The organism is Lentzea sp. NPDC004782, assembly GCF_040609115.1.
Classification (GTDB): Bacteria; Actinomycetota; Actinomycetes; order Mycobacteriales; family Pseudonocardiaceae; genus Lentzea.
Window position 1 is genome coordinate 92372 of the sequence record NZ_JBEXJN010000020.1, and the last position, 55158, is coordinate 147529.

Here is a 55158-nt window from a genome sequence, read left to right on the forward strand (position 1 = left end):
CCGGGGCGCGGTTTGCGGTGTTTCGGGGGGGCGACCTCCGCGCGCGTGGGGCGCTCCCGCCCCAACCCCCCCACGGCAACCGCTTCACCGCAGGAAGGCCTCGATCACCTCGGCCACCCGAAGACCGGCGGCGAAGTCCGCGAGGTCGCGCGGGTGGTCGCCCCGGACCGCCCGGGCGAACAACGTGAGCCGCGAGTAGTCGGAACCGTTGCGCGCCAACGAGACCGGCTCCCAGGCGCTACCGTCCGAACTGGACAGATCAGTCCACTGGTCCAGGCGCAGCGACCGTTCGGTGCCCCACACCGTCCACTCGTAGACCTCGGGAGCCGCCAGCTGCGAGAACGCGGACACGTGCACCGGCACGCCACCGCCCCTCAGCACGCCGCGCGCGGCCACCTCGGCGGCATCCGCCCGCGGGAAGTCCGACGACACCGACTCGACGGTCAACGGTCCGAGCAGCCGGTCGGTGAGATAGACGAAGTGCGACAACACCTCGCGGACGAACCCGCCCTGTTCCGGCCGCGCGAGCCAGGCCGCCCCGGACTGGAACGCCCGTGGCCAGCGCGGGAACTGCAGCCTGATCTCCACACCCCGCAGCTCACCCAGTTCGGGCAGCCGCCGTTCGATCTCCAGCGTCGCCGCCATGTCCGACAACGCGAAGTTCACCGCGTTCGGCAGGCCTGCCGCCGCCCGAGCCATCGCGCGGGCCTCGTCGAGGTCGACGGCCAGCGGCTTCTCGCAGAACACCGCCTTGCCCGCGGCGAACGCCTCGGCCGCGAGGCGAGCGTGCAGCGCGGGCGGGGTGGCGATGTACACCGCGTCCACATCGGACAGCACGTCGCCCAGTGAGGTGACGACGGGGACGTCGAGCGCGCGGGGTGCGACGTCGACGCCCGCGACCACGGTGTAGCCGGGGTGCGCCTGCGCCGCCGCCAGCATCCGGGTGCCCATGGCGCCCAGGCCGACGACGGCGAGACGAATCGGAACAGCGATCATGCGCCTATTCTGCCGGTGCCCACGCCCGCGACAGCTTCACCCGCGCGCCGGTCTGCAGCAGCGAACCGGTGTAGAGCCGCGACGCGACCAGGAGGATCACCACGACGGTCGCCGCGAGGAGGCCGAGCGAGACCAGCGCCTCCCACGGCTGCGCCTGCTGCGCGAACATCCGCACCGGCATCGCGACTCCGGCGGTGAACGGCACGAACGACAGCACAGCGAGCACAGCGGGGTTGTCGAAGAAGAACTGCACGCCGAAGTACGGGCCCATCACCGCGAGCATCACCAGGCCCATGGTCGAGCCGAGGTCCTCCTGCCGGCTGACCAGCGCGCCCGCGACCGCCCACATCGACGAGATCAGCACGAACCCGAGCATCAGGAACGGCACGAACCACCCCAGCGCCGGCACCACCACGGCCAGCAGCTCCGACAGCCCGGCGACCCGCAGCGCGATCGGCGCGGCCAGCGCGAGCACCAGGACCTGGCCCAGCGTCAGGAGCACGTGCCCGAGGATCTTGCCCGCGAGCAGCGCCCGCACCGGCACCGTCGACACGAGGATCTCCACGATCCTGGTCTGCTTCTCGGTCACCGTGCTCTGCGCGATCGCCGCGCCGCCCATGCCGAACATGAGGAACACCAGCCCGAACACCAGCACCGTGACGAACCGCTGATCTGAGTCGACCGCGGCCGGGTCCAGCAGCTCGACCGGTGGTGCCGCGACGAGCTGGCGGATCACGTCGTTCGGCGGGTCGTTGAGCGCGAGCACCTTGATCCCGCCGCCGTCCGGGACGACCGCCGCCTCGACCTCGTCGGCCCTGACCAGGTCCGCGGCGGCCTGGACGTCGGCGACCTCGCGGACGTCGAGCTGCTTGCCCTGCACCGCGTGCACGGCCGAACCGACCACCGCGACCTTCGGGTCGCCGCCGCCGAACGCCGTCGGCAGCACGGTCAGCGCGAAGAGTCCGGCGATCGTGGCGAGGAAGCCGATCCAGAAACCCTTGCTGCTGACGAAAGTCTTCATCTCGCGTTCGGCGACGAGCCAGGTCGCCTGGGCGAAGGAGGCCCGGGCCACGTCAGATCACCTCCTTGAAGATCTCGTCGAGCGTGGGCACGACCGGCGTGAACGAGCGGACCTCGCCGCGTCGCACCGCTTCCGCGAGCACGCGCTGGGGTTCGTGCTCGAAGACCGCGCGCGGCCCGTCGAGGTCGAGGATCGTCGTGCCCGCGACGTCGCGGATCCAGCCGGCATCCTCCGCGACGACGATCTCGTAGCGCGCGGTCGCGTGCCGGTCGCGCAGCTCCTCCCGCGAACCCGCGGCGGCGATCCGTCCCCTTGAGATGATCACGACGTCGTCGCAGAGCCGTTCCACGATGGCCAGCTGGTGGCTGGAGAACAGCACGGGCACACCGTTCGCGGCCCGTTTGCGCAGGACGTCGAGCACGGTCTCGACGGCGATCGGGTCGAGGCCGGAGAACGGCTCGTCGAGGATCAGCACGTCCGGGTCGTGCACCAGCGCGGCCGCGATCTGCACGCGCTGCTGGTTGCCGAGCGACAGCTGCTCCAGCCGGTCACCCGCCCGCTCGGTGAGCTCCAGGTCGTCGAGCAGCTGGTCGGTGTTGCGCTGCGCCGTCGTCCGGTCGACGCCGTGCAGCCGGCCGAGCCACGTGATCTGCTCGCGCACCTTCATCTTCGGGTAGAGGCCGCGTTCCTCCGGCATGTAGCCGAAGTGCGGCCGGTCCGCCGGGGTGACGGGCTTGCCGTGCCAGCTCACCGAACCCCCGTGCGCGGCGAGCACCCCCAGCACGATCCGCATGGTCGTCGTCTTGCCGGAACCGTTGGCGCCCAGGAAGCCCGTCATCCTGCCGGGCCGCACGTCGAAGCTCACCCCGTCGAGGACGCGGTGGTCGCCGAAGCTCCGGCAGATCCCCCTCACAGTCAACATGCCCCGGAACGTTATGCGGTTCGTACCAAGATCGCGTCATCCGCCCGGCATCCTCCTCGCGGATGACTCCTCACGGGCTAACCCGGCCAGCAGCCGGTGTAGCCCTCGGCCAGGAACCGCGACCCCGCCCGCGACCCGACCACCGACGCCAGCTCACCGAGCTGCCGCCGCACGTCGAAGTCCGTCGCGCCGGGCAACGCGTGCAGCATCGTCGTCATCCAGTACGAGAAGTGCTGCGCCTTCCACACCCGGCCCAGCGCCCGCGGCCCGTACTCGTCCAACGCGTCACGGTCGTTCTTGAGCAGAGCGCGCTCGATGACCTCGGCCAGCACCCGCACGTCCGCCAGCGCCAGGTTCAGTCCTTTCGCGCCGGTCGGCGGCACGGTGTGGGCGGCGTCGCCGGCGAGCAGCAGGTTGCCGTACCGCATGGGTTCCGCGACGAACGACCGGAACCTCAGCACCGTCTTCTCGGTGATCGGCCCTTCCTTCAACGTGAAGCCGTCCGGTCCGGCCACCCGGGTCTGCAGCTCCGACCAGATCCGGTCTTCCGACCAGTCGGCGGGATCGGTCTCCGGGTCGCACTGGAAGTACATCCGCTGGTGCGTCTCGGTGCGCTGGCTGATCAGCGCGAACCCGTGCGGCGAGTGCGAGTAGACCAGCTCCGGCGCACTGCGCGGCGCCTCGGTGATGATGCCGAACCAGGCGAACGGGTACTCCCGGAAGCTGTGCGTGCGCACGGACTCCGGCACCTGCGCCCGGCAGATCGACCGCGATCCGTCCGCACCGACCAGGAGATCGCAGAAGACCTCCTGCCGGACACCGTCGCTGTCGACGAACCGGATCACGGGGCCGGTCAGGTCCACCGAGGTGTCACTGACCCCGAACCGCACGTCGCCGCCGTCACGGGCGCGGGCGTCGGCCAGGTCGACGAACACGTCGGTCTGCGGGTACAGCCACACCGACTCGCCCACCAGCGCCCGGAAGTCGATGCGGTGGCTCTCGCCGCCGAACCGCAGGTCGATGCCCTCGTGCGGATGACCGTCGCGCAGCACCCGGTCGGACACGCCGGTGTCGACCAGCAGCCGTGCGCTGTCTGCCTCCAGGATGCCCGCGCGGACGGTGTTCTCGATCTCCAACCGCGTCCGGCAGTCGACCACGACGCTGTCAATTCCGTTGAGCGACAACAGGTGCGAGAGCATCAGCCCGGCCGGTCCGGCGCCCACGATGCCCACCTGGGTGCGAGTCACGCATCCTCCTTCAGAACCTGCCGGGCGATCCCGAACGCGTGGTTGGCCGAGGGCACACCGCAGTAGATCGCGCTTTGCAGGATCACCTCACCGATCTCCTCGACGCTCAGCCCGTTCCGCCGGGCCGCCGCCACGTGCATCCTGAACTCGTCCCAGTGGCCCCGCGCGATCAACGCCGTCAACGTCATCGCGCTGCGCATCCGCCGGTCCAGCCCCGGCCTCGTCCAGACCTCGCCCCACGCGTAGCGCGTGATGAAGTCCTGGAAGTCCCGCGTGAAGTCGTCCGGCGCAGCCCGGTCCACGTGCGCGTCACCGAGCACCTCACGCCGGACCTTCATGCCGTCGTCGTACGTCACCGCTTCTCCCACCTCTTCAGCACGACGTCCACGAAGGACTCCGCGGCCCCCAGGTACGAAGCCGGGTCCGTGCCGCCACCGCGCTCCGCCAGCAACTCCCCCGCGGCCCCGGCGGCCCTGCGGGCCATCACGCCGGCATGCACTTCGAGGCCCTCGACCAGCTCGGCGGCCTGTGACGCCGCCACCACCGCCAGTTCGAGCAGCGACCGCAACGCCGGCCACTCCGCGTGCCAGGCCCCGTCCGGCCGCTCGTCCACCGCCCGCGCCGAGCACAGGTGCAGCTGCGCACCCAGCTGCGGCGCCTGCAGGGCAGCGCTGTTCACCAGCACGGCCAGCACCGGGTTGCGCTTGTGCGGCATGGTCGACGACCCGCCCCGCCCGGCCACGGCACCCTCGGACACCTCGCCGATCTCCGGCCGTCCCAGCGTCAGCACGTCCGCGGCCAGCACCCCGAGCGCGTCGCACACCCGCACCAGCACGTCCCCGAGACGCGTGACGGGCGCCCGATGCGTGTGCCAGGGCAACCCCGGCCACACCAGCCCCAGGTACCCGGCGAAGGTGGACGCGGCCGCGACCGGGTCGCCTGCCACGCGGGACAACGTCCCGGCCGCACCACCGCACTGCACCGGCAGCACCACGGCCGACAGCTCGTCCAAGGCGTCCAGCACGCCCGTCAGCCACCGCGCGGCCTTCAGCCCGAACGTGATCGGCACGGCGAACTGCGTCAGCGTCCGTCCGGCCATGACGCTCGACCGGTGCTCGTCGGCCAGGCCGACCAGCGCGGAGCCGACGCGCGCCAAGTCCGCGGACACGCGCGTCACGACCTCGCGCGCCAGCAACATCAGGGCGGTGTCGAGCACGTCCTGACTCGTCAGTCCGGTGTGGACCGGTCCGGAAACCCGCTCCCGCAGGCCGGAGACCAACGGCAGCACCGGGTTCCCGGCCGCCTCGACCTCGGCGGGATCGAGCACCCACGGATCCACCGAGATCGAGTTGCCCAGCACCCGTGCCCACGCGACCTCGACGTCCAGCATCGCCCGGACCAGCGCGGCGTCGTCGACCAGTCCGGCAGCGCGATGCGCCCCTGGGAGCACCGTCACGTCCGCGGGAACTTGAAGAAGGTCGTCTGCGACGGCCCCTGCAGGTGGAGGTCGAACCGCAGCCGCCCGTCGTCCTCCCGCGCGGCCACCAGCCCGTCCAGCGCGCCGTCGGCGCCGGGCAGGTAGATCCGGGTGAACAACCGGTCGAGCAGGCCGCGGGCGAAGACCGTGACGGCGAAGAACGGCAGGCCGGGCTCGACCGTGCTGAACCAGTAGTGCCCGGCGGCGTCGGTGCAGCAGCGGCCCCACCCGGTGAACCCGGCACCGCGCCGCCGCAGCGACCCGCCGACCACGGGCACCACGCCGGAGGCGTCGGCCTGCCGGATCTCGATCAGCGCGTCCGGCACCGGATCGCCGGCCCCGTCGTGGACGTACCCGTGCAGCACCACCGACCCCGCCGACCCGAACGGCACCAGCTCGGCGTCGCCGGGGTAGGCCAGCGCGTGGTGGAAGAACGGCCCCACGGTCTGGCCGGGCGTGGGCCCGAGAACGGACTCAGTCATCGGACGGCTCCAGGTAGGTCGCGTGGCTGCCGGTCAACACGATGTCCCAGCGGTAGCCGAGCAGCCACTCGTGCTCGGACTGCGCGTGGTCGTAGGACGCGATCAGCCGGGACAGCGCGGCCGGTGAGGTGATCGACTGGGCGATCGGGTCGAGCGCGATCAGCTGGTCGCCGGGGAAGTACATCTGGGTGATCAGTCTTTGGGTGAAGTCCGTGCCGAACAACGAGAAGTGGATGTGCGCGGGCCGCCAGGCGTTGTGGTGGTTGCGCCACGGGTAGGGGCCGGGCTTGATCGTCGTGAACGAGTACCAGCCGTCGTCGTCGGTCAGGCACCGCCCGACGCCGGTGAAGTTCGGGTCCAGCGGCGCGGGGTGCTGGTCGCCCTGGTGCGAGTAGCGGCCCGCGGCGTTGGCCTGCCAGATCTCGACGAGCTGGCGGCGCACCGGCCGTCCGTCGCCGTCCACGACCCGGCCGTGGACGCGCATGCGTTCGCCGATGGGCTCGCCGCCGCGCTGGATGGTCAGGTCCGACTCGACCGCAGCGACGTCGGAGTGGCCGAACACCGGGGCGAGCAGTTCGGCGCCCTCCGGGTCGACCAACCGGAACTCCTTGGTCGGGTGGCGCAGCAGGCTGCTGCGGTAGGGCCGGAAGTCCAGCAGCGGCGCACCCGCCGGTGAGTCGGCCTGGATCTTCGCGATCTCGTCGCTGATCTCTTGCTGACTGGTCGTCACGGGGTCGAACGCTAGGGCGGGCGGCGGTCGCCGTCGACCGGAGGTTTCCACTCACCGGAAACCCCCGCACCACCGCTGATCACGCGGTCGTGCAGGGCGTGCCGTTCAGCGAGAACGACGTCGGCGCCGAGTTCCGGCCGTGCACCGAACCGTTGAACCCGACCGACACCGAGCCGTTCGGCACGATCAACGCGTTGTAGTTCGTGTTGGTCACACTGACGTCCCCACCGGACTGGGACACCGACCCGTTCCACATCTGCGCGACGGTCTGCCCGTCCGGGAAACGCCAGCGCAACGTCCAGCCGTTCATCAGCGCGCCGCTGACGTTGCGCACGGTCACCTCGGCCTGGAACGCGCCCGGCCACTGGCCGTTGACCCGGTAGACGACAACGCACGGCGGCGAGGGCGGCGCCGGAGGTGGCGGTGGCGGCGGGGTGGTGGCAGAGGTGGAGGTGGCGGCGGCAGGCGGTGGTGGAGGCGGCGGGGGTACCGGGGTCGGCGGGGTCGTCGACGTCGGACAGTCCTGCGCCCACAGCCCGAGCTTCGCCTTGGAGGCCTTGGACTCCGCCTCCATCATCGGGCCGCCGTCGACGCCGGTGGTGCGCAGGATGCCGTTCTTGACGGCCAGCAACGCGTAGTCCGTGCCGTCCGAGAGCAGCAGCGTCACCTCACCGGGCGTGATGCTGCCGACCTGGACGTCCTTGTCCACCAACGTCTTCTGCGCGAACTCCAGCGCCGCGGCGGCAGCGCAGGGGCTCGGCTCGGCGAGCAGCGAGATGCGGGCTTTCGTGCCGTCGGCCAGTTCGACGGTGCGGCCGTCGATGACGGCACGCACCTTTGTGGACATGGCCTTCTCGGCAGGCGTCGAGGAAGAACCTCCTGGTGCAGGCGAGGGCGTGCCGCTCTGCTCCACCGTGCACGCGGCGGTGAGCAGGGTCAACAGCACCAACAAGTGCTTCCGTGCTGCCATTGCGCAAACCTATCGCCGGAGGCAGCGTCCGCAATCGGCTGTTCGGCGTTGATCAACTCGGGCGTTCAGAGTCTGCCGCACGTGGAATCAGCCCTGGCCGCTCAGGGCCGTTCACACCAACGGTATGCGAGCGTTAACAGACCAACGGCGGTGTTGCGCGGCTGGTCGCCTTCCGTTCATCGTTTGGTGGTGATCACCAGAAATGATCACGGCGTCCAGGTTCCCTGCCGATGGAGGTCTGAAGTGCAAACCCTGCAACCGAAGCGGGCACACCGCCTGCTCGCCGCTCTCGCGATCGTCGCGTCCGTGCTCGGCCTGACCGTGGTCGCCGCACCGGCTGCCAGTGCCGACGTCTACGACAGCTGCACGATGTCGCGCTGTGCCGCCGCGCGCTCCGCGAACTCGACGTGGAAGTCGATGGGTTACCCGGTCGACCGCACGTGGTACGACTGGCCGGACGGAAGGTGCAACTTCGCGGGCGGCGTGTTCTCCAACCGCGACGGCCAGCTGCCCTCCGAGGACAGCTACCAGGAGTTCGACGTCTACCCGCGCTCGTGCGGAGCGCGGCGTGACGCGTACCGGATCGTCGTGGACATGACCACCGGCGCCGTCTACTTCTCGCCGGACCACTACTCGAACTTCTACCGCCTGTGAGTCAACGGGCGCTGCGGTCGAGCCACGACCGCAGCGCCCACCAGGTGTGCAGCGTTGCGAGCACGTGCGACCGCTCCGCGTCCGGGTTCTCGCCCAGGTCTGCCGACGTCAGCTCCACCAGCCGGTCCAGCCGGTACCGCACGGTGTTCGCGTGGATGTGCAACGCCGACGCCGTCGCGCTGAGCCGGCCGCCGTTGTCCAGGTAGCACAACGCCGTCGCCACCATCTCGTGGTGGAACGTGCTCTTCGGGTCGAGCTGTCCGAGCAGCTCGTCCACCAGCGTGCCGGCCAGCCCGGGGAACGCGGCGAGAGCGGTCTCACCGGCGAGGTCGACCAGGTTCCGCACGCCGGAGCCTCCGGCCGCGGCCAGGGCCTGCGCGCACATGGAGTACATGCCCCGCAACGACTTCAGCGCGGTCGCGGGCGACACCACCAGCAGGTCGTCCGACCAGGTCGGCGGCAGGTGCGTGAGCCCGGCGAGCCGTCCCTCGACCAGCCCGTACACGCCGCCGAACGGGTGCAGCCGCTGTTCCAGCGTCCGCGCGTGACTCGGGTCGGTCACCGCCGACACGACGCAGTGGTAGCGCCCGTCCGGTCGAAGTCCGGCACGGGCGAGCTCGGACGCGTCCGGGAAGTCGCCGGACACCAGCAACCGGCGCAGCACCTGGGTGTTCAGCTCACGGGCCGTTCGGGACAGCTGCAGCTCGGCCGTGTGGTACCCGCTGACGATGTTGCGCTCGACCGCGCCGACGTAGTGGTCGAGGTCGATCATGAAGTCCAGGATCGCGCCGTCGTCGACCGCCAGTGACCGGGCCAGCTCGACGCTCGCGCGGATCAGCTCGGTCCGTCCGGCGTGCACTCCCCGCAACAGCCCGGCCATCGACACGCCCTGAGCCGCGCGGTCGGCACCCAGCGCCAGCGCCGCCGAGAAGTCGCCGTCGTCGGGCGACCCGCCGCGCTCCAGGTGCGCGATGCCCTCCGCGAGCAGGAACGCGATGTGCCGCCGGTTCTCCTCGGCGGGCAGCCTCGCGACCTCCGGCGAGTGGCCGCGGGCGGCGTCGACGACCCGTTCGACCACCTTCTCGTCGGCCGCGACGGCTTCGAGCACCTGCCGCACCATTGCGGACATACCCGGCACAGCACCTCCCACGAGCCCGGTTGTGCGCCGGCCACAACACAGCCGTCGCCGTTTGGTGGCCGGGCCCTATCCCTCGCTCGGTTCTCCCTGGTTAGTTCAATTACGCGAGATTAATTCGCGTTGGCACCACCCTTCAACGGGTCTGCGGTCTCCCCTGTTGATCGCCAGGCCACGAACCGATCGGGGCGCACCAGGAGTGCGCCCCGATCGGTGCTGCCGCGGCGTCACGGCTTTCCTTTCAGGCGCGGGAACAACGCCTCGGAGTTGCCCCGGTCGATCGCGGTCCGCAGCGCCGGGTCGAGCGGGTACTCCTCGTACTGGGCGTTGATCAGGTCGACCGCGATCGGCGGCGCGAACGGAAAGTCGCTGCCGTAGGTGACGTGGCCGGGGTCGGCGACCTCCAGCAGGCTCGGCAGCGCGGCGGCCGTCGCCGAGATCGCGATGTCGTAGTAGAACTTCTTCAGCACGTCGAGGCTCGGGGCCAGCCCCTCCTTCGCCATCGTGAGCATGATGCGGTAGGCGATGTAGGGCACGAACCCGCCGGCGTGCGCGAGGATGAACCGGATGCCCGCGTACCGCTCCATCGCGCCGGAGAGGACGAGGCTGATCGCCGTGCGGGTGGTGTCGAGCAGGAAGTCCGCGGTGAACGACGGGATGCCGGGCACCGGCGGGGCCGGCAGCTCGCCGGGGTGCACGAACACCACGGCGTCGCGCTCGTGCAGGAACTCCAGCAACGGGCGGAAGGTCTCGTCGCCCAGGTAGCGGCCCTCGTAGCTGGCGATCAGGACGATGCCGTCCGCCTTGAGCACGTCCAGCGCGTAGGCGGCTTCCTCGATCGCGCCGTCCACGTCGGGCAGCGGGAGCGTGGCGAAGGTGCCGAACCGGTCGGGACGCCGGTCCCGCAGGTCCGCGCACAGCTCGTTGATCTCGCGGGCCCACCTGCGGGCCTCCCGGTCGTCGCCGAAGTGCACGCCGGGGGTGGACAGCGACAGGATCCCGGTCTGGATCCCGTGGCCGTCCATGAACTTCAGCGCGCCGTCCTCCGACCAGTCGGGGACGGCGACACCGCCGGGCTCGATTCCCTTGTCGCGCAACCATTCCGCGTAGCGAGGCGGGACGACGTGTTGATGCGTGTCGATGCGGTTCACAGAAGCACCACCAGATATCCGATGACGAGCAACGCGCACACGACGGCCGGCGCGAGCTGCGGGAGGGCGTCTTCGTTGCGCACGTGCGTGATCACTGCGCCGGCGAGGAGCAGGAGCAGGCCCGCTCCGGCGAGACCGCCCAGCAACGGGGTGGCGAGGCCGAGCAGGACGCCGGCGGCACCGGCGAGTTCCAGGGCGCCGATGCCGCGGTAGGCGATGACGGAGAAGCCGGAGTGGGCGGCCAGCTCACGCGCCCGGGGCAGAGCGAGGACCTTCATCGTGCCGAGGGCGGTGAAGATCAGGGCGACGAGAACGGCGAGGGTGACGGTCACTGCAGGCTCCAGATCACGGCGTAGCGGTTCCTGATGGAATCAGGAGTTACGAACACATCTTCAGTCAAGCAGTTTCTGACGATTCCATCAGTTGTGACGTTCGACTAGACTGCCTGGGTGACCGAGAACCGCCTGGAGCGCCGCAAGGCCCGCACCCGTGCCGCACTGGTCCGCGCGGCGCAGGAGTTCATCGCGAACGGCAGGCTCAACGCCCCGATCCTGGAGATCACGCAGAGCGCCGACGTCGGGATGGGCTCGTTCTACAACCACTTCGAGAGCAAGGAAGACCTGTTCCAGGCGGCGCTGGAGAACGCGCTGGACACGTTCGGCCAGGTGCTCGACGACCTCACCGGCGGCATCGACGACCCCGCGCACGTGTTCGCGCAGAGCTTCCGGCTCACCGGACGGATGCACCGGCGCCTGCCGGAACTCAGCAAGGTGCTCCTGCACAACGGTTTCGAGTTCACCAAGTCGGGCAGGGGCCTCGCGCACCGGGCCCGCCGCGACATCGACGCGGCACTCGCGGCCGGCCGCTTCACAGTCGCCGACCCCGAACTGGCCCTGGTGATCGCCGCGGGCTCCGTCCTGGCACTCGGCCAGCTGCTGCACGCCGAACCCGAGCGCGACGACGCGGCGGCGACCGACCAGATCGCCGAGGACCTGCTGCGCATGCTGGGAGTGCCGGCGGACGAGGCCCGCGAGATCAGCCGCCGGCCGCTACCGGACCTCGACGCCTGACCGCCTGGCCACAGTCCTGTGCGCGTTCGCTGTCGATGAAGGGCGCCTTCATCCACTCCAGGTGCAGGAAGGGTCCCTTCATCGAGCACCCGGCACGCTGCGTTCGGGACGCTGACGGACAGAACTTCCAGCCACGTCCAGGACCCGCTTCAGCGAGCTGTCCGGGGGGTTTCCACGGCCGAGTCGAGCACCAGGTGATCGTCGTCCCACGGCTACCACAGCCCGCGCATGCGCTGGACGTGCCGCGGCCACGGAGGAGGTGAGCTGCAGGTCCACCACCTCGTCCACGTTGTCGTCGGGCGGCACCCCGCCAACGCCTCGGCGAGCGTGCTCTTGCCCGTGCCGGGGACGTCCGCGACCAGTACGACGGCGGAACGCCCGGTCGTCGGTTCCAGGTCCAGGCGGGGCGTCGTGCCCTCAGCTAAACATCGATGTGCGCGCCCATGATCACTGTTCGCTCACGGGGCAACCCGAAGTGCTCGGCGGCGTCCGCGGTGATGTGGGAGGTGGCGACGAACAACCGCTTGCGCCACGCCGCCATCGTGGGTGCCTGGCCGCGCCGCAGCTCGATCTTCGACAGGAAGTACCGCGCCTGGTCGAGGTCCAGCTCGCCCTCGGTCTGCGACGCGTCCAGCAACGCCAGTGCGGCGGGCACGTCCGGCGTCTCCATGTAGCCGAAGCGCGCGCTCACGTGGATGATCCCGTCGTCGCCGTAGCCGAGCTCGTCGACCTCGATGCGGCGGTCCGGCGGCACGCGCGGTACGGGTTCGGTCTCGATCGACACGACCACCACGCGCTCGTGCAGCACCTGGTTGTGCTCGACGTTGGCCCGCAGGGCGAGCGGCGCGCTCTCCTTGCCGCGGTTGAGGAACACCGCCGTGCCCGGCACTCGGGTGGGCGACAGCTCGTGCAGCTCCTCGACGAACGCCCGCAGCGATCCCTCGGCCCGGCTGCGGTTCCTGGTGACCACCGCCCTACCCCGCTGCCACGTCGTCATGACCGTGAACGCGGTGAGCCCGATCAGCAGCGGCAGCCACGCGCCGTGCAGCAGCTTGGTCAGGTTGGCCGCGAGGAACAGCAGGTCGACGCCCAGCAGCACGACGCACCCGAGCGCGATCGCCCAGGCCGGCGCACCGAACTTCAGGCGCGAGATGAACAGGAACAGCGTCGTGGTGATGGTGATCGTGCCGGTGACCGCCATGCCGAACGCGAACGCGAGCGCCGCCGAGCTGCGGAAGGCGAACACCAGCGTCAGCACCGACACCATCAGCAGCCAGTTGATCCACGGCACGTAGATCTGCCCCATCGTCGCCTCCGACGTGTGCGCGATCCGCAACCGCGGCAGGTACCCGAGCTGGGCGGCCTGTGCGGCCACCGAGTACGCGCCGGTGATCACCGCCTGCGAGGCGATCACGGTCGCCGCCGTCGCGAGCACCACCGTCGGCCAGCGCCCCCACTCGGGCACGAGGAGGAAGAACGGCCCGCTGACGTTGGACTCGTCGGCGAGCACCAGCGCGCCCTGCCCGAGGTAGCTGAGCACGCACGCCGGCAGCACCAGGAACAGCCACCCGCGCGCGATCGCGGGCCGGCCGAAGTGGCCCATGTCCGCGTACAGCGCCTCGGCACCGGTCACCGCCAGCACGATCGCCGCCAGCGCGAAGAACGCGATGCCGAAGTGCCCGAACAGGAACCCGATCGCGTACGTCGGCGACAGCGCCTTGAGGATTTCCGGATGGCCGGCGATCCCCGCGATCCCGGCCGCGCCGATGGAGACGAACCACAGGATCATCACCGGCCCGAAGAACCGGCCGACGACCGCGCTTCCCCTGCGCTGCACCAGGAACAGGCCCACGATGATCACCGCGGTGATCGGCACGACGAACCGTTCCAGGTCCGGGTCGACGACCTTCAGGCCCTCCACCGCGGACAGCACCGAGATCGCCGGGGTGATCATGCTGTCGCCGAAGAACAGGGCGGCGCCGAAGACGCCCAGCGCCGCGAGCGTGGCCGCCGCTTTCCGGCCCTGCTTCGACTTCCACCGCCGCAGCAGCGTGATGAGGGCCATGATGCCGCCCTCGCCGTCGTTGTCGACGCGCATCGCCAGCAGCACGTAGGTGACGGTCACGATGATCATGACCGACCAGAAGACCAGCGACACCACGCCGTAGACGTTGTCGACGCTCACCGGGACCGGGTGCGGGTCGGCGGGGTTGAAGACCGTCTGGATCGTGTAGATCGGGCTGGTGCCGATGTCGCCGAACACGACGCCGAGCGCTCCGACGATCACCGCCGGACGGACGGTGCCGTGCGCGACCTGCTGTCGATCAGTCACCTGCGGAAGATAGCCACCTCTCACACCCGTCGCACGGCCAACCTTTGACATACCCATACCCCCCTAGGGTATAAATGAGGTGAGCCCACCGCTCCCCCGGCGTGACAGCCGGCCGCGCGGTGGCCGGAGAAGGAGCGAGACATGCACGGCTACGCCGGGAACAAGGACGCCCACCTGCGCAGCCTCCGCCGGATCGAGGGGCAGGTCCGCGGCCTGCAGCGGATGATCGAGAACGACGAGTACTGCATCGACGTGCTCACCCAGATCTCCGCGGCCACACGGGCGTTGCAGGCGGTCTCACTGGGGTTGCTCGACGAGCACCTCAGGCACTGCGTGAGCCAGGCCATCAGCGAGGGCGGCACCGCGGCCGACGCGAAGATCGCGGAAGCCGGCGACGCCATCGCCCGCCTGGTCCGTTCCTGACCCGTGAGGAGTACGAACCATGAGCGAGTCCAGCTACACCGTCAACGGCATGACCTGCGGCCACTGCGTCAGCTCGGTGACCGAGGAGGTCAGCCGGATCAGCGGCGTCAGCGACGTGGCCGTCGACCTGCCGACCGGCCGGCTCACGATCACCAGCGCCGCGCCGGTCGCGCTCGACGACGTGCGGGCCGCGGTCGCCGAGGCCGGCTACGAGCTGGCCGAGCGATGAGGACCGGGTACAAGGTCGCGCTCTACGGCGTGGCGCTGGCCGTGGTCTTCGGCGGCACCTGGGCCGCGGGCGCGGCCGCCGGTCCGCTCACCAAGCCGGAAACACCTGTGACGCACGACGAACACAGCGCCGAACCGGCGAAGGTCCCGCCCGGACTGTCCGTTTCGGACAACGGCTACACGTTGCGGCTGCACGAGAACGAGTCGCTCGGCTTCCACATCAGCGGTCCGGGCGGCAAGCCCGTCACGAAGTTCGACGTGGAGCACGAGAAGCGGCTGCACCTGATCGTCGTCCGCCGCGACGGGTCGGGCTTCCGGCACGTGCACCCCGAAATGACGCCGGACGGCATGTGGTCGGTGCCGCTCGAGCTGACCGAAGCGGGCAGCTACCGCGTGTTCGCCGACTTCAAGCCGACCGACGGTCCGAAGACCACGCTCGGCGCCGACCTCCAGGTCGCGGGCGACTACCGGCCGCGGCACCACGCCGAAAACCGCACGTTCACCGTCGACGGCTACGAGGTAACCCTCGACGGCGACCTCGATGCCGGTGCCGCGTCCACCGTGACCATCGGCATCACCAGGGACGGCAAGCCGGTGACCGACCTGCAGAACTACCTGGGCGCCAAGGGACACCTGGTCGCGCTGAGGTCGGCCGACCTCGCGTACCTGCACGTGCACCCGGAGCAGGGCGACGAGGTGAAGTTCGCCGTCGAGGTGCCGACGGCCGGGACGTACCGGCTGTTCCTGGACTTCCAGCACGAGAACGAGGTCCGCACGGCCGAGTTCACGCTGACGACCCGTGAGGAGGGCGGTCATGGCCACTGAGACCACCGTCGAGATCTCGATCGGCGGCATGACCTGTGCTTCCTGTGCCGCGCGGATCGAGCGCAAGCTCAACAAGCTGGACGGGGTCGAGGCGTCGGTCAACTACGCGACCGAGAAGGCCAGGATCAGCTACCCGGGCAACCTCACCCCCGCCGACCTGGTGAAGGTCGTCGAGGACACCGGCTACACCGCCGAGCTCCCGCAGGCGCCGGACGCCCCCGCCGAAGAGGACGACGACCCGACCAAGACCCTGCGGCAACGGCTGATCACGGCGACCGTGCTGGCCGTGCCGGTGATCGCGCTCGCGATGATCCCGCCGCTGCAGTTCACCTACTGGCAGTGGCTGTCGCTCGCCCTCGCCGGACCGGTCGTCACGTACGCCGCGTGGCCGTTCCACAAGGCCGCGTGGACGAACCTCAAGCACGGCGCCGCCACGATGGACACGCTGATCTCGCTCGGCGTCGGCGCGGCGTTCCTGTGGTCGCTCTACGCGCTGTTCCTGGGCACCGCGGGCACGCCGGGCATGACGCACGGGTTCACGTTCACCGTCGAACGGATGGCCGGCACCGGCAACATCTACCTGGAGGTCGCGGCGGGCGTCACGACGTTCATCCTGGCCGGGCGCTACTTCGAGGCGCGGTCCAAGCGCCGCGCCGGAGCGGCGTTGCGGGCACTGCTCGAACTGGGCGCCAAGGACGTCGCGGTGCTGCGGAACGGCGGTGAGGTGCGCGTCCCGACCGGCGAGCTGCGCCAGGGCGACCGGTTCGTCGTGCGGCCCGGCGAGAAGATCGCCACCGACGGTGTCGTCGAGGAGGGCAGCTCCGCGGTCGACGCGAGCATGCTCACCGGCGAGTCCGTGCCCGTCGAGGTGCGGCCGGGCGACCCGGTCGTCGGTGCGACGGTCAACGCGGGCGGCCGGCTCGTCGTGCGGGCCACTCGGATCGGTTCGGACACCCAGCTCGCGCAGATGGCGAAGCTGGTCGAGGACGCGCAGAACGGCAAGGCCGAGGTGCAGCGCCTCGCCGACCGGATCTCCGCGGTGTTCGTGCCGATCGTGATCGCCCTCGCCGTCGGCACGCTGGGCTTCTGGCTCGGCACGGGCGGCGGCGCGGGTGCGGCGTTCACGGCGGCGGTCGCGGTGCTGATCATCGCGTGCCCGTGTGCGCTGGGCCTGGCCACGCCGACCGCGCTGCTCGTCGGCACGGGACGCGGCGCCCAGCTCGGCATCCTGATCAAGGGTCCGGAGGTGCTGGAGTCCACCCGGCGCGTCGACACGGTCGTGCTCGACAAGACCGGAACCGTGACCACCGGCCGGATGAGCCTGGTGAGCGTGCACACCGCCGAGGACGAGGCCGAGGTCCTCAGGCTCGCCGGTGCGCTGGAGCACGCCTCGGAGCACCCGATCGCCAGGGCCGTCGCGAAGGCGGCGGGCGAGGTGCCGGCCGTCGAGGACTTCCGCAACGTCGAGGGACTCGGCGTTCAGGGTGTCGTCGACGGACACGCGGTGCTCGTCGGCCGGCAGAAGCTGCTCGACGACTGGAGCATCAGGCTCGACCCGGCGCTCGCCGAGGCCAAGGAGGCCGCTGAACGGCAGGGCCGCACGGCGGTGCTGGTCGCGTGGGACGGCAAGGCTCGCGGCGTGCTCGTCGTGGCCGACACCGTGAAGCCCACCTCGAAGGAGGCGATCGAGGGCCTGCGCGGGCTCGGCCTGCGCCCGGTGCTGCTGACCGGTGACAACGAGGCCGCCGCTCGTGCCGTGGCCGCCGAGGTCGGCGTCGACGAGGTCATCGCCGAGGTGCTGCCCGCGGACAAGGTCGACGTCGTGAAGCGCCTGCAGGACTCCGGCCGCGTCGTGGCGATGGTCGGTGACGGCGTGAACGACGCCGCCGCGCTCGCCCAGGCCGACCTGGGCCTCGCCATGGGCACCGGCACGGACGTCGCGATCGAGGCCAGTGACCTCACACTGGTGCGCGGTGACCTGCGGGCCGCCGTGGACGCGATCCGGTTGTCCCGCCGCACGCTGGCGACGATCAAGGGCAACCTGTTCTGGGCGTTCGCCTACAACGTCGCCGCCCTGCCGCTGGCCGCGCTCGGCCTGCTCAACCCGATGATCGCGGGCGCGGCCATGGCGTTCTCGTCCGTGTTCGTCGTCACGAACTCGCTGCGGCTGCGCACCTTCGCCTAACACAGTGGTCTCACGACCGGTTCAGTACCCTCGGCACATCAGTTCCCGATGCATAGGAGCGGGTGTGCCGAGGTTCGTCCTGGTCATCGCGTTGGTGACTGCGCTGGCCGCGTGCACCTCGAGACCGCAGGACACCACTTCCGCCGCGCCGGTGGCGGGCGGTGACCTCAAGGCCGGGCAGCAGATCTACATCTCGCTCGGCGACTCCTACGCCACCGGCTTCTCACCGGTCGGCAACGGCGAGAGCTTCGCCGACATCATCGCCAAGCGCGAGGGCCTGAACCTCGTCAACCTCGCCTGCAACGGCGTCACCTCCGCCGAGCTCCTCACCGAGCCCGCGTGCGGCCCGGAGGCGAACGGCAGGACCCAGATCGACGCGACCGTCGACGAGCTGCGCACCGGCAGGGTCGGCCTGGTCACGCTGGTGATCGGCGGCAACGACCTGGTGGAGCCGTGCGCGGTGGCGGACAACCCGCTCGAGTGCGCGACCGGCGCCCTCACCGACACCAAGACCAACATCGCCACCGCGCTCACCCGCATCCGCGAGGCCGCGCCGGACGTGACGATCGTCGGACTGACGTACCCGGACGTGTTCCTGGGCGCGTGGGTGAACCCCGCCTTCCCGAACGGCGAGGAGCTGGCGCGTTCGTCGGTGTCGCTGTACGAGGACTTCAACGGCGAGATGGCCACCGAGTACGCGAAGTTCGGCGCCAAGTTCGCCGACATCACCAAGACGACCGGCGGGTACGGGGCGCTGACGGAGCTGACCGAGCACCCGAAGTACGGCCAGATCCCGGCCTCGGTGGCCGAGGTGTGCACGCTGACGTACTTCTGCGACCAGTCCGACGTGCACCCCACGCCGGCGGGGCATCAGGCGATCGCGGACGCGATCATGGCGGCGGGTCACTGAACTGCGGGCGGGGTCGGCTCCGTATTACCCGAAAGCCTCTGTCGGGCGGCGGCGCCGACTGACAGGCTCGGGAACCGTTGCCGCAGCGAGGAAGTGTTCGATGACAGTGCTCCCGCAAAGCATGGACGCCCTGCACCGGCTCAGCGACGCCGTCGACGGCTTCCTGCGCAGTGAGAAGGAGTTCAACCTCGCCGATCCCGCGACGCACATGCTGGTCGGAGGGCGCTTCCGCACGCTCGGCACGCAGATCGGCGCCGGCGTGCTCGCGGGTGTGCCGGACGAGGACATCGCCGCGATCGTCCAACCGGCGCGGTCGGCGTGCGCGCGGACGCCGTTCATGCGCAGCGAGCAGGAATGGGCGCGCGGCTACCCGAGCGACTTCCGGTTGGTCGAGCACGTGATGGCGCAGGCCAACGGCGCCACGCCGGGCACCCTCGGGTGGCACGTCGAGGCGAGCCTGCAGAGCTCGGCGATCGCCCAGCAGCTGCGCAACCGGGTGCTGCACCAGGCCCGGCTGATCAGCGACGTGCTGACCGCGCCGCGCAACGGCCCGCGGTCGGTGCTGCTGATCGCCTCCGGTGCCGCGCCCGACCTGCGGCACGTCCCGCCGGGCGTCGTCCGCCCCGGCGACCGCTTCGTGCTCACCGACGTCGACCCGGACGCACTGGCGCTGGCGCAGAAGCGGCTCGGGCTGCTGGGCGACTTCACCACCGCGGTGCCCGGCAACGTCTTCCGCGCGCTCGGGCCCCTGGCGGAGCTCGGGCCGTTCGACCTGGTGCTCGCGAACGGCCTGTACGACTACCTCAACGACCGCGCGGCCGTCCGCCTGACCGAGGCCGTGCTGACCAGGCTGTGCCGACCGGGCGGCACGTTCCACTTCTCCTGCATCGGGGTGGGCAACCCGTTCCGGTGGCCGCTCGAGTTCCTGATGGAGTGGTCGCTGATCGAGCGCGACGAGGCCGCTGTGCGTTCGCTGCTGCCGGGCTGCGACGTCTCGATCGGCCACGACCCGACCGGGCTCGCGCTGCTCGCGCACGTCCGAACCAGGCGGTAGTGCTCAGCGCAAGCCGTGCGCGATCCGCGTCACGAAGGCCACCAGCCGGTCGGGGGTGAACTTCTCCGGGTCGGTCAGCACCAGCCGTCCCGACATCTCGGCCAGCGCGAGCATCGCGTGACCCAGCAGGCCCGAGTCGAGGTCGTCCAGGCCGCCCAGCTCCTTCAGGCCCAGCGCGGCCAGGTCCTCGATCTGGGCGAGGACGCCCGCGCGCACCAGCTCGACCTGGGCGCGGAACTCGCGCGGCGTGCCCTCGGGTGGCAGCAGCACCAGGCGCCAGCGGTCGGGGGCCTCGACGACGGCGTGCACGAAGACGCGGACGGCGTCGGCGAAGGCGTCGTCCGGTGAGCGGGTGGCGAAGTCGGTGGGCAGGGCCGCGATGACCTGCTCGGTGGCCCTGGCGGCCTCGCGTTCCAGCAGGGCGCCGATCAGTTCGGCGCGGTTGGCGAAGAGGTCGTAGAGGACAGGTTTCGTCACCTGGGCCTGTTTGGCGACGGATTCCATCGTCACCGTGTCGAACCCTGCCGGAATCAGGCTGAGGGCGGCGTCCAGCAGCTGCTCGCGGCGCTGCTCGGGCGGCAGGCGGCGAGCGTACTTCCGGCGCGTTGTGCTCACGGAACCATATTGCTACGGTGGCGTAGCTTTCACAAAGCTACGGCCGCGTAGTAATTGCCGGAGGTAGGCGATGGAGCCGGACAACCTCGTTCTGCAGCCTCGTGACGTGCGGTTCGACTGGTCGACCCTGCCGATGCACTGGGTCCCGGACGAGCCCGTGGCGACGCACGTCATGAACGTCCTGCACCTGCTGCTGCCCGAGGGCGAGCGCTGGTTCGTGCGGACGTTCCAGCAGGCCGTGCCGCTGATCTCCGACGACACGCTGCGCGAGGACGTGCTCGGCTTCATCGGGCAGGAGGCGATGCACGCCGAGGCGCACAGCGAGGTGCTCGACCACCTGCTCGCGGGCGGCCTGGACCCGCGGCCGTTCACCCGGCAGATGGAGCACGTGTTCCGGCGCATCCTCGGCCCCAGGCCGGGCCTGACCGACGAGCAGGCGCGCGAGCAGCTGATCGAACGGGTCGCGATCGTGGCGGCCGTCGAGCACTTCACGGCGTACCTGGGCGACTGGATGCTGAACGCCCAGGCGCTCGACCGGGCCGGCATCCACCCGGTGATGCTCGACCTGCTGCGCTGGCACGCGGCCGAGGAGGTCGAGCACCGCAGCGTCGCGTACGACCTGATGCGCCACCTCGACCGCCGGTACGTGCGGCGGGCGCGGACGATGCTGCTGGTCGCGCCGGTGCTGTTCTGGTTGTGGGTGCGCGGCGCGCGGTTCCTGGTGCGCGCGGACCGGACCGCTCGGGTGCGGCTGACGTGGCGCGAGGCGATGCGGGCCGGGCGGCGCGGGCTGCTGCCGAGGCTGTCGGAGATCTTCCGGGCGTTCCTGCGGTACTTCCACCCGGCGTACCACCCGAAGCAGGAGGGGTCGACGGCGCAGGCGGTCGCGTACCTGGCGTCGTCACCCGCGGCGCGGGAGGCGCACTGATGCTGCATGGCCTGACCCGGTTCGGCGAGCTCTACGACGCCGCCGTCACCCGTTTCGGCGGCCGCGCGCGGCCCGGCTCCGCCCGCGATGCCCTGTGGCTCGACGTCGTCGAACGCGCCGAGGTGGCCGACGGCGTGGTGAGCCTCCGGCTGGGCGGCCGGGCGCTGCCGCCGTGGCAACCCGGCTGCCACCTGGACCTGCACCTGCCGAGCGGCCTGCGGCGCCAGTACTCGCTGTGCGGCGACCCCGCCGCCCCCACCTACCGCATCGCGGTCCGCGCGGTCGGCTCAGGATCACACGAGGTGCAGGCGCTGAAGATCGGCGACCGCGTCCAGGTGCGGGGGCCGCGCAACGCGTTCCCGTTCGCCGGCATCGGACCGGTGCTGTTCGTGGCGGGCGGCATCGGGATCACACCGATCCTGCCGATGGTCCACGCGGCCGCGAGAGCAGGCCTGGACTGGCGGCTCGTCTACTGCGGCCGGTCGACCAAAGCCATGCCGTTCCTGGACGAGCTGCCGATCGGCCGGGCCGACATCAGGATCGGCCGCGGCGGCCCGCTTCTCGCCGACGCGCAACCGGGCGGCGCGGTCTACTGCTGCGGTCCGGCGTCGATGCTCGACCAGGTCCGCGCCGAGTTCTCCTCGCGCTGGCTGCACTTCGAGCGGTTCAGCCCGCCGCCGATCGTCGGCGGACGGCCGTTCACGGTCGAACTGCGCCGCAGCGGGGTATCCCTCGACGTGCCCGCCGACCGGTCGGCGCTCGACGTGATCAGGGACTTCCGGCCGTCGGTCGCCTACTCGTGCCGGCAGGGGTTCTGCGGCACGTGCGAGGTCGGCGGCGTGCGGATCTGCGTGGACCGGCCGAGCAGTGACCGACTCGTCCTGGAGGAGCTGTGAAGGTGCGTTCCGGAGAGGTCGACCTCGCCGTGCAGGTGCGCGGCACGACCGGACCGACCGTGGTGCTGGTGCACGGCTATCCCGACACGCACGTCGTGTGGGACCGCGTGACGGCGATTCTCGAGAAGGACTTCCGGGTCGTCACCTACGACGTGCGCGGCGCGGGTGAGTCGACGCCACCCTCCACCGAGGACGGTTACCGGCTGGAACACCTGGCGGACGACCTGTTCGCGGTGATCGACGCGGTCAGCCCGGACGAACCGGTGCACCTCGTCGGCCACGACTGGGGCTCGATCCAGTCGTGGGAGGCCGTCACCACGCCCGGCGCGCGCATCGCGACGTTCACCTCGATCTCCGGGCCGTGCCTGGACCACATGGGCCACTGGTCGCGCAAACGGTTGTCGGTCGCGCACGTCCGGCAGTTCCTGCGCTCCTGGTACATCGGCGCGTTCCACCTGCCGGTCGTGGCGCCGCTGTTCTGGCGCCTGTACCTCGGCCCGCGCTGGGGCGGCGTGCTGAAGCGGCTGGAGGGCGTCGACGCGAAGCCCGCCAAGACGATCACCAGGGACGCGGTGCGCGGAATCTCGTTGTACCGGGCCAACATCCGCCCGGTCATGCGCTCGCCGCGGCACCGCCTCGCGCCCATGCCGGTGCAGGTGATCCAGCCGACCCGCGACCGCTACATCCGCACCGGACCGCTCGACCTCGAACGCTGGGTGCCGTCGTTGCGGCGGCGCGGGATCGCGGCCGGGCACTGGGCACCGCTGACCCACCCGCGGCAGCTCGCCCGCATGATCAGCGAGTTCGTCGCGGACCCCGCTCCCCCGCGCGAGCTCGTCGTGATCACCGGTGGCGGCAGCGGCATCGGCCGGGCGACCGCGGTGGCGTTCGCCGAGACGGGTGCCCGAGTCGTGGTGTCCGATGTGGACGTCGCCGCCGCGAAGGAGACCGCGGAACTGGTCGGCGGGCACGCCTACGAGGTCGACGTCCGCGACGAACAAGCCGTGCGGGCGTGGGCGCGGCAGGTCGCCGACGAGCACGGGGTGCCCGACGTCGTCGTGAACAACGCCGGGATCGGCCACTCCGGGTCGTTCCTCTCGACCTCGACGCAGCAGTGGCAACGGGTGCTGGACGTGAACCTGTGGGGTGTCGTGCACGGCTGCCGCGCGTTCGGTGAGCTGATGGTCGAACGCGGAGAGGGCGGTCACATCGTGAACCTGTCCTCGGCGGCGGCGTACCTGCCGTCGAAGATCCTCTCCGCGTACGCGACCAGCAAGGCCGCGGTGTTCATGCTGTCGGACTGCCTGCGGGCCGAGCTCGCGCCGCACGCCATCGGGGTCAGCGCGATCTGTCCGGGTCTGGTCAACACGAACATCACGGCCACCGCGACGTTCTCCGGCGTCAGCGCCGAGGAGCAGAGCCGCAAGCAGGCCCGCGCGTCCCGCCTCTACGCGCGCCGCGGCTTCGGGCCCGAGAGGGTGGCCGCCGAGATCGTGCGCGCGGTTCGCCGCAACCGGCCGGTGGTCCCGGTGACGGTGGAGGCGAAGGCGGCCCGGCTGGCGAGCCGGGTAGCCCCGGGCCTGCTGCGAGCGTTCGCCAAGCTGGACCTCGCCTGACCAACCGCGCATTCGACGTCGATGAAGGGCGCCTTACTCCACCTGAGGTGCAGCAAGGCGCCCTTCATCGAGCACCCGGCACGCCGGGTTCGGGCGCGCGCAACGGACAGAACGTGCTCAGACGTCAGCTAGTTCGCCGCCGAACGCGGCGGCCAGTCGCAGCCACGGCGCGGCTTCCTCCGGCCGTCCCCGCCGTTCCAGCGTGCGCCCGAGCAGCAGGTGCGCGTAGTGCTCGACCGGGTCGCGGTCCACGATCGCGCGGAGCTGCGCCTCGGCCTTGCCCAGCTGCGCCGAGTGGTAGTACGCGCGGGCCAGCAGCAGGCAGAGGTCCGTCTGGAACGGCACTTCCTCGACGACCTCGGCGAGCAGCAGCGCGGCCTTGGCGTAGTCCTTGGCCTCGAACAGCAGCTGCGCACGCTCCCACTTGTCGGCGGCGGTCTCCACGCGAACGGTGTCGAACAGGCGGGTCGCGGTGACCCAGCGGTCCGCCGCCACCTCCCCGTTCGGCTGGTAGTCGTTGAAGTTGTCGCTCATCGAACCTCCCTTCCGGCGCGTACAACGCCGACCGGCGGGAGGTATTCCCCTCGGTCACACCTCCAGGTCGAGCGGGCGGAACTCGTGGTCCCGCCAGATCAGCCGGGACTTCTCCTCCGGGTACGGGACCACCTGGTCCACGACGTCGAAGACGCGTGTCAGGCGGTCCGAGGAGTAGGCGGGCCAGCCGGGATCGCCGGTGGCCGCGAACGCCGTCCACGCGCCGCGCAGGCGGTCCGACAGCCCCGTCGCCTCGGGAGTCACCTCGCCGAGCAGCATCGCCGGCTGGCCGCGGTCCAGGTTGCCGAACACCAGCGGCACGTCCAGGCCGTGGCACGCGCCCAGCGCGCCGCCCAGCCCGGGCGCCGGCCACGCCAGCTCGTACACGAACGCCCTGCCACCTGCCGCGACCTGCGCCTCGGCCAGCCGCAGCGACGGCATCCGGAACAGCCAGTCCGAGCACACCAGGTCGTACAGCTCGTCCGGGCCCGCGTCCGGGAAGCTCCTGCGGTAGTCCTCGGCGCTGGGCGCGAAGACGTCCAGCGCGGTCGCCGCCTGCTGGTCGGTCACCTGGCCGAGCATCCCGTCGATCATGGTGAGCAGGCGCTGCTCGTGCCGGGTGTGACCGGCGACCAGGCCGACGTGCCGCGCCGCACCCGCGGCGACCGCTTCCCACGGCGTGACCGGCAGGACGTCCCCGTCGACGACCGGCGCGAACGGGATCGGCTTGTGCGCGGCCCGTCCCCACCGCCCGGTGAACTGCCCGATCTTGGCCATGATCTCGTCAGCCGCCGTGGACAGCAGGCTTGGCTCCACAGTGGACAGTTCGCTCGGTTTCACGCCCAGTTCGGCGGCGCAGGCGTGCGCGACGTCCGCGGCCAGCTCCGGCGTGAAGAACGGGCCGGGCACGCTGCTCGCGACCGCCCGGTGGAAGAGCCCGGCGGCCCGCGGCATCGCGAGCAGCGCGGCGACCGAGCCACCGCCCGCGGACTGGCCGAAGATCGTGACGCGGCCGGGATCGCCGCCGAACGCGCCGATGTTGTCGCGCACCCACTCCAGGGCGGCGACCTGGTCCAGCAGGCCGCGGTTCGGCGGCGAGCCCTCGACGTGCGCGAAACCCTCGATGCCCACCCGGTAGTTGAACGTCACCAGCACCACGCCGTCCCGGGCGAGGCGCAGGCCGTCGTACTCGGCCAGGCCGGACGTGCCGAACACGTAGGCGCCGCCCTGGATCCACACCATGACCGGCAGGTCCGCGGCGAGATCGGGCGACCAGACGTTGACGGTCAGCCAGTCGTCACCCTCCGCGCCCACCTGGTTCATGCCGAAGGCCTGCGGTTGCGGCGGCGGTGGGCCGAACGCGGTCGCCTCCCGCACCCCGTCCCACGCCGGAGCCGGTCGCGGTGCGGCGAACCGCAGGGCGCCGACCGGGGGCGCGGCGAACGGGATGCCCCGGAAGACCGCCACGCCCGATTCGGAGGTGCCTCTGACCGTGCCACCGCTGACGCGAACCTCGACCATGGGGCGGATCGTCGTCGCCAGAGGGCGTTCGGCGCCACGGAATTTCCGTCAGGCCGTCACCACGACCTTCGCGCGGGCGTGCTCCCCCTCCACGTGCCGGATCGCGTCGGGTGCGTCGGTCAGCGGGTACGTCCGCTCGATCACCGGCACGAGCTGCCCCGACTCGGCGAGCTCCCGCAGCGCGGCCAGGTTCTCCTTGCTGGGCTTGGCTTCCAGCACCAGGAGCCGCTGCCGGGTGAACGACCCGAGCACCTTGGCCTGGACCATCAGCCGGTACGGGCCGACCAGCACCCCACCGGTGAAGGTACCTCCCCCGGACAGCACCAGCGTCCCGTCCGGCGTCAGCACACCGCGCAACTCGCCCATCGACCGGTTCCCCACCAGGTCGAAGATCAGGTCGTAGCGCTCACCACCACGGGTGAAGTCCTCGGTCCGGTAGTCGATGACGTGGTCGGCACCGACGGCGCGCACCTGCTCGACGTTGCGCGTGCTGCACACACCGGTCACGACGGCCTTGCGCGCCTTGGCGATCTGCACCGCCAGCAGCCCGACCCCGCCGGACGCGCCGTTGATCAGCACCTTCTGCCCTGCTTGCAGGTCGCGCAGGCCCATCCACGCCGTGTTGCCCGCCAACGGCAGCGTCGCGGCCTGCTCGAACGTCAGGTTCGACGGCTTGTGCTCGACGAGGTGCGCGGGCACCCGGACGTACTCGGCGAAGGACCCCTCGACCTCGCCGAACACCTCGTCGCCCACCTGCAGCAGGCCGCTCACCTCCGCCCCGACGGCCTCGATCACGCCCGCGAAGTCGAGACCGCGGATCCGCGTCTTCGGGGCGCGCAGGCCGAGGAACAGGCGCGCGAAGTACGGGTCGCCCCGCATCACGTGCCAGTCGGCGGCGTTCACCGACGACGCCCGCACCCGTACCAGCACCTCGCCGGGACCGGGCACGGGCCGTTCGACCTCGCGGAGCTCCAACACGTCCGCAGAGCCGTATCTGTCCTGGACGATCGCCTTCATCGCGGCCTCCCTCGCTCGCCGCAGAAGGTAGGCCGCGCCACGGCTTTCCCACATCAGGGACGACCCTTAGGGCGGCCACCCGATGTCACCTGCCATCATCCGGCGGGCGAAGTCCTCGGCCCGGGCGAGGTCCTTCGCCCAGCGTTCGGCCTGATCGCTGCGGAAGTCGGTCTCCCGCGGCGGGTAGTCCTCGACCTCTTCCTCCTCGTCGTCGTCCTCCTCGATCTCCACGTGGTCCAGGAACGCGACCAGCTCCACCCCGGCAGCGGGAGCAGCTCGCCCAAGGCTGCGACCCAGGACCACGGGGCCTCGCGCGGCTCGTCCGGCCAGGACGCGAGCTGTTCGTCGCAGCAGGACACCAGGTCGGGGCCGGCGGCAGCACAAAGCGCGCGGAACGCCGGTTTCGGGGGCGTTCCGCGCAGCGCTTGTTCCACTTCGGGGATCACCCGCGCAAGTCAGCGCGGCAGCTCCCCGCCCGTCTGCTCTTCGACCAGGTACTCGGCGTACCAGTCGGGCCAGTTCTCGTCGAACTCGCCGCCGTTGCGCGTCTCGTGCTCACCGTGCGCCTTCGCGGCGCGGCGCAACGCCGCGGCCAGGTCGGCGATCGACGTGTAGGACGTGTCGTCGGCGTCGACGCGGCCGGGCAGTCGGGTCGTGACCTCCTGCAGGATCCAGAGGTTGCCGTCCGGGTCGGCGAACTCGGCGCGCGAGAAGTAGCTGCGGCGCTGCGGGTCCACGCCCTCGACGGGACCGTCCGGGCCGCCGTGGTGGATCGGGCCGACCTCGATCCCGGCGGCGAGCAGCGCCTCGTGCGTCTCGACGAGGTCCGAGACGATCAGGAAGTGCCGTCCGGAACCGGGTACCGCGGTCGTGACGCCCTCACCGAAGTGGATGGAGGCGCCCGAACCGTGCGGCGTGAACTGCACGACCCACGGCGGGGTGACGTCGAGCCTCCAGCCCAGCCGGAGGTAGAACTCCTTGGCGCGCTCGACGTCCGTGACGGGGATGACGGTGACTTCGAGCTTCATGTCGATCTCGGTCAAGTTCTTCACTTCGCTACTTCCTTTGGCTGGATCACGTCGACTGCGGCCACTTGCGGGTTCGTGAAGACGACCCGCCGCCGATGACGATGGCGTCGTAGGGGTTCTTCACACCCGTCCCGGCAGGCGGGTCGTGACCTCCTGCAGCACCCAGCCGTTGCCGTCCGGGTCGCTGAACGAGGCGAACGAGCCGTAGCTCGCGCGGTCGGGGGCGGGTCCGGGCACTCGGCCGTCGGTGCCCGCGTGGTGGAAGACGCCGGTCTTGTCGTGGAAGATCTCGCTGACCTCGACGCCGCGGTCCAGCAGGTCCTCGCGGGCGGCGACGATGTCGTCCACGATCAGGTGCAGGCCCTCGGCGCTGCCCGGCTCCGCGTTCGTCACACCGCTGCCGAAGATGATCGACGCGGGTGAGCCGGGCGGGGTGAGCTGCACCAGGCGGTAGCCCTCGTCGTCGGCGAACTCGGCGTCGAAGCGCCAGCCGAGCGTCCGGTAGAAGTGGATCGCCCGGTCGACGTCGCTGACCGGGATGACCGCAACCTCGAACCTGTAGTCCATTTCCTCTCCTTCGTCGTCGATGACACGAGGTTGCTCCCGCCAGGGACCCCTTCGAACCCGTGGAACTCCCTGGTCGGTCCCTGGTGCGTAGGCTCGGGCCCGTGTCGGACGATCTCCTGGGCAGACGCGCTGAGGGCGAGACGCTGGACCGCCTGTTGACGCGGGCCAGGTCAGGCAACGGCCAGGTGCTGGTGCTGCGCGGCGAGGCCGGGATCGGCAAGACGGCGCTGCTCGACCGCGTGTCGGCGCGCGCCTCGGGGTTCCGCGTGACGCGGGCCGCGGGCGTGGAGGCGGAGAGCGCGTTCCCGTACGCGGGCCTGCACCAGCTGTGCGTGCCGTTCCTCGACCGGCTGGACCGGTTGCCCGCACCGCAACGCGAAGCGCTCGGCACCGCGTTCGGCCTTGCCTCCGGTCCCCGGCCGACGCGGTTCATGGTGGGGCTGGCGGTGCTGACGCTGCTCGCCGAGGTCGCCGACGAACAGCCGCTGGCGTGCCTGGTCGACGACGCGCAGTGGCTCGACTCGATGTCGTCCGCGGTGCTCGGGTTCGTCGCCCGCAGGCTGCTGGCCGAACGGATCGCGCTGGTCTTCGTGCTGCGCGAGGGCAACGACCACCTCGACGGGCTGCCGGAGCTGTTCGTGCGCGGCCTGGACGACGCCGACGCCCGCGCGTTGCTCGACTCGGTGATCAAGGGGCCGGTGGACGGCAGGGTGCGCGACCGGATCATCGCCGAGGCCCGCGGCAACCCGCTGGCGTTGCTGGAGCTGCCCCGCGAACTGGCCGACGGTCTCGACGCCGGGCCGCTGGCCAGCAGGATCGAGCGGAGCTTCGTCCGCCAGGTCGAACCGCTGCCCGATGACACGCGGCTGCTCCTGCTGACCGCCGCCGCCGAGCCGCTCGGTGACGCGACCCTGCTGTGGCGCGCGGCCGGACTGCTCGGGCTGGGCGCCGACCCGGCCGCGGCGGCGCTGGGCACCGGGCTGATCGAGCTCGGGGCTCGCGTGCGGTTCCGGCACCCGCTGGTGCGGTCGGCGGTGTACCGGTCGGCGTCCGCGGCCGACAGGCAGCGCGTGCACCGGGCACTTGCCGACGTGACCGACCCCGAGATCGACCCGGACCGGCGGGCGTGGCATCGCGCGCAGGGCACCGCCGCACCGGACGAGGAGGTCGCCGCCGACCTGGAGAACACCGCGTCGCGCGCCCAGTCGCGCGGCGGTCTGCTGGCCGCGGCCGCGTTCCTCGAACAGGCCGCGGTGCTCACCCCGGAACCCGGCCGCCGGGCCACCCGTGAGCTGGCCGCGGCACGCGCCAAGCGCGACGCCGGCGCACTGGACGCGGCGTTGCGGCTGCTCAGCGCCGTCGAGGCAGGCCCGCCCGACGACCGCCGCAGCGCCGAGGCCGAGCACCTGCGCGGCCACATCGCGTTCGACCGGCGCCGGGTCGCGCAGGCCGCGCCCCTGCTGTTCAGCGCGGCCCGCCGGCTCACCCCGTTCGACCCCGACCTCGCCCGCGAGACCCACCTGGAAGCGCTGTCCGCGGCGATCTGGGCCGGTTCCCCGCTCGCCGACGCCGCACGGGATGCGCCTCCCCCGCGCACTCCGCCGTGTGCGCTGGATCTGGTTCTCGAAGCCTTGACCACGCGCATCACCGAGGGCTGCGCGACGTCCGTGCCGCACATGACCCGCGCTCTCGACGAGGTGCGCACGCTGAAGGTCGGCGCCGAGGACATCAGCCGCCTGCCGTGGCTCTTCGGCAACCGCGCGGGCGGTATCCTCGCGAGCGAACTGTGGGACTTCGAGACGCGCCGCGCGTTCGCCCGGCAGCAGGTCCGCCTGGCCCGTGAGGCGGGAGCCCTGGTCCAGCTGCAGTTCGCGCTGAACTTCCTGGCGGACAACGAACTCCTGGCGGGTGAACCGGCCGCCGCGCAGGCACTGGTCGAGGAGGACCGGCGGATCTCCGAGGTCACCGGCACGCCTCCGGTCGCCTACGCGGTGCTGCTGCAGGCCGCGTTCCGCGGTGAGGACCTGGCGACCGCCGCCGGTGCGGCTGCCCGCGCGGAGGGCCAGGGCCGCCTCGCCACCATCGCCGACTGGGTGCTCGCGATCCTCCACAACGGACAGGGCCGCCACGACCTGGCCCGCGCCGCCGCGTTGCGCGTGTTCGGCACCGACACCCTGGTCTACAGCGGCCTGATCACGTCCGAACTGGCCGAGGCCGCGTCCCGCACCGGTGACCTCGCGCTGGTCGCCGAGGCGCTGGAACGTTCGTCGGATTGGGTCGACACCGCGTGGTCGTTGGGCGTCAAGGCCCGCCTGCGCGCGTTGAACGGCGACACCGCCGCCTTCGCCGAGTCGATCGGCCACTTCGCCCGCACCGGCCTGCGCACGGAACTGGCGCGCGCACATCTGCTGTACGGCGAGTGGCTGCGCCGCGAAGGCCAACGCGTCGACGCTCGCGACCAGCTCCGCACGGCCCACGAGATGCTCACGTCGTGTGGCATGTCCGCGTTCGCCGAACGGGCGTGGCGTGAGCTGCAGGCCACCGGCGAGACCGTCCGCAAGCGCACCGCCGAGCCCACCGACGAGCTGACCGCGCAGGAGTACCAGATCGCCCGGCTGGTCCGCGAGGGCTACTCGAACCCGGAGATCGGCACGCGGCTGTTCATCAGTCCGCGCACCGTGGAATGGCACCTGCGCAAGGTGTTCGGCAAGCTCGGCGTGACATCGCGCAGACAGCTCCGGGACGCAACGTTCTAGACGGTCCGCACGACAATCATGAACGTGACCGAGAGCCAGGTGTCGAACGCCGTGCACAGCGCGGTGAGCGGCCCCGTCACGCAGATCGGCACCGTCCACGGCGACGTGAACCTGCTGACCGGCGCACCCGTCCGGACGCGCTACCGGTTGCAGGTCAAGCGGATCGCGCCGCCCGAGCTGATCGACCGCGAGGACGAACTCGCCGAGCTGGCCGAGTTCTGCACCTCGGCGTCGGGCACCTACGCGTGGTGGCGGGCGAAGGCGTGGTCCGGCAAGTCCGCGCTGATGTCGACCTTCGTGCTCAACCCGCCTCCCGGCGTGCGGATCGTGTCGTTCTTCGTCACGGCCCGGCTGGCCGGCCAGAACGACCGCGCGGCGTTCATCGACAACCTGATGGAGCAGCTGCTCACCCTGCTCGGCGAGACCCTGCCGCCGTTCCTCACCGACGCGACCCGCGAGGCGCACCTGCTGGGCCTGCTCACCGACGCGGCCGAGGCGTGCCGGGACCGCGGTGAGCAGTTCGTGCTGCTGGTCGACGGTCTCGACGAGGACCGCGGGGTCCACGCCGAGTCGGACTCCTACAGCATCGCGGCCCTGCTGCCCGCCGAGCCACCCGCGGGCATGCTGGTCGTGGTCGCGGGCCGCCCGAACCCGCCGATCCCGTCCGACGTGCCCGAGCACCACCCGTTGCGGGATCCGGCGATCGTGCGCCAGCTGAAGGAGTCGCCGCACGCCGACAAGATCCGCGAGTCGATGGAGCGCGAGCTCAAGCGGTTGCTCCTCGGCAGCGAGATCGAACAGGACCTGCTCGGCCTCACCACGGCCGCCGGTGGTGGTCTCACGGCGGACGACCTGTCCGAGCTGACCCGCGAGACGCGGTGGCAGGTCGACGAGTACATGCGCACGGTGACCGGCCGCAGCTTCGCCCGTCGCGACAGCCACTACCTGCCCGGCGCCTCCCCGGACGTCTACCTCCTCGGCCACGAGGAACTGCAGGTCACCGCTCAGGACATGCTGGGTCCCGAACGGCTCGCCGCGTATCGGCGACGCCTGCACGCGTGGGCTCGCCGGCATCGCCGCGACGGCTGGCAGGGCACCGTTCCGGAGTACCTCCTGCGCGGCTACTTCGGCATGCTCACCGCCACCGGCGACGTCGGGCTCATGGTCGAGTGCGCGACCGACGCCGTGCGGCACGACCGGATGCTCGCGCTGTCCGGGTCCGACGCGACGGCGCTCGCCGAGATCGCGACCGCGCTCGACGAGGCCGCGCGCGAGCAGAGCCCCGACCTCGACGCGATGATCAGGCTCGCGATGCACCGAGACCGGTTGCTCGACCGAGGCGGGGACGTGCCGGTGGACCTGCCCGCGCTGTGGGCGTCGGTGGGCAGGGTGAACCGCGCGGAGACCATGGCCGCGTCGATCAAGAACCACGGCCGCCGCGTCGAGGCCTTCCTGCAGATCGTGCGCACGACGTACCGGAACGGGGACGCCGACCGGTCGCGGAAGCTGTTCGACCAGGCCGAAGCCGAGGCGATGACGTTCCTCGACCCCGACGAACGCAGCCCGGCCTTCGTCCGGCTCATCCAGTGCGCCGCCCAGTGCGGCCTGACGGACCGCGCGACTGCTCTGCTCGGCATCGCCGCTTCGGCGGTGCGCGAGCACGTTCCGAACGCCAACGCGCTGACCGCTTTGATGCGGTCGGCGTTCGACAGCGGGGACATCGGACTCGCGCGCCAGTTCGCCGAGACCGTCGCCCAGCCGGTCGCGCGGGTCAAAGCGCTGGCCACGCTGGCGGGCTTGACCGAGGACCTCCGTGGTGAGCTGCTCGAGCAGGCCGAAACCACTGCGGGTCAGATCCAGGAGAAGGGCGAGCGGGAGTCGGCACACGCCGTCGTCGCCCGTGCGGCCGCGGCCCTGGGAGAAGCGGATCGGGCCAGGCGGCTGAACAAGAAGCTCGGCAACTCGGTGGTCCGGTCGGAGGTGGCGCTGTCCACGGCACAGACCGCTGCCGCCGCGGGCGATCTCGGCGAGGCGACCCGGATCGCCGAGAAGCTCAGCAATCCAGTCCTGCAAGTGCGGGTGTGGCTGGCGATCGCCAGGGCCGCCGGGGCTGAGCAGGCTGCCGGTTACCTGCTCAGGGCGCGGGACTGCGCGCGTCCGGTGATGGGGATCCGATCAACGACGTGGGGCTCGCTGGTGAGGACCGCGGCGGAAGTCGGCCAGTTCGACCTCGCCGAGGAGATCGCAGCGGAGTCCGGAAACGACCACGACGACATCGCCGCGCAGATGGCGATCGTCCGTGCCGCGGCGAAGAAGGGCGACCTGGATCGCGCTGTCCGCCTGACCCGTGCCATCACCGAACCGTCCGGGTCCGCGCAGGCGTGGCTGGTGCTGGCCAGGGCGTCACCGGACCACCTCGACGAGGCCGAGACCGCCATCGCGGAGGAACCGTCGTCGACGGACCAGGTCACCAGGTGGGTGGGCCTCGCCAGGGTCGCGGCGAACGCGGGTGATGCCGAACGGGCCACGACCTACCTGGCGCACAGCGAAGCCGTGATGCGGAAGATCGTTCAGCCCGCCGGCCGCTACTCGGAACTCATGGCGCTCCGCAGGGTGGCAGCGCGAGTGGGCGACCTTCCGCGCGCACGACAGCTGACGATGTCGATGCAGCCGTTGGCCATCACCAACGCCATGCTCCGGTTGACCGTGGACGAGATCGCCACACGTCACGGCGTGTCCGCCGCCGAGACCTTCGCGGCCGGGCTGCCGGATCCGGAACGGTCCACAGGCCTGGTGCGGCTGGCAGAGGTGCTGCTGGAACGGCACGACATCGCCAGAGCGGAACGCGTGGCGGGGTTGGTCACTGACGACCGGGAGGAGAAGCGGCTCCGCGTGGCGATCGCGGTGGCCGCCACTGACGCCGGTGATCCCGATCGTGCGGTGGCGATGTTGCTCGACCACGTGGACCACTGGCGTGACTGGGCGTCGGCGGACTCCCTGATGAACAGTCTGAACCGCGCGGGCGCCCTCGACAGGATGCTGCCGCACCTGCCGGATGGTTCGCTGAAGTCCTGGATCAACCGTCAGGTCAGGAATTCGCGAGCCGTGCTGGAGTATCGGCGCATCTACGGCGAGACGGTCAGCGCGTCGTCCGAGAAGGCGTGGCTGGACAGGATCGACCGCCATGACGACGAAAAAGCCGACGCAGGTCTTCGCCGCAAACTGGCCTGGGCCGCTCGGTGCGTTGCCGCGCATCGGGCCGGTGACACCGCGGCGGTGAAACGGCTTCTGGACAAGGTCGACGATCCCGCACGGGAGCTGCCCTCCTACCTGCTCGAGCCGGTCGTCCACGTGGCGATCGAGATCGGGGACTTCGACTGGGTCGTGTCGGCCTGCCGGCACCTCGAACCAGGTGAACCGTCGAGGCAGGTGCTGACCGTGGCGTTGACCGCCGCGGCCGAGTCCGGCGACTTCGACCTGGTGCACCGCATCGCGTTCCGCGGCGACCACGACAGCAGCAACGCGGACCACATCGACGTCGTGCTGGCCGAGATCTACGTGCGCCACGGCAGGTACGAGGAAGCGGAGGAGCTGTTCCGGGACAGCGGCCCGGCCGAGGCGCGGTTGCGGGCCGCACTGGCCGCCACGACCCGCGGCGACCACGACCGGGCGCTGGAGTTCGCCCGATCGCTGCCGCCGGCGGCCCGCACGGCCGCACTTCGGTCCATAATGGATGGTGTGCTGGCCGACGGCGACCTCGAACTGGCCGTGCGGGCGGCGGAGGCGTTCAGCGAGCTGTCCGACGGGGTGCAGGCCTTCGCGGCGGTGGCACGGCAGGCCGCGCGAGCCGGTGACCGGGCCTTCGCCAAGCGGATGCTCGAACACGCCGGCACCCCTGCCGGACAGGCCGCCGTCTGGCTCGCGATCGCGGACGGCGACGGCGAGCTTCGGCGGCGGGCCGTGGCGAACGCGATCCGGCTCGCCCGGTGGCACGCCGTGGTGGAGCACGTGATCGGGGACGACAAGGCGGCCTTCGAGTCGGTCTTCCAGGAGTTCGAGGCCGTGCAGGACTGAGCTCGATGAAGGGCTCATTCATCCACCTGAGGTGCAGGAAGGAGCCCTTCATCGACGTCGGGGCAGCGCGTACCGGCTCCCGCACCGCCAGGTCCCGCACCAGCTCGAACCGGCTCTTGCCCACGAGCCCGTCCACCGCGGACCTTCAGTTGCCCGCGGTCAGCCAGTCCTCCAGGCGGGTCGGCTGCAGCTGCGCGCCCTCGTTCGGCACGAGCTGCTTGCCCGTCAGGAACGTGCCGAAGTAACGGGCCTGCGGATCACCGACGACCTCGCGCGGGTCGTTGCGCTGGGCCAGCACCGTGCGCACCCAGCCGTCGAGCGTGAGCTCCTGCGGCCCGCCGATCTCCTGTACGCCGTTGACCGGGCTGCTCGCCGCGGTCCTGGCGACGACCGCCGCCACGTCGGAGGCCGCGATCGGCTGCACACCGCCGTGCGGCAGGTGCACGACGCCGTCGGCGGTCGCCGAGTCCGCAATCGCGCCCGCGAACTCGAAGAACTGCGTGGCGCGGATGATCGAGTACGGCAGTCCGGAGGAGGTGATCAGCTTCTCCTGCGCCACCTTCGCCCGCAGGTAGCCGGAGTCGGGCAGCTCGTCGGTGCCGACGATCGACAACGCGACGTAGTGGCCGACGCCCGCCTCCTTGGCGGCCTCGGTCAGGTTCGTGGTGGCGGTGGTGAAGAAGTTCATCACGTCGTCGTCGGCGAACGACGGCGAGTTCGACACGTCGACCAGCACGTCGGCGTCCTGCAGCACCTCTTTCACGCCCTCGCCGGTCACCGTGTTGACGCCGCTGTTCGGGGACGCGGGCACGGCGTCGTGGCCGTGCTCACCGAGCCGCCGCACGACCTGGCTGCCGATCAACCCGGTGCCACCGATGACAACGATCCTCATGGTTGCAGTCCCTCTCGTGAGCCCGCACCGCGCGGGCGTTCACCAGCTAGGACAGGACAGCCCGCGCGGTTGTGACAGGCTCACCGGAACGCGGCGAGCTTCTCGGGGTTGACCAGCCACAACACCTGGTCGATGCCCTCCTCGGAGACCGTCACGGTGATCACCGCGCAGGTGTTGCCGTCCGTGCGCAACCGGACGGCGCTCTCGCCGTTCGCCTCCACGTGGTCGACCTGCGCACCGGCCCAGAATCCCGGCGCCCACGCCGCGAAGATCTTCGCCAGCGTGGCCGCGCCGAACAACGGCCGGCCGGCGGCCCGGACGGCACCGTTGTTGTCGGAGTAGCTGACCACGTCCTGCGCGAACAGCTTCTCCAGCCCGGCCAGGTCACCGGCCTGTGCGGCCGCCACGAACGCCTCCAGGAGCCTGCGCTGCTCAGCGCGTCCGACCGGCGCCCTGCGCTCGTCGGCGAGGTGCTTGCGCGCCCGGCTGACCAGCTGCCGTGCCGCGACCTCGGTGGTCCGCACGATCTCGGCGATCTCCCGGTACGGGTAGTCGAACGCCTCGCGCAACACGTACGCGGCCCGTTCGGTCGGCGTGAGCTTCTCCAGCAGCATCAGCACCGCGAGCTCCAGCACCGCACCCCGCTCGGCGCCCAGCTGCGGGTCGGCGGCCGTGTCCACCGGCTCGGGCAGCCACGGCCCCACGTACGTCTCACGGCGGGCCCGCGCGGTCTGCGACTCGTTGATCGCGAGCCGGGTGATCGCCGTCGCCAGGTACGCCTCGGGGCTGAGCACGGACGCGCGGTCGGCGAGCTGCCAGCGCAACCAGACCTCCTGCACCAGGTCCTCGGCGTCGGCCACGCTGCCGGTCATGCGGTACGCGATGCCGAACAGCCTCGGCCTGGCCGCCGCGAACGCCGACTCGGCCTGGTCGAGCTGCGGGGACATCGGCAACCCCTCTCCTCACCGCCACCCGTAGCGCTGATCACCTGGATGCGAGACTAGGCCCGTGACCACCGAACGACCCAGCCCGCCACTGCAGGGCGACGAACGCGAGACGCTGCGCGCGTTCCTCGACTACCACCGCGCCACCCTCGCGATGAAGTGCGACGGCCTGTCCGACGAGGACCTGCGCCGCCGCTCGATGCCCCCGTCCACGCTGACGCTGCTCGGCCTGGTCCGGCACATGGCGGAGGTCGAGCGCACCTGGTTCCGCAAGGTCATCAACGGCGAGGACATCCCGCTGGTGTGGTCGGACGAGAACGACTACCAGGTGGCCTACGACGCTTCGGCCTCGACGCGCAGCGAGGCGTTCGCGGCCTGGCAGAACGAGGTCGAGCACGCGCGCAAGATCGAGCGCGAGGCCGAGTCGCTCGACGTGACGGGCTACCAGCCGCGGTGGGAGGAGCACGTGTCGTTGCGGCTGGTCATGCACCACATGTGCCACGAGTACGCACGGCACAACGGCCACGCGGACTTCCTGCGCGAGGGCATCGACGGCGTCACGGGAGCGTAACGCCGTCCGCCTCAGCTGATCGATGAAGGGTCCCTTCCTCCACTCCAGGTGGATGAAGGCGCCCTTCATCCACGTAGCCGACTCTTGTGGCCCAGGTCGGCGCTGATCCGTTCCGCGACCTCGACGAGCAACGGCACCACATCCCGCCGGATCGCCTCGACGGACGACCGCCCCACGGAGGTGGAGGACGCGAGAGCGGCCACCACCTCGCCGGATCGGTCGCGGACGGGTGCGGACACCGAGAGCAGGCCGATCTCCAGCTCCTCCGCGACGATCGACCACCCGTCCGCGCGAACCTGCCGCAGAACCTCGCGGAACGCACCGGCGGCGGTGACCGTGTGCTTCGTGAGCGCGGGCAGGCCGCCCGCGATGATCTCGTCCACGACCACGTCCGGTGCCCAGGCCAGCAGGACCCGCCCCATCGACGACGCGAACGCCGGGATCCGGGTGCCGATCGACACGTTGATGCTCATGATCCTGCGCACCGGCACGCGCGCGATGTAGACCGCGTCGCGTCCGTCCAGCGCCGCGAGCGACGCCGACTCGCCGGTGCGCGTCGAGAGGTCCAGCAGGTGCGGCTGCGCGATCTCGATCATCGCGTTGGACGCCGAGTAGTGCTGCCCGATGCTCAGCACCCGCGGCGTCAGCGACCACCGGCTGCCGGACGCGCGAACGTAGCCGAGTCGTTGCAGCGTCAGGAGAATCCGCCGGACGGCAGGACGCGACAGGCCCGTGGCGGCGGCCAGTTCCGCCAGGTTCGGGGTGACCCGGTCCTCGTCGAACGCGAGCAGCACGGCGAACCCGCGCTCGATGCTCTGGATGAAGTCGCGTTCGTCCGTCATCACCCGTCCTCCCGGTTGACAGTTCAACGAAGCACGGTGCACTCTCCATGTAACCGCAAAGCGTACGTGCTGTACGCACAGCGTACAAGATGGGAGCAGCAGTGATCCCGCACCACGTCATCGACGGCCCCGAGGACGCCGAGGTCCTCGTGCTCGGACCGTCGATCGGCACCTCGCTGGGCCTCTTCGACGCCCAGGTCGCCGGGCTCGCGGACCGCTGGCGGATCATCCGGTTCGACCTGCGCGGCCACGGCCGTTCCCCGGTGCCGCCCGGCCCGTACTCGATCGCCGAACTGGCCGGCGACGTCGTCGAGCTGCTCGACCACCTCGGCGTCGACCGGTGCCACTACCTGGGGGTTTCCATTGGTGGCGCGATCGGCCAGTGGCTCGGTCTGCACCACGCCGAACGCCTGCTGACGTTGACGATCTGCGCGTCGGCCGCCCAGTTCGCCGACCCACCGCAGTGGCCGGCACGGGCGGCGGCGGTCCGCGAGGCGGGCACCGAGTCGATGGTGCCGTCGCGGCTCGGCACCTGGTACACGCGGGAGTTCGCCGCGGCCCGCCCGGACGAGGCCGACCGGTTGCTCGGCATGCTGCGCGCCACCTCGGCGGAGGGGTACGCGGGCTGCTGCGAGGCGATCGGCACGTTCGACACGCGTGCCTCGCTGGGCCGGATCACCGTGCCGACGCTGGTGCTCGCGGGCGCCGACGACCCGGCGACCCCGCCGGACACGGTGCGGGTCATCGCGGACGGCATCCCCGGCGCGCGGTTCGAGGTCGTGCCGGACGCCGCGCACCTGCTCACCGCCGAACGACCTTCGGTCGTGAACGCCCTGGTCGCCGACCACCTGACGAGGAGAGTCCATGCGTGACGCCGTCATCTGCGAGCCCATCCGCACGCCGGTCGGCCGCTACAACGGTGCGCTCAAGGAACGCACGGCGCAGGAGCTGGGCGTTGTCGTCGTGCAGGAGCTGATGCGGCGCACCGGAATCGATCCGTCCGATGTGGACGATCTGGTCCTCGGCCACTGCTACCCCACCATGGACGCGCCGGCGATCGGCCGGGTCGTGGCTCTCGACGCGGGCCTGGGCGTCGGCGTGCCCGGCGTGCAGCTGGACCGCCGGTGCGGCTCGGGTCTGCAGGCCGTGATCAACGCGGCGACGGCCGTGCAGACCGGCGCGCAGGACCTCGTGCTCGCGGGCGGTGTGGAGAGCATGTCGAACGCCGGCACGGACGCGTTGGCGCGCGGGCGGGTGACGGCCGGTGGCGTCAACTTCCCGGTGCCGGGCGGAATGCTGGAGACCGCGGAGAACCTCCGCCGCGAGTACGGGATCGCGCGGTCCGAGCAGGACGAGCTGGCGTTGCGCAGCCACGAACGCGCGGTCGCCGCCCAGGCTTCCTGCCGGTTCGCGGACGAGCTGGTCCCGGTCGGCGACTTCGTGGCGGACGAGCACCCGCGGCCGGGTTCGACGCTGGAGAAGCTGGCGTCGTTGAAGACCGTCATGGACGTCGAAGGCGCCACGGTCACGGCGGGCAACGCGAGCGGGCAGAACGACGGCGCGGCGATCTGCGTCGTCACGCACCCCGCGAAGGCCGCCGAGCTGGGCCTGCGCCCGTTGGCGCGCCTGGTGTCGTGGGCCTCGGCCGGTGTCGAGCCCGCCCGGATGGGGATCGGGCCGGTGCCGTCGTCCGCACGGGCGCTGGGCATCGCCGGCCTGAAGCTCGACGACATGGACCTGATCGAGCTGAACGAGGCGTTCGCCGCGCAGGTGCTGGCGGTGACCCGCGAGTGGGGTTTGTCGGACTTCGAACGGCTCAACGTCAACGGGTCCGGCATCGCGCTCGGGCATCCCGTCGGGGCCACCGGGGCGCGGATTCTCGCGACGATGCTGCGCGAGCTGGAGCGGCGGGACGGGCGGTACGCGTTGGAAACGATGTGCATCGGCGGCGGGCAGGGTCTCGCGGCGGTCTTCGAGAGGGTGTCATGAACAAAGTCGTGACCTCAGCGGCGGAAGCCGTGTCCGATGTGGACGACGGCGCCACCATCGCCGTCGGAGGGTTCGGGCTGTGCGGCGTGCCGAAGGTGCTCATCAACGCCCTGTACGACAAGGGTGTCGGCTCGCTCGGCATCGTCTCGAACAACTGCGGCGCGATGGAGCAGGGCCTCGCCGTGCTGCTGTCCGCCGGCCGGATCGCCCGCGTCACCGGCTCGTACATCGGTCAGAACAAGGAGTTCGCCCGCCAGTACCTCGCGGGCGAGATCGAGGTCGAGCTGATCCCCCAGGGCACCCTCGCGGAACGGCTGCGCGCGGGCGGCACCGGCATCCCCGCCTTCTACACGCCCGCGGGTGTCGGCACGCTGGTCGCGGACGGCGGTCTGCCGTGGCGCTACCACCCCGACGGCACGGTGGCGATCGCCTCACCGCCCAAGGAGGTGCGCGAGTTCGACGGCCGCGAGTACGTGCTGGAGCACAGCATCCGCACCGACTTCGCGCTGGTGCGGGCGGCGAAGGCGGACCGGTTCGGCAACCTGGTGTTCGCGAAGTCGGCCCGCAACTTCAACCCGCTCGCCGCGATGGCCGGCCGGGTCGCGATCGCCGAGGCCGAGGAGCTCGTCGGCGCCATCGACCCCGACGAGGTGCACCTGCCCGGCATCTTCGTGCAACGGGTCGTGCCGCTGACGCCGGAGCAGGTTTCCGACAAGAGCGTGGAGTTCAGGACGGTGCGCCATGTGGAGTCGTGACGAGATGGCCGCCCGCGCGGCCCAGGAGCTGCGCGACGGCGAGTACGTCAACCTCGGCATCGGCGTGCCGACGCTGATCCCGAACCACCTCCCGCCCGGTGTCGAGGTGGTGCTGGAGTCGGAGAACGGCATCCTCGGCGTCGGCCCGTACCCCGCTGACGACGACGTCGACCCCGACCTGATCAACGCGGGCAAGGAGACCGTCACGGTTCTGCCGGGCGCGTCGTTCTTCGACTCGGCGCTGTCGTTCGGCATGATCCGCGGCGGCCACGTCGACGTCGCGGTGCTCGGCGCGATGCAGGTGTCGGCTCGCGGCGACCTCGCGAACTGGGCGGTGCCGGGCAAGCTCGTCACCGGCATCGGCGGCGCCATGGACCTCGTGCACGGCGCCCGCCGCGTGATCGTCGTGATGACCCACACCGCCAAGGACGGCGCCCCGAAGCTCGTCGACGAGTGCACGCTCCCGTTGACCGGCAAGGCGTGCGTTGACCGCGTGATCACCGACCTGGGCGTGTTCGACGTGACGCCCGAGGGCCTGCGGCTCGTGGAACTCGCGCCGGGCGTGGACTTCGAGAAGGTCCGGGAGAGCACCGGCACGGCGATTAACCGCTGACTAACCGGCCTGCGTCACCGTGGGGCGCATGCGCAAAGCAATGTTGATCCTGCCCGCGGTGGCGCTGTCGGTGTTCGGCTTCACGAGCACGGCCCAGGCCGAGCAGGCGCCCGGCTGCTCGTCGACCGTGCAGATCGGCTCCACCGGCTACATCAAGAAGGGCTCCACCACGATCGCCTCGGTGAAGCAGTTCAAGGGCTGCGGCAAGAACTGGGCCTACACCTACGTGTGGGACTCGTACGCGTCCCAGCCGGGCAGCTTCTACTCCAGCGCCGCGATGGTCGTGAACGGCGACCGCGACTACAGCAGCAACGTCAACGGCACCAACAAGCAGGACGTCTGGTCCAAGGGCACCGACACGCTCACCAAGTGCACCAGGGCGTACGGCGAGGTGTGGGGCGACGGAAACGTCTACTGGGGACAGACCGACGAACGCTGCTGATGCCGAACTTGTTCCGCATCGGTCGGAAAACCGCTCAAACCGGTCCACTGCGGACTTACCTTTCGACAGCAAACCCGTCGAAAGGTGATGGTCGATGTCTCTCCTGCGACCCAGGGCGCTGACGGCTGCGGTCGTCACCGCAGCGAGCCTGTTCCTCCCCGGCGTGGCCCACGCGTCCTCGCCCTCCGTGCAGATGGAGGTCTGCAACAACGAGAACTCGGGATCCCGTCAGTTCGAGCTCACCGGGCTCAACCAGAACGGCGTCCGGGTCTCCTCGCCGACCTACTCCATCCAGTGGCGATCCTGCCGGCTCTTCGCGGACTGGTGGTGGAAGACCGGGCAGAGGCTGGAGGTCAGGGTGCGCGGCCTGTCGCTGAGCCAGACCGACTACTTCGACATCCCCCAGGGCGCCAGGGACGGCTCCTCCATGCGGTGGTGGGTCAACTAGCAGTTGCCGGAAGTTCGTGGCCGGTAGGAACGCTTGCGTCGTGGATGAAGGGCGCCTTCATCGACCTCAGGTGGAGGAAGGCGCCCTTCATCGACCAGCAGCGTGTCGCCGCCGGTAGTTGCCGATCTCGACGAAGTTGATCGTCCTCCGCAGGTCGGCGACGGTCAGGACCAGATGGTCGAGCCTGGCGATGCGCATCGCCCCAGTCTGGCGGCACTCGGAGTGCCGCGGGAATCGGTGCGTGCTCGAATGTCGAGTTCCGGACGGCCCGTTCGTCCTCGGAACGACGACTGGAGGACACGCATGCACTACATGTTCCTGATCTACAACTGCGAGAACCGGCCGAAGCCCGGCGACCCGCAGTTCGACGAGATCCTCACGCGGGTCAACGCGTTCGCGGACGAGTGCCGCCGCAGGAATGCCTTCGTGGCCGGCGACCCGCTCAAGCCGGTCGGCACGGCGACGACCGTGCGCATCGAACAAGGCAAGGCGATGCTGACCGACGGGCCGTTCGCCGAGACCCACGAGCACCTCGGCGGGTACTACCTGCTCGACTGCCGCGACCTCGACGAGGCGCTGGAGCTGGCCGAACTCATGCCGCAGGCCCAGTTCGGCTCGACGATCGAGGTGCGCCCGGTCGACCACATCCCCGGCCTGAACCACGGGGTGGAGTGAGCGACCTCGCGTCGGCCGCGGTCGAACGGGTGTACCGCGAGCACCGGACCAGGATGCTCGCGGCGCTCGTGCGGGCGCTCGGCGACTTCGAGCTGGCCGAGGACGCGCTGCAGGAGGCGTGCTCGCGGGCGTTGCGGAAGTGGCCGCGCGACCGGGTGCCCGACGACCCGTTCGCGTGGCTGCTCACGGTCGCCCGCAACCACGCGCGGGACCGGCTCCGGCACGCCCAGATGGCCCGCACGAAGCTGCCCGCGCCGCCGGAGCCGGTCACGATGACCGACAAGCAGCTCGCCGACCTCGGCGACGAACGGCTGAGCCTGATCTTCACCTGCTGCCACCCCGCGCTGAACACCGAGGCGCGGGTGGCGCTGACCCTGCAGGCCGTGGCGGGCTTCACGGCGGCGCAGATCGCGCGGACGTTCCTGGTCGCGGAGCCCGCGCTGGCCCAGCGCCTGGTCCGGGCCAAGCGCAAGATCCGCGATGCCGGCATCACGTTCGAGGTGCCCGCCGACCACCTGCTGCCCGAACGGCTGCAGGGCGTGCTCGCGGTGATCTACCTGATCTTCACCAGGGGCTACACGACCGCGGACGCCGGCCTGCGCCAGGAGGCCCTGCGGCTGGGCAGGCTCGTCGCGGCGCTGATGCCCGACGAACCGGAGGCGCACGGGCTGGTGGCGTTGATGCTGCTGCACGACTCCCGCAGCGCCGCCCGGATCTCCTCCGAAGGCGACCTCGTGCTGCTCGAAGACCAGGACCGCACGCTCTGGAACACCGAGGAGATCGCCGAGGGCATGACGCTGCTCGACCGCGCACTGCGGTTCGGCACGCCCGGCCCGTACGTGCTGCACGCCGTGATCGCCGCCCTGCACGTGCAGGACCCGGTCGACTGGCGGCGCGTCGCCGCCCTCTACGCCGAGCTCCTCGCCGTGGCGCCGACGCCGGTGGTCGAGCTCAACCACGCCGTGGCCGTCGCGATGGCCGACGGACCGCAGGCCGGGCTCGACCTGATCGACCGCATCACCGGCCTGGACGACTACCACCTGCTGCACTCGGCCCGCGCCGACCTGCTGCGCCGCCTGGACCGGCGCGACGAGGCCGTTGCCGCGTACCGGATCGCCCACGAGCTGGCCACAAGTCCCGCCGACCGCCGGTTCCTCGCCGGGCGGCTGAAAGTTCTCGGCGGCTGATGTCGAGTTCCGGACCGCTCGCTCGTCTTCAGCTCACAGCACCACGAACTCGAAGGAGCGATCGAGATGTCCGGACAGGTCAACTGGTTCGAGCTGCCCGCCGAGGACACCGCGCGGGCACGGGCGTTCTTCGCCGGCGTGTTCGGCTGGGAGACGAGCCCGATGGGCGAGGACTACCACGTGATCACCAACGGCGCGGCGGGCGCGATCGCCGCCAAGGACGGCCGGCTCACCCAGCCGCGCATCTACTTCCACACCAGCGACATCGACGCGTCGCTGCGCAAGGTCGCCGAGCTCGGCGGCAAGGGCGACGACGTGCAGACCGTGCCGGACGTCGGCCGCATCGCGCACTGCTGGGACGACCAGGGCACGCCGTTCAGCCTCTACGAGCCGCGCGGCTGACCGCCTGAGTCCCAGACGGCACCGGTCACCGGTCATCCGGTGCCGTGACCGAAGCGGCTGCGCGCCTGCTCGATCTCGCTCAGGTAGCGGGTCGTCCAGGCGCACATCGCGTCCACGGTCGCCCGCAACGCCTGTCCCGGTTCGGTGAGCGTGTAGTCGACCCGCGGCGGCACGGTCGGGTGCACGACACGCGTCACCAGCCCGTTGCGCTCCAGCAGCCGCAGGTTCTGGGTCAGCATCTTGTGGCTGATGCCGTCGACCTCGACCTTGAGCTCGGTGAAGCGCTTGGTCGAGTCACCGATCGTCTCGATGATCAGCAGCGCCCACTTGTTGGCGATGTCGGAGAAGATCTCGCGCGCGAGCGAGTCCGCGCGCGCCAGATCGCCGCTGAGCTGCTTGCTCACCTTGTGGTTCCTCACTCACGAAAAAGTGCGTTCTTCCAGGTCCCCGCACACTCTCCTACGGTTACCGAGTAACCACAAGAGAGGAAGTCATGACCGTCACGCTCATCAACCCGGACGGCCTGCCCGCGATCGACGTGTACCACCAGGTGGCCGTCGCGACCGGCACGAAGACGATCTACGTGGCCGGTCAGGTCGCCTGGGACGCGGAACCGGACCTCGCCCGGCAGACCGAGCAGGCCTACGTGAACGTGCACACCGCGCTCAAGGGCGCCGGTGCGTCGCTGAAGGACCTCGTCAAGGTCACCGTGTACGTCGTGGACTGGACGCCGGACAAAATGCCCGAGCTGCTCAAGGGCATCGAGAACGCCATGGCGGGGCTCGGCGAGACCGCGAAGCCGCCCGCCACGCTCATCGGGGTGGCCACCCTGGACGTCCCCGAGCACCTGGTCGAGATCGAGGCGACCGCGGTGATCTGATTTACCGGCGGCTAACCGGCACGACGGATGCTCCTCGGCGAACGAGAGGAGCACCATGCGCAAGATCCTGGCCGCGGGAGCGGTCGCCGCGGCGGCCGCGACGCTGCTCAGCGGGACCGCCCACGCCGAGTCCAACCAGTACTGCGGCAGCGTCACGCAGATCGGGTCGACCGCCTACGCGAAGAACCGCGACGAGACCGTGGCGTCGGTGAAGCAGTTCAAGGGCTGTGGCAAGAACTTCTCCTACGTCTACGTGTGGGACTCGTGGATCGCGAACCACGGCAGGGACTTCATCGTCCGTACGCACGTCACCACCACTCGCGACAACAACGCGCATGGCTACAAGGCGGGCGCGCAGGGACAGCGGGAGCTGTGGTCCGGCCCGGCGGACACGGTGGACGAGTGCACGCGGGCACACGGTGAGGTCGACGGCAGCAGCTACTTCCTGTTCGCCGACACCAGCGAGCGCTGCTGAGCGTCCCGGTGGCCCGCGCTGGGCGGGCCACCGGCTCACCGGCGTGAACCGAGGAACAACGCGAGCCCGGCGCTCAGCGCGATCAACGCCGACACCACGAGCTGGTTGAGCCAAACGGTCCACACGCTGTCGTCCGCTCCGCGCAACGCCACGACGATCAGCCACAGCGCGAGCGCGATCGTGACGGGCTGCAGGAACGGCACGTCCAGCGGCGCCAGCGCCCGCACCATGCCGAGCAGCATGATCACCACGGCCAGGCCCATCGACCACCAGTAGGGCCGGAACGCGTGCGCGGACGCGCTGAAGTGCAGGACCGGTGGCGCGGCGATCAGCCACACACCGGCCAGGAAGGCGGTGACCCCGGCCCTGCTCTCGACGGTCCGCCCGTGCTGATCCCCCACGCGAACAATTCTCACCTCCTGGCGACCGGGAGGGAACACCTCATTCGTTGCGGTACGCCTTCATCTCGCGCAGCAGCAGGTACGTGTCCTGGATCTGGGCCGAGTCGTCGATCGACCGGTAGATGCCCCACTTCGGATGCGCCTGGTCCCCGCCGAGCCACGTGTCGAAACCGGACCGGGAGGCGTCGACCACGGTGGTGCCGCCGTCCTTCAACGCGAACCGCAGGCTGCCGGAGTCGGCCACCTTGATCTCGATCTCGACGTCGATCCACCGGTTGCGCAGCGGTGCCAGCGGCGTGCTGCCGAGCTTCGCCTGCCCCGCGCCGAACAGTCTCATCTCGACGGTCTCGGCCGATCCCGAGCGGAACAGCGACATGATGACCACGGGCGAGGCGACGCCGGTGTGCTTGACCTGGAAGATGTGCGTGAAGCTCGTCGTGCCCTTCAACGAGCTCGGGAGGTACATCTGGTAGTTGTACCGCCAGGTCTCGCCCTTCTTCATGTCGTGCCGGGTGCCGCCGGTCTGGATCCCGCGCACCTCCTGGCGCTGCCGGTCCGAACCGTCCCGGTCGATCTTGTGCATCACGAACCGGTACTGGTCGCTCTCGGCGAAGATGTGCGTGGCGGACGGGTGCGAGTTGCTGCGGTCGTCCTCGACGCCGGCGAACGCCTTCAGCCCGACCGTTCCGGGATTCGGCGCCCATTTCTGCACGAACGCCATTGCTCCGACGTCTGCCGACGCGACGTCGGCAACCATCGGTGTCGCCGCGACGGCGAGTGCTCCGCGCAGTGCCGTGCGACGGTTGAACAACTCCATCAGGGTTCCTCCTCGAACCAGAAGTTCGAGGCGGCGGTACGCACCACGATCCGAGACAGACCTCCGACGTGTCAAGGGCTCACATTTGTGGAGGTTCCGTGCAGATCCGGTGAAGGTGTTGCAGCGAAAGTAGAACCGCCGCACCGACCGGTTCTACGGTCGGGCATGGACACCGTGGACGTGCTCGTCGTCGGCGCCGGCCTGGCCGGTCTCAACACCGCCCGGCTGCTCGCCGAGGCAGGCCTCGACGTGGCCGTGTGCGAGCGCAGGACGAGCCTGGCCACCGGTATCCGCACCACCGGCATCTTCGTCCGGCGCACGCTCACCGACTACGACCTGCCGCACCTCGGCCCGGCGGTCCGGCGCGTGCTGCTCTACCCGCCGTCGCTGCGCGAACCGGTCGAGCTGGTGAGCACGCGCGACGAGTTCCGGGTCGGCGACATGGCGGGCATCTACGCGCAGGCGGTCGAGGACGCCGAACGGGCCGGGGCGCAGGTCGCGCTCAACGCGGGCTATCCGGGCAAAGCGGTGAACGCCAGGTTCACGATCGGCGCGGACGGTGCCCGGTCCACCGTCGCGAGGCAACTCGGTCTCGACGTCAACCGGCGGCTGATCACCGGCATCGAGGAGGTCTACCCGATCAGGACCGGCTCCACGCCGACGTTCCACTGCGTCATCGACCCGCGGCTCGCCCCCGGTTATCTCGCGTGGGTCATCGACGACGGCGAACACGCGCACGTCGGCCTGGCCGGTCGCGCCGACCGGTTCACCGCGCCGCTTCCCCAGCTGCTGCAACGGTTCCGCGACAGCTTCCCCACGCCGGCGCCCGCCGGTCCGGTCCAGCGGCGCGGCGGGCCGATCCCGGTCGGCGGGCTGCTGCGCCGGATCGTGTCACCGGACGGCCTGCTGGTCGGCGACGCGGCGGGCGCGGTCTCCCCGCTCACCGCGGGCGGGCTCGACCCGTGCCTGCGGATGTCCGAGCTCGCCGCTTCGGTCACGTTCGACTACCTGCGCAGCGGCAACAGGTACGTCCTCGAACACTACGACGGCGCGGCGCTGCGCCGCCGCTACCGCATCCGGTCGGCGATGCGGCGCGGGCTGTCGCTGGTCCGCGAGCCGGGCCTGGCCGAGCCGACGTTCGCCGGACTGCGCACGCCTCTCGGCCAAGCCGCGGCCCGGCGAATCCTGTTCACCTAGTCGATGAAGGGCTCCTTCATCCGCCTGAGGTCGATGAAGGAGCCCTTCATCGACCTCAGGCGGGCCTGGGGATCAGGCGGTCAGCAGCGTGAGGCCGTAGACGCGCAGGATCTCGTTGACGGGCTGGAACCACGTGCGGCCACCACCGGAGCAGTCGCCGTACCCGCCGGACGTCACGCCCTGCGCCTGGTCGCCGGTGATGAACGAGCCACCGGAGTCACCGGGTTCGGCGCAGACTGACGTGCCGACCAGCTCGTAGACCGCGCCCTGCTGGTAGTTCACGGTCTCGTTGCGGCCCTGGACGACACCGCAGTGCCAGTGCGAGGTGGAGCCGGAGCGGCAGACCGACGTGCCGGGCGGGGCCTCCCACGAGCCGCGCACCAGGGCGTCGCTCACCTGGCCCCAGCCGAGCACGACCGCCACGTTCCACCAGCCACCGCCGGTGCGGACCCACCCGTAGTCGTTGCCGGGGAAGGACGAACCGACGAACTCGCCCTGCCAAGACCGGTCCCAGCCGTAGACGTTCCAGGCGCCGACGTTGCAGTGCCCGGCGGTGACGTACCCGCCCTGCACGGAGAAGCCGATCGAGCAGCGGACGTTGCCCGTGTAGAACGGGTCACCGCCGACGGTGCCGGCCGCGAACGTCTGCGGCTGCTGGACGCCCTCGGTGTTGACGACGACGTCCTTGGGCAGCGCGGAGACATCGGCACCCGGCAGGGCGTCGACCACGACGGTGCCGCGCTGGACGTCGACCCGCCACCCGGCGACGTCCTTCGGCATCGCGCCGGCCTTCGACAGCCTGTCGATGCCGGCCTTCACCGCGTTCAGCGACGCGAGCGTTTTCGTGCGCAGAACGGGTTCCGCGCCTTTCGCACGTACGGCATCGGCCTTCGCCGGGTCGGTGACGGCGACGTTCAGCCTGCCGTCGGCGAACCAGCTGCCGCCGTAGGACTCCCCGGCCGCGGCCTGGGCGTCGGGCGCGATCTTCAGCGCCGCCTTCTCCTGGCGGATCCTGGTCAGGGCCTGTGCGGTGCTGATGCCGAAGTCGCGGCTCATGGCGTCGACGACGTCCGCGGACGCCACCGCGGCAGGGACGGTGATCGTGCTCAGCACGATCACGGACACGGAAACTATGCGTAACAGCATGTTTTCTCCTACGGTGCCCAGGGTGAGCCCACGGCCCAGCTCACGTCCTGGTTGTACGAGGCAGGGTTGTCGTACGTGTGCGCGCCGCCGTTCGAGGCGACCCAGACCTCCTCCGCGTAGTGGCGAATGTTGGTGCCGAGCTCGTTGACCGATTCCAGCCGCACGCCACCGTCGCCCTGCTGTGCGCAGAAAGTGGCGTCACGGCGGAAGAGGTCGGTGTTGTCGTTGGCGTTCAGGCGGACGCGGAAGTCCGCGTGCCGCAGGTACTGGCCGGGGTAGTTGCGGGCCTCCAGCGAGTAGCAGGTCGGGTCGGCGAGGCCGCGCCTGATCACGAACGTCGCGTCCGCCTTCAGCAGGCCGTCGCTCGTGCTCGTGACGACGTCCGTGCGCGCCAGCCCGTCGCGGTGCCGCAGGTAGCGGTCCGTGAAACCGGGTGTGGTCACCCGGAACGACCTCGCCTGGTCCAGCGGCAGGTCCGCACCGCTGCGCCACAACGCGACACCGATCGCCCACGTCGTGTCCGCCACGAACGAGGTCGGCGTGTCCCAGGGGTTCGGGCCGCCGCTGCGCGCCAGGTACACGTTCTCGTTGAAGTGCCGGATGAAGCCGCCGCGCAGGTTGTAGGACTCCAGCGCGGTGCCGCCGGAACCCTCCCGCGCGCAGAACGTGGCGTCCGCGGCGATCGTGCCGTCGTCGCGGTCCTTGCGGATCCTTCCGTTGCTGTGCCGCAGGAACTCGCCGGGGAAGTTCCGCGACTCGAAGGAGTAGCACGCCGCGTCGGCGAGCCCGGGACGGACGTGGAAGGTGGCGTCGAGCCGGCCGAGGTCCGTGCCGATCACGTCGGTGCGCGCCAGGCCGTCCTGGTGGCGCAGGTAGCGGTCGGTGTAGCCGGTCGTGGTGACGCGCAACGACACCAGGTCGTCCGGGCCGACCGCCGTGCCCTTCGCGACCGCCAGCACCTTCCGGTTGATGTCGCGCACCCGTGCCTCGGTCATCTTCAGCACGCGGCGGTCGTAGGTGTAGAAGCCGTTGACCTCGTTCTCCACGTCGTACGGTTCGGTGTAGACGGACGCGGACAGCCCGCGCGTGTGCACCAGCCGTGCGACCTGTTTGACGATCTCCTCGTACCGCTTGGTCAGCGACTGCTCGTCCGGGTACAGGGCGCCGTAGGCGAACCCCTTGCCCGGCTCGTACTCGTGGCCGACGACCCTCCGGCCCAGGCCGCCGAACTCGCCCAGCACCGCGATCCTGTTGTCCGGCAACCGGTTGCCGGTCGTGATCTGGTAGGCGTGGTCGTCGATCACGTCGCCGTTGCCCGGATCGGGATCGGAGACGCAGCAGTTGGAGCCCGAGTTGTGGTTGACCAGCCTGGTGTCGTCGATGCTCCGGACCAGGTTCACGATCCGGCCGGCGTCGTACTCGCCCCAGCCCTCGTTGAACGGCACCCACTGCACGATCGACGTGATGCCCTTGAGCTGGTCGACGATTCGCCTGAGCTCCGACTCGTAGTTGGCGTGGGAGTTCGGTGCCTCGTTCACCGCGTCGACCGCGGGCATGTCCTGCCAGACCATCAGCCCGAGCCGGTCGGCGTGGTAGTACCAGCGCGCCGGTTCGATCTTGATGTGCTTGCGGACCATGTTGAACCCCAGCGCCTTCTGACGTTCGAGGTCCCAGCGCAGGGCCTCGTCGGTCGGCGCGGTGTAACTGCCGTCCGGCCAGTAGCCCTGGTCGAGCGTGCCGATCTGGAAGACGAACTTGCCGTTCAGCAGCGGCCGCATGACGCCGCCGACCACCGCCTTGCCGAGCGAGCGCATGCCGAAGTAGCCGGTCACGGCGTCACCGCTGGCGAGCGTCACGCGCAGGTCGTAGAGGAACGGGTCGTCCGGTGACCAGAGTCTCGCGTTCGGCACCGGAATTCGCAGGTGGGAGCCCGTGGTGCCGGTGCGCGAGCCGACCGTCGTGTCGCCCGTGCGGACCTCGGCGGTGACCTGCTGGCCCGCGGTGCCCTGCACGACGAGGTCGAGCACGCCCGCCGCCACGTCCGGGGTGGTGTCGAGGCGCGTGATGTGCGAGCTTCGCACGGGTTCCAGCCACACCGTCTGCCAGATGCCGGACGCGGCGGTGTAGAAGATCCCACCGGGGTCGCGGCGCTGCTTGCCGATCGGGTAGCGGCTGCCGTCGACCGGGCTGCTGACGCCGACGACGATCTCGTTCGCACCGGACTTCAGCGCGGGCGTGATGTCGAACGAGAACGCGTCGTAGCCGCCGGTGTGCGTGCCGACCTGCGTGCCGTTGACCCAGATCCGCGCCTCCCAGGTGACGGCACCGAAGTTGAGCTGGACGCGGCGACCATCCCAGGTGGACGGAACGGTGAAGGTGCGGCGGTAGAACATGGCGTCCTCGTGCCGTTTGATGCCCGACAGCGCGGACTCGATCGGGTACGGCACGAGGACGCCTTCGGCCAGCGGCCGGCCGAAGGGCGGGTTGTCCAGGTTCGGCGCGCCCGCGAACTCCCAGACGCCGTTGAGGTTCTGCCATTCGGTGCGGACGAGCTGCGGGCGCGGATATTCGGGCAGGGCGTTCGCCGGTGACACCTGGCTGGTCCACGGTGTCGTGAGCGGAGGAGTTTTCGGTTGCCACTCCGCGGCGTGTGCCGGGAGCGCGACGGTTGTTGTTGTGATCAGGACTGCGACCAACACGCCCAGGACGCGTCTGGTCATGATGCTCCTCCCCTACCTCCGGAGTGTTCGTTGCAGGACAACGACGACGAGCAGGAACGCGCCGCTGACCACGGACTGGTAGTTGCTGTCGAGCGTGCCGATCTGGTTGATGACGTTCTGGATGACCTTGATCAGGCCGACCCCGATCACCGTGCCGAGGACCGTGCCCGTGCCGCCGGTGAGCAGCGTGCCGCCGATGACCACGACCGAGATGGCGTCCAGTTCCGTGCCGACGCCGATCACCGTGACGCCGGACTGCAGGTAGGCCGCGGTCAGGGCACCCGCGAGGCCCGCCAGCGTGCCGCTCGCCGTGTAGACGGCGATCTTGGCCCGGACGACCGGAACACCCATCAGGACCGCGGACTGCTCGGCGCCGCCGGTGGCGAACACGTTCTGGCCGAAGCCCGTCCGGTGCAGGACCAGCCCGCCGAGCGCGCAGAGGCCCGCCGCGAGGAAGATCGGGTAGCCGAAGCCGAACACCGTGCCGCGGCCGAGCTCGACGAACGCGCTGTCCGGCGCGATCTGGTAGGTGGTGGCCCCCTCGTCGGTGATCGCGAGGAGGAGGCCGCGGGCGAACAGCAGTGACGCCAGAGTGACGATGAACGGCGCCATGTTCGTACGGGCGATCAGCAGGCCGTTGATCAGCCCGATCGCGCCGCAGACCAGCAACGGAAGTGCCAGCGCGGCCAGGAACCCGTACTGCGAGGCCCAGGCCGCCAGCACGCCGCCGAGGGCGTAGAGCGAGCCGACGGACAGGTCGATGCCGCCGGTGATGATCACGAACGTCATGCCGAGCGCGATCACCGCGAGGAACGAGCCCTGCAGGGCCAGGTCGCGCAGGTTGTCGAGGCTGCCGAAGCGCGGGAAGACCAGCCACGACACCGCGATCACCAGGACCAGTGCGACGGCGGCGCCTTGGCGCTGCACGGCTTTCGTCCGAACGAGGGTCATCGGCGTTCCCGTGCCACGTAGACGGCGGCGACGATGATCGCGGCCTGGATCATCTGCGCGATGGAGTCCGGCAGGTTGTGCTTGATCAGCGTGGCCCGGACGAGCTGCATCAGCACGACGCCCATGACCGTGCCCAGGACGCGCACCCTGCCGCCGGTGAGCGGGGTGCCGCCGACCACGACGGCGGTGATCGCGGACAGTTCCATCAGCAGGCCCATGTCGGCGGGGTCACTGGCGCCCAACCGGGAGGTGGCCAGCACGCCGGAGATCGCCGCGAGCACGCCGCAGATCACGTAGACGCCGACCAGCACCCGGTCGACCGGCAGCCCGGCGAGCGCGGCCGCCCTGCGGTTGCCGCCGACCGCGACGAGCTGCCGGCCGAACGTCGTGCGGTTGGTGACCGCCGCGACCAGCAGCGCCAGCGCGCCCGCGATGAGCACGCTGATCGGGATGCCGAGCAGGTCGTCGGTGCCGAGCGCGAGGAACGCCGGGTCGTGCAGCTGCACCAGCTGCCCGTCGGCGATCACCAGCGCGAGACCGCGGCCGCCGACCAGCAGGGCGAGGGTGGCGACGATCGGCTGGATGCCCACCTTGGCGACGAGGAACCCGTTGAGCGCTCCCGCCGCGAGGCCTGCGGTGAGCGCCATCAGGATCGCCACGACCGGACCGGCGCCGAGGTAGAGCGGGATGACCGCGGCCGCCAGCGCCATGACCGCGCCGACGGACAGGTCGACGCCCTCGGTGCCGATCACCAGTGCCATGCCGAGTGCGACGATCAGCACCGGTGCGGACTGGATCAGCTGCGTGCGGAAGTTGCCCACTGTCAGGAAGTTGGCCGTGAACAGGGCGTTGAACAGCAGCAGAGCGGCAACGGCGACGTGCACGCCGTTGTCCTGCAACCACTGTGTTCTAGTGACTGTCAGCGTCATCCATCACCTCCGCCGCGATGGCCGCGAGCACGTGCTCGCGGGTGAGCCGGTCTCCCTCCAGCTCACCCGCGACCTCCCCGTCCCGCAGCACGACGAGCCGGTCCGCGCCGTCGAGCAGCTCGTCCAGCTCGGAGCTGATCAGCAGCACCGCCAGGCCCTCCCGCGCCAGCTCGTCGATCAACGCCTGCACCTCCGCCTTGGCACCGACGTCGATGCCGCGCGTGGGCTCGTCGAGCAGGAGGATCCTGGGTTCGGTGCACAGCCAGCGGGCCAGCAGCACCTTCTGCTGGTTGCCGCCGGAGAGTTCCGCGACCTTCTGCTCCGGGCTGGACACCTTGATGCGCAGGCGTTTGACGAACGCGTCGACGATGCGGTCCTGCCTGGCGCGGCTGGTGATGCCGAACCGGCCCAGCCTCGGCAGCGCGGCCAGCACGATGTTCTCGCGCACCGAGAGGTTCGGGATGATCCCCTCGGTCTTGCGGTCCTCGGCGAGCATGCTGATGCCCGCCCTGGTGGCC

General features: G+C 70.7%; 57 protein-coding genes and 1 pseudogene (1 of these 58 running past the window's edge). 26 read left to right on the plus strand and 32 right to left on the minus strand.

From position 1 onward, the window contains the following. Nucleotides 1-84: 84 nt before the first annotated feature. The 9 genes from ABZV40_RS19855 to ABZV40_RS19895 form a co-directional block, all read right to left on the minus strand. The gene (locus ABZV40_RS19855) at nucleotides 85-996 is read right to left on the minus strand and encodes a Gfo/Idh/MocA family oxidoreductase (RefSeq protein ID WP_355443176.1); all 912 of its coding nucleotides are present in this window, start codon (nucleotides 994-996) and stop codon (nucleotides 85-87) included. A gap of 4 nt (nucleotides 997-1000) precedes the next feature. Next, nucleotides 1001-2017: an ABC transporter permease gene (locus ABZV40_RS19860; RefSeq protein WP_355443359.1), complete on the minus strand. Its 1017-nt coding sequence runs from the start codon at nucleotides 2015-2017 to the stop codon at nucleotides 1001-1003. Between the two features lie 52 nt (nucleotides 2018-2069). Beyond that, nucleotides 2070-2939, minus strand: a complete 870-nt coding sequence (locus ABZV40_RS19865) for an ATP-binding cassette domain-containing protein (RefSeq protein WP_355443179.1) — start codon at nucleotides 2937-2939, stop codon at nucleotides 2070-2072. A gap of 77 nt (nucleotides 2940-3016) precedes the next feature. Further along, complete coding sequence (locus ABZV40_RS19870; protein WP_355443181.1) at nucleotides 3017-4186, minus strand: 4-hydroxybenzoate 3-monooxygenase; 1170 nt, start codon at nucleotides 4184-4186, stop codon at nucleotides 3017-3019. Continuing rightward, nucleotides 4183-4524: a carboxymuconolactone decarboxylase family protein gene (locus ABZV40_RS19875; RefSeq protein ID WP_355443362.1), complete on the minus strand. Its 342-nt coding sequence runs from the start codon at nucleotides 4522-4524 to the stop codon at nucleotides 4183-4185. Before ABZV40_RS19875 ends, ABZV40_RS19870 begins: the two co-directional genes overlap by 4 nt. Before the next feature lie 14 nt (nucleotides 4525-4538). Beyond that, nucleotides 4539-5642: a lyase family protein gene (locus tag ABZV40_RS19880; RefSeq protein ID WP_355443184.1), complete on the minus strand. Its 1104-nt coding sequence runs from the start codon at nucleotides 5640-5642 to the stop codon at nucleotides 4539-4541. After that, nucleotides 5639-6145, minus strand: coding sequence for a protocatechuate 3,4-dioxygenase subunit alpha (locus tag ABZV40_RS19885; RefSeq protein WP_355443187.1), 507 nt, complete (start codon nucleotides 6143-6145; stop codon nucleotides 5639-5641). The genes ABZV40_RS19880 and ABZV40_RS19885 overlap by 4 nt, the downstream gene beginning before the upstream one ends. Then, complete coding sequence (gene pcaH / locus ABZV40_RS19890) at nucleotides 6138-6854, minus strand: protocatechuate 3,4-dioxygenase subunit beta (protein WP_355443365.1); 717 nt, start codon at nucleotides 6852-6854, stop codon at nucleotides 6138-6140. The genes ABZV40_RS19885 and pcaH overlap by 8 nt, the downstream gene beginning before the upstream one ends. A gap of 100 nt (nucleotides 6855-6954) precedes the next feature. Then, complete coding sequence (locus ABZV40_RS19895) at nucleotides 6955-7845, minus strand: cellulose binding domain-containing protein (RefSeq protein WP_355443190.1); 891 nt, start codon at nucleotides 7843-7845, stop codon at nucleotides 6955-6957. A 243-nt stretch (nucleotides 7846-8088) separates the two neighbouring features. Here ABZV40_RS19895 and ABZV40_RS19900 point away from each other — a divergent pair, with 243 nt between their 5' ends. Continuing rightward, nucleotides 8089-8499 carry a ribonuclease domain-containing protein gene (locus ABZV40_RS19900; protein WP_355443193.1) on the plus strand — a complete coding sequence of 137 codons (411 nt, stop codon included), beginning with the start codon at nucleotides 8089-8091 and terminating at the stop codon, nucleotides 8497-8499. A 1-nt stretch (nucleotide 8500) separates the two neighbouring features. On the opposite strand, the gene ABZV40_RS19905 is transcribed toward ABZV40_RS19900, so the two are convergent. The 4 genes and pseudogenes from ABZV40_RS19905 to ABZV40_RS19920 all read right to left on the minus strand — a co-directional run bounded on the left by ABZV40_RS19905 (nucleotide 8501) and on the right by ABZV40_RS19920 (nucleotide 11117). Then, entirely contained in the window at nucleotides 8501-9628 is a 1128-nt protein-coding gene (locus tag ABZV40_RS19905) for a helix-turn-helix domain-containing protein (protein ID WP_355443195.1), read from the minus strand. A 119-nt stretch (nucleotides 9629-9747) separates the two neighbouring features. Next, nucleotides 9748-9840 (minus strand): annotated as a pseudogene (locus tag ABZV40_RS19910) (hypothetical protein); the annotation flags it as partial. A 21-nt stretch (nucleotides 9841-9861) separates the two neighbouring features. Beyond that, nucleotides 9862-10785, minus strand: a complete 924-nt coding sequence (locus ABZV40_RS19915; RefSeq protein WP_355443198.1) for an amidohydrolase family protein — start codon at nucleotides 10783-10785, stop codon at nucleotides 9862-9864. Beyond that, a complete protein-coding gene (locus tag ABZV40_RS19920) occupies nucleotides 10782-11117 on the minus strand; it encodes a DoxX family protein (RefSeq protein WP_355443201.1) in 336 nt (111 codons plus the stop codon). Before ABZV40_RS19920 ends, ABZV40_RS19915 begins: the two co-directional genes overlap by 4 nt. 117 nt (nucleotides 11118-11234) lie before the next feature. Between ABZV40_RS19920 and ABZV40_RS19925 the strand changes: the two genes are divergently transcribed. Next, nucleotides 11235-11855: a TetR/AcrR family transcriptional regulator gene (locus ABZV40_RS19925; RefSeq protein ID WP_355443204.1), complete on the plus strand. Its 621-nt coding sequence runs from the start codon at nucleotides 11235-11237 to the stop codon at nucleotides 11853-11855. Nucleotides 11856-12276: 421 nt separating this feature from the next. Here the strand turns inward: ABZV40_RS19925 and ABZV40_RS19930 are convergent, their stop codons facing one another. Next, nucleotides 12277-14187, minus strand: a complete 1911-nt coding sequence (locus tag ABZV40_RS19930) for a potassium transporter Kup (protein WP_355443208.1) — start codon at nucleotides 14185-14187, stop codon at nucleotides 12277-12279. A 141-nt stretch (nucleotides 14188-14328) separates the two neighbouring features. Here ABZV40_RS19930 and ABZV40_RS19935 point away from each other — a divergent pair, with 141 nt between their 5' ends. The 6 genes from ABZV40_RS19935 (at nucleotide 14329) to ABZV40_RS19960 (ending at nucleotide 19812) form a co-directional block, all read left to right on the plus strand. After that, complete coding sequence (locus ABZV40_RS19935) at nucleotides 14329-14610, plus strand: metal-sensitive transcriptional regulator (protein ID WP_355443211.1); 282 nt, start codon at nucleotides 14329-14331, stop codon at nucleotides 14608-14610. Nucleotides 14611-14629: 19 nt separating this feature from the next. Further along, nucleotides 14630-14839, plus strand: a complete 210-nt coding sequence (locus ABZV40_RS19940; RefSeq protein WP_355443214.1) for a heavy-metal-associated domain-containing protein — start codon at nucleotides 14630-14632, stop codon at nucleotides 14837-14839. Beyond that, nucleotides 14836-15663 (plus strand): hypothetical protein, encoded by an 828-nt coding sequence (locus tag ABZV40_RS19945; protein ID WP_355443217.1) that lies wholly within the window; start codon nucleotides 14836-14838, stop codon nucleotides 15661-15663. The genes ABZV40_RS19940 and ABZV40_RS19945 overlap by 4 nt, the downstream gene beginning before the upstream one ends. Further along, nucleotides 15653-17848, plus strand: coding sequence for a heavy metal translocating P-type ATPase (locus ABZV40_RS19950; RefSeq protein ID WP_355443220.1), 2196 nt, complete (start codon nucleotides 15653-15655; stop codon nucleotides 17846-17848). Before ABZV40_RS19945 ends, ABZV40_RS19950 begins: the two co-directional genes overlap by 11 nt. 64 nt (nucleotides 17849-17912) lie before the next feature. Further along, nucleotides 17913-18758 (plus strand): GDSL-type esterase/lipase family protein, encoded by an 846-nt coding sequence (locus ABZV40_RS19955; protein ID WP_355443222.1) that lies wholly within the window; start codon nucleotides 17913-17915, stop codon nucleotides 18756-18758. Nucleotides 18759-18858: 100 nt separating this feature from the next. Next, nucleotides 18859-19812 carry a class I SAM-dependent methyltransferase gene (locus tag ABZV40_RS19960; RefSeq protein ID WP_355443225.1) on the plus strand — a complete coding sequence of 318 codons (954 nt, stop codon included), beginning with the start codon at nucleotides 18859-18861 and terminating at the stop codon, nucleotides 19810-19812. 3 nt (nucleotides 19813-19815) lie between these two features. On the opposite strand, the gene ABZV40_RS19965 is transcribed toward ABZV40_RS19960, so the two are convergent. Further along, complete coding sequence (locus tag ABZV40_RS19965; RefSeq protein ID WP_355443228.1) at nucleotides 19816-20427, minus strand: TetR/AcrR family transcriptional regulator; 612 nt, start codon at nucleotides 20425-20427, stop codon at nucleotides 19816-19818. Between the two features lie 70 nt (nucleotides 20428-20497). Here ABZV40_RS19965 and ABZV40_RS19970 point away from each other — a divergent pair, with 70 nt between their 5' ends. Genes ABZV40_RS19970 through ABZV40_RS19980 form a run of 3 tightly spaced genes read left to right on the plus strand, consistent with a single transcriptional unit; the run spans nucleotide 20498 to nucleotide 23867 of the window. Next, nucleotides 20498-21355, plus strand: coding sequence for a metal-dependent hydrolase (locus ABZV40_RS19970; RefSeq protein WP_355443231.1), 858 nt, complete (start codon nucleotides 20498-20500; stop codon nucleotides 21353-21355). Next, nucleotides 21355-22251 carry a PDR/VanB family oxidoreductase gene (locus tag ABZV40_RS19975; RefSeq protein ID WP_355443234.1) on the plus strand — a complete coding sequence of 299 codons (897 nt, stop codon included), beginning with the start codon at nucleotides 21355-21357 and terminating at the stop codon, nucleotides 22249-22251. Before ABZV40_RS19970 ends, ABZV40_RS19975 begins: the two co-directional genes overlap by 1 nt. Nucleotides 22252-22253: 2 nt before the next feature. After that, nucleotides 22254-23867 (plus strand): SDR family oxidoreductase, encoded by a 1614-nt coding sequence (locus ABZV40_RS19980; protein ID WP_355443237.1) that lies wholly within the window; start codon nucleotides 22254-22256, stop codon nucleotides 23865-23867. Between the two features lie 117 nt (nucleotides 23868-23984). Here ABZV40_RS19980 and ABZV40_RS19985 read toward each other — a convergent pair whose 3' ends face one another. From ABZV40_RS19985 to ABZV40_RS20010, 6 genes are all read right to left on the minus strand, one after another. Further along, entirely contained in the window at nucleotides 23985-24401 is a 417-nt protein-coding gene (locus ABZV40_RS19985; RefSeq protein WP_355443240.1) for a tetratricopeptide repeat protein, read from the minus strand. Nucleotides 24402-24455: 54 nt separating this feature from the next. After that, a complete protein-coding gene (locus ABZV40_RS19990) occupies nucleotides 24456-25922 on the minus strand; it encodes a carboxylesterase family protein (protein WP_355443243.1) in 1467 nt (488 codons plus the stop codon). A gap of 48 nt (nucleotides 25923-25970) precedes the next feature. After that, nucleotides 25971-26939: an NAD(P)-dependent alcohol dehydrogenase gene (locus tag ABZV40_RS19995; protein WP_355443245.1), complete on the minus strand. Its 969-nt coding sequence runs from the start codon at nucleotides 26937-26939 to the stop codon at nucleotides 25971-25973. Between the two features lie 66 nt (nucleotides 26940-27005). After that, on the minus strand, nucleotides 27006-27197 hold the full coding sequence (locus ABZV40_RS20000; RefSeq protein ID WP_355443248.1) for a hypothetical protein: 192 nt from the start codon (nucleotides 27195-27197) through the stop codon (nucleotides 27006-27008). A gap of 197 nt (nucleotides 27198-27394) precedes the next feature. After that, nucleotides 27395-27991 carry a VOC family protein gene (locus ABZV40_RS20005; protein ID WP_355443251.1) on the minus strand — a complete coding sequence of 199 codons (597 nt, stop codon included), beginning with the start codon at nucleotides 27989-27991 and terminating at the stop codon, nucleotides 27395-27397. Between the two features lie 96 nt (nucleotides 27992-28087). Beyond that, the gene (locus ABZV40_RS20010; protein ID WP_355443254.1) at nucleotides 28088-28534 is read right to left on the minus strand and encodes a VOC family protein; all 447 of its coding nucleotides are present in this window, start codon (nucleotides 28532-28534) and stop codon (nucleotides 28088-28090) included. A gap of 101 nt (nucleotides 28535-28635) precedes the next feature. On the opposite strand from ABZV40_RS20010, the gene ABZV40_RS20015 reads away from it, so the two are divergent. Both ABZV40_RS20015 and ABZV40_RS20020 read left to right on the plus strand, forming a co-directional pair. After that, on the plus strand, nucleotides 28636-31290 hold the full coding sequence (locus tag ABZV40_RS20015; protein ID WP_355443256.1) for an AAA family ATPase: 2655 nt from the start codon (nucleotides 28636-28638) through the stop codon (nucleotides 31288-31290). A gap of 24 nt (nucleotides 31291-31314) precedes the next feature. After that, complete coding sequence (locus ABZV40_RS20020) at nucleotides 31315-35364, plus strand: hypothetical protein (protein WP_355443259.1); 4050 nt, start codon at nucleotides 31315-31317, stop codon at nucleotides 35362-35364. Nucleotides 35365-35509: 145 nt separating this feature from the next. On the opposite strand, the gene ABZV40_RS20025 is transcribed toward ABZV40_RS20020, so the two are convergent. Both ABZV40_RS20025 and ABZV40_RS20030 read right to left on the minus strand, forming a co-directional pair. Further along, on the minus strand, nucleotides 35510-36256 hold the full coding sequence (locus ABZV40_RS20025) for an SDR family oxidoreductase (RefSeq protein ID WP_355443261.1): 747 nt from the start codon (nucleotides 36254-36256) through the stop codon (nucleotides 35510-35512). A gap of 80 nt (nucleotides 36257-36336) precedes the next feature. Next, nucleotides 36337-37203 carry an RNA polymerase sigma-70 factor gene (locus ABZV40_RS20030; RefSeq protein ID WP_355443264.1) on the minus strand — a complete coding sequence of 289 codons (867 nt, stop codon included), beginning with the start codon at nucleotides 37201-37203 and terminating at the stop codon, nucleotides 36337-36339. A 61-nt stretch (nucleotides 37204-37264) separates the two neighbouring features. Between ABZV40_RS20030 and ABZV40_RS20035 the strand changes: the two genes are divergently transcribed. Next, nucleotides 37265-37771 carry a DinB family protein gene (locus ABZV40_RS20035; protein ID WP_355443267.1) on the plus strand — a complete coding sequence of 169 codons (507 nt, stop codon included), beginning with the start codon at nucleotides 37265-37267 and terminating at the stop codon, nucleotides 37769-37771. Nucleotides 37772-37836: 65 nt separating this feature from the next. On the opposite strand, the gene ABZV40_RS20040 is transcribed toward ABZV40_RS20035, so the two are convergent. After that, entirely contained in the window at nucleotides 37837-38613 is a 777-nt protein-coding gene (locus ABZV40_RS20040; RefSeq protein ID WP_355443270.1) for an IclR family transcriptional regulator C-terminal domain-containing protein, read from the minus strand. An 89-nt stretch (nucleotides 38614-38702) separates the two neighbouring features. Here ABZV40_RS20040 and pcaD point away from each other — a divergent pair, with 89 nt between their 5' ends. The 9 genes from pcaD (at nucleotide 38703) to ABZV40_RS20085 (ending at nucleotide 45124) form a co-directional block, all read left to right on the plus strand. Beyond that, nucleotides 38703-39485: a 3-oxoadipate enol-lactonase gene (gene pcaD / locus ABZV40_RS20045; RefSeq protein WP_355443273.1), complete on the plus strand. Its 783-nt coding sequence runs from the start codon at nucleotides 38703-38705 to the stop codon at nucleotides 39483-39485. Then, nucleotides 39478-40602: an acetyl-CoA C-acetyltransferase gene (locus ABZV40_RS20050; protein WP_355443276.1), complete on the plus strand. Its 1125-nt coding sequence runs from the start codon at nucleotides 39478-39480 to the stop codon at nucleotides 40600-40602. Before pcaD ends, ABZV40_RS20050 begins: the two co-directional genes overlap by 8 nt. Further along, the gene (locus ABZV40_RS20055; protein ID WP_355443279.1) at nucleotides 40599-41357 is read left to right on the plus strand and encodes a CoA transferase subunit A; all 759 of its coding nucleotides are present in this window, start codon (nucleotides 40599-40601) and stop codon (nucleotides 41355-41357) included. Before ABZV40_RS20050 ends, ABZV40_RS20055 begins: the two co-directional genes overlap by 4 nt. Continuing rightward, complete coding sequence (locus ABZV40_RS20060) at nucleotides 41344-41970, plus strand: CoA transferase subunit B (protein WP_355443282.1); 627 nt, start codon at nucleotides 41344-41346, stop codon at nucleotides 41968-41970. The genes ABZV40_RS20055 and ABZV40_RS20060 overlap by 14 nt, the downstream gene beginning before the upstream one ends. A 28-nt stretch (nucleotides 41971-41998) precedes the next feature. Beyond that, nucleotides 41999-42412 (plus strand): hypothetical protein, encoded by a 414-nt coding sequence (locus ABZV40_RS20065; RefSeq protein ID WP_355443285.1) that lies wholly within the window; start codon nucleotides 41999-42001, stop codon nucleotides 42410-42412. A gap of 94 nt (nucleotides 42413-42506) precedes the next feature. Next, entirely contained in the window at nucleotides 42507-42860 is a 354-nt protein-coding gene (locus tag ABZV40_RS20070; protein WP_355443288.1) for a hypothetical protein, read from the plus strand. Between the two features lie 303 nt (nucleotides 42861-43163). After that, entirely contained in the window at nucleotides 43164-43535 is a 372-nt protein-coding gene (locus ABZV40_RS20075) for a YciI family protein (RefSeq protein ID WP_355443291.1), read from the plus strand. Beyond that, nucleotides 43532-44722, plus strand: coding sequence for a sigma-70 family RNA polymerase sigma factor (locus ABZV40_RS20080; protein ID WP_355443292.1), 1191 nt, complete (start codon nucleotides 43532-43534; stop codon nucleotides 44720-44722). Before ABZV40_RS20075 ends, ABZV40_RS20080 begins: the two co-directional genes overlap by 4 nt. A gap of 66 nt (nucleotides 44723-44788) precedes the next feature. Further along, nucleotides 44789-45124 (plus strand): VOC family protein, encoded by a 336-nt coding sequence (locus tag ABZV40_RS20085; protein WP_355443295.1) that lies wholly within the window; start codon nucleotides 44789-44791, stop codon nucleotides 45122-45124. Between the two features lie 32 nt (nucleotides 45125-45156). Here the strand turns inward: ABZV40_RS20085 and ABZV40_RS20090 are convergent, their stop codons facing one another. Further along, entirely contained in the window at nucleotides 45157-45528 is a 372-nt protein-coding gene (locus ABZV40_RS20090) for a helix-turn-helix domain-containing protein (protein WP_355443298.1), read from the minus strand. Nucleotides 45529-45617: 89 nt separating this feature from the next. Between ABZV40_RS20090 and ABZV40_RS20095 the strand changes: the two genes are divergently transcribed. After that, on the plus strand, nucleotides 45618-46004 hold the full coding sequence (locus tag ABZV40_RS20095) for a RidA family protein (protein ID WP_355443301.1): 387 nt from the start codon (nucleotides 45618-45620) through the stop codon (nucleotides 46002-46004). Nucleotides 46005-46059: 55 nt separating this feature from the next. Next, the gene (locus ABZV40_RS20100; protein WP_355443305.1) at nucleotides 46060-46479 is read left to right on the plus strand and encodes a hypothetical protein; all 420 of its coding nucleotides are present in this window, start codon (nucleotides 46060-46062) and stop codon (nucleotides 46477-46479) included. Between the two features lie 35 nt (nucleotides 46480-46514). Here the strand turns inward: ABZV40_RS20100 and ABZV40_RS20105 are convergent, their stop codons facing one another. After that, a complete protein-coding gene (locus ABZV40_RS20105; protein ID WP_355443307.1) occupies nucleotides 46515-46880 on the minus strand; it encodes a hypothetical protein in 366 nt (121 codons plus the stop codon). 40 nt (nucleotides 46881-46920) lie between these two features. Next, entirely contained in the window at nucleotides 46921-47697 is a 777-nt protein-coding gene (locus ABZV40_RS20110; protein WP_355443309.1) for a Tat pathway signal sequence domain protein, read from the minus strand. A 165-nt stretch (nucleotides 47698-47862) separates the two neighbouring features. On the opposite strand from ABZV40_RS20110, the gene ABZV40_RS20115 reads away from it, so the two are divergent. Beyond that, entirely contained in the window at nucleotides 47863-48894 is a 1032-nt protein-coding gene (locus tag ABZV40_RS20115) for an NAD(P)/FAD-dependent oxidoreductase (protein ID WP_355443312.1), read from the plus strand. A 72-nt stretch (nucleotides 48895-48966) separates the two neighbouring features. Here the strand turns inward: ABZV40_RS20115 and ABZV40_RS20120 are convergent, their stop codons facing one another. The 5 genes in view from ABZV40_RS20120 to ABZV40_RS20140 are tightly spaced (at most 12 nt apart) and all read right to left on the minus strand, a layout consistent with a single transcriptional unit that may run on beyond the window. After that, nucleotides 48967-50040 (minus strand): S1 family peptidase, encoded by a 1074-nt coding sequence (locus tag ABZV40_RS20120; protein ID WP_355443315.1) that lies wholly within the window; start codon nucleotides 50038-50040, stop codon nucleotides 48967-48969. Between the two features lie 8 nt (nucleotides 50041-50048). After that, nucleotides 50049-52760, minus strand: coding sequence for an AbfB domain-containing protein (locus ABZV40_RS20125; protein WP_355443319.1), 2712 nt, complete (start codon nucleotides 52758-52760; stop codon nucleotides 50049-50051). A 12-nt stretch (nucleotides 52761-52772) separates the two neighbouring features. Continuing rightward, entirely contained in the window at nucleotides 52773-53711 is a 939-nt protein-coding gene (locus tag ABZV40_RS20130; protein ID WP_355443322.1) for an ABC transporter permease, read from the minus strand. Further along, the gene (locus ABZV40_RS20135) at nucleotides 53708-54640 is read right to left on the minus strand and encodes an ABC transporter permease (protein ID WP_355443325.1); all 933 of its coding nucleotides are present in this window, start codon (nucleotides 54638-54640) and stop codon (nucleotides 53708-53710) included. Before ABZV40_RS20135 ends, ABZV40_RS20130 begins: the two co-directional genes overlap by 4 nt. After that, nucleotides 54621-55158: the 3' end of a sugar ABC transporter ATP-binding protein gene (locus ABZV40_RS20140; protein WP_355443328.1), read on the minus strand. Its footprint extends 953 nt past the window's final position; only the last 538 of its 1491 coding nucleotides appear in the window; its start codon lies off the right edge, out of view — the gene reads right to left on this strand; its stop codon occupies nucleotides 54621-54623. The genes ABZV40_RS20135 and ABZV40_RS20140 overlap by 20 nt, the downstream gene beginning before the upstream one ends.

What these genes read in the sequence shown, in the direction of transcription:
- ABZV40_RS20110 (WP_355443309.1), bottom strand. Translation starts at nt 47,697, where the DNA reads ATGGAGTTGTTCAACCGTCGCACGGCACTGCGCGGAGCACTCGCCGTC.
- ABZV40_RS19860 (WP_355443359.1), bottom strand. Translation starts at nt 2,017, where the DNA reads ATGAAGACTTTCGTCAGCAGCAAGGGTTTCTGGATCGGCTTCCTCGCC.
- ABZV40_RS19970 (WP_355443231.1), top strand. Translation starts at nt 20,498, where the DNA reads ATGGAGCCGGACAACCTCGTTCTGCAGCCTCGTGACGTGCGGTTCGAC.
- ABZV40_RS20040 (WP_355443270.1), bottom strand. Translation starts at nt 38,613, where the DNA reads ATGACGGACGAACGCGACTTCATCCAGAGCATCGAGCGCGGGTTCGCC.
- ABZV40_RS19935 (WP_355443211.1), top strand. Translation starts at nt 14,329, where the DNA reads ATGCACGGCTACGCCGGGAACAAGGACGCCCACCTGCGCAGCCTCCGC.
- ABZV40_RS19995 (WP_355443245.1), bottom strand. Translation starts at nt 26,939, where the DNA reads ATGAAGGCGATCGTCCAGGACAGATACGGCTCTGCGGACGTGTTGGAG.
- ABZV40_RS20120 (WP_355443315.1), bottom strand. Translation starts at nt 50,040, where the DNA reads ATGCTGTTACGCATAGTTTCCGTGTCCGTGATCGTGCTGAGCACGATC.
- ABZV40_RS20095 (WP_355443301.1), top strand. Translation starts at nt 45,618, where the DNA reads ATGACCGTCACGCTCATCAACCCGGACGGCCTGCCCGCGATCGACGTG.
- ABZV40_RS20050 (WP_355443276.1), top strand. Translation starts at nt 39,478, where the DNA reads ATGCGTGACGCCGTCATCTGCGAGCCCATCCGCACGCCGGTCGGCCGC.
- ABZV40_RS20075 (WP_355443291.1), top strand. Translation starts at nt 43,164, where the DNA reads ATGCACTACATGTTCCTGATCTACAACTGCGAGAACCGGCCGAAGCCC.
- ABZV40_RS19895 (WP_355443190.1), bottom strand. Translation starts at nt 7,845, where the DNA reads ATGGCAGCACGGAAGCACTTGTTGGTGCTGTTGACCCTGCTCACCGCC.
- ABZV40_RS20070 (WP_355443288.1), top strand. Translation starts at nt 42,507, where the DNA reads ATGTCTCTCCTGCGACCCAGGGCGCTGACGGCTGCGGTCGTCACCGCA.
- ABZV40_RS19960 (WP_355443225.1), top strand. Translation starts at nt 18,859, where the DNA reads ATGACAGTGCTCCCGCAAAGCATGGACGCCCTGCACCGGCTCAGCGAC.
- ABZV40_RS19940 (WP_355443214.1), top strand. Translation starts at nt 14,630, where the DNA reads ATGAGCGAGTCCAGCTACACCGTCAACGGCATGACCTGCGGCCACTGC.
- ABZV40_RS19855 (WP_355443176.1), bottom strand. Translation starts at nt 996, where the DNA reads ATGATCGCTGTTCCGATTCGTCTCGCCGTCGTCGGCCTGGGCGCCATG.
- ABZV40_RS20030 (WP_355443264.1), bottom strand. Translation starts at nt 37,203, where the DNA reads ATGTCCCCGCAGCTCGACCAGGCCGAGTCGGCGTTCGCGGCGGCCAGG.
- ABZV40_RS19950 (WP_355443220.1), top strand. Translation starts at nt 15,653, where the DNA reads ATGGCCACTGAGACCACCGTCGAGATCTCGATCGGCGGCATGACCTGT.
- ABZV40_RS20100 (WP_355443305.1), top strand. Translation starts at nt 46,060, where the DNA reads ATGCGCAAGATCCTGGCCGCGGGAGCGGTCGCCGCGGCGGCCGCGACG.
- ABZV40_RS20130 (WP_355443322.1), bottom strand. Translation starts at nt 53,711, where the DNA reads ATGACCCTCGTTCGGACGAAAGCCGTGCAGCGCCAAGGCGCCGCCGTC.
- ABZV40_RS19990 (WP_355443243.1), bottom strand. Translation starts at nt 25,922, where the DNA reads ATGGTCGAGGTTCGCGTCAGCGGTGGCACGGTCAGAGGCACCTCCGAA.
- ABZV40_RS20065 (WP_355443285.1), top strand. Translation starts at nt 41,999, where the DNA reads ATGCGCAAAGCAATGTTGATCCTGCCCGCGGTGGCGCTGTCGGTGTTC.
- ABZV40_RS19985 (WP_355443240.1), bottom strand. Translation starts at nt 24,401, where the DNA reads ATGAGCGACAACTTCAACGACTACCAGCCGAACGGGGAGGTGGCGGCG.
- pcaD (WP_355443273.1), top strand. Translation starts at nt 38,703, where the DNA reads ATGGGAGCAGCAGTGATCCCGCACCACGTCATCGACGGCCCCGAGGAC.
- ABZV40_RS20055 (WP_355443279.1), top strand. Translation starts at nt 40,599, where the DNA reads ATGAACAAAGTCGTGACCTCAGCGGCGGAAGCCGTGTCCGATGTGGAC.
- ABZV40_RS19905 (WP_355443195.1), bottom strand. Translation starts at nt 9,628, where the DNA reads ATGTCCGCAATGGTGCGGCAGGTGCTCGAAGCCGTCGCGGCCGACGAG.
- ABZV40_RS19865 (WP_355443179.1), bottom strand. Translation starts at nt 2,939, where the DNA reads ATGTTGACTGTGAGGGGGATCTGCCGGAGCTTCGGCGACCACCGCGTC.
- ABZV40_RS19885 (WP_355443187.1), bottom strand. Translation starts at nt 6,145, where the DNA reads ATGACTGAGTCCGTTCTCGGGCCCACGCCCGGCCAGACCGTGGGGCCG.
- ABZV40_RS19875 (WP_355443362.1), bottom strand. Translation starts at nt 4,524, where the DNA reads ATGAAGGTCCGGCGTGAGGTGCTCGGTGACGCGCACGTGGACCGGGCT.
- ABZV40_RS20115 (WP_355443312.1), top strand. Translation starts at nt 47,863, where the DNA reads ATGGACACCGTGGACGTGCTCGTCGTCGGCGCCGGCCTGGCCGGTCTC.
- ABZV40_RS20025 (WP_355443261.1), bottom strand. Translation starts at nt 36,256, where the DNA reads ATGAGGATCGTTGTCATCGGTGGCACCGGGTTGATCGGCAGCCAGGTC.
- ABZV40_RS20060 (WP_355443282.1), top strand. Translation starts at nt 41,344, where the DNA reads ATGTGGAGTCGTGACGAGATGGCCGCCCGCGCGGCCCAGGAGCTGCGC.
- ABZV40_RS20135 (WP_355443325.1), bottom strand. Translation starts at nt 54,640, where the DNA reads ATGACGCTGACAGTCACTAGAACACAGTGGTTGCAGGACAACGGCGTG.
- ABZV40_RS20085 (WP_355443295.1), top strand. Translation starts at nt 44,789, where the DNA reads ATGTCCGGACAGGTCAACTGGTTCGAGCTGCCCGCCGAGGACACCGCG.
- ABZV40_RS20125 (WP_355443319.1), bottom strand. Translation starts at nt 52,760, where the DNA reads ATGACCAGACGCGTCCTGGGCGTGTTGGTCGCAGTCCTGATCACAACA.
- ABZV40_RS19975 (WP_355443234.1), top strand. Translation starts at nt 21,355, where the DNA reads ATGCTGCATGGCCTGACCCGGTTCGGCGAGCTCTACGACGCCGCCGTC.
- ABZV40_RS19945 (WP_355443217.1), top strand. Translation starts at nt 14,836, where the DNA reads ATGAGGACCGGGTACAAGGTCGCGCTCTACGGCGTGGCGCTGGCCGTG.
- ABZV40_RS20010 (WP_355443254.1), bottom strand. Translation starts at nt 28,534, where the DNA reads ATGGACTACAGGTTCGAGGTTGCGGTCATCCCGGTCAGCGACGTCGAC.